The following is a 57,671-nucleotide window of genomic DNA, read 5'->3' on the forward strand; positions in this document are numbered from 1 at the left end:
TTTCTTAGGGGCTTGGCAATGGGCGCAGCCAATCGCCAACCAAAACCCCGATCATATTTTGGCTCCCAGAGCTGGCTTTTGGGTGGGTAAATGGGCCGCCAAACTAGGGCGTCAGCAGGATGCAAAAGCCGCTTACGAACACGTCCTGGCAAAATACCCCCAGTCTTACTATGCATGGCGATCTGCCGTCTTGTTGGGCTGGGACGTTGGAGACTTTACCACCGTCCGTCAATTGTCCCCGCAGGTGGTGCGACCTGACGAGCATCCCATCCTACCTGCCGGGTCTGAAACGTTGAAGGAATTGTACCAGCTCGGTCAAAAATGGGATGCTTGGACGCTCTGGCAGGCAGAATTTCAGAACCGGATGCAGCCAACCGTTGCCGAACAATTTACTAACGGCATCATGCAGGTGGGATTGGGCAACCACCTGAAAGGAATGAACCTGGTCTCGACTCTAGAAGACCGAGAAACACCCGAAGAGCAAGCTGAATACAAAGCAATCCGCAAACAACCAGTTTACTGGCACACCTTGTATCCGTTCCCGTTCTTGGAAATTATCGAAAACTGGTCGCAACAGCGCCAGCTCAATCCCCTGCTTGTCACCGCCCTGATTCGGCAAGAGTCCCGATTTGAGCCAAAAATTCGTTCGGTTGCGGGTGCAGTTGGCTTAATGCAGGTCATGCCCGGAACCGGCAAATGGGTGGCGGATAAAATTGGCGTCAAGCAATTTAACACCGAAAATCCCAACGATAACGTGAAGCTGGGTACCTGGTTTTTAGATTTTACCCACAAGGAATACAACAATAATTCCTTGTTAGCGGTTGCCAGTTACAATGCGGGTCCCGGTAATGTATCGAAATGGCTAAAAGAGAAAGGGTCATCTATCGATCCTGATGAATTTGTCGAAGAAATTCCCTTTGAGGAAACTAAAGGCTACGTCAGACAGGTGTTTGGGAACTACTGGAATTACCTTAGATTGTACAATCCACAGGTTGCCCAGTTGGTCGCCAAATATTCGGATGGTCAGCCAACTGCACTCAAAAATTAATCAAAGACTTCTTGCAAAAATCTTTTAAATGGTGTAAGAGCACAATTTTATTTAGCCTGCTCTCGTCTGGCTTTGTCATTTTTGCAAGAAGTTTCATATATCCTGAAAACTTGAAGAATTTTTAAGCATTTCTGGGCAGCTTCTAGCAGGTAATATCTGCGGCTATCCAGTGATTGCTGAAACATCCGCGTGTCTACTCTCTGTTGGGGGATTTTCTCCCAGATGTGAGGGGATAATATAAATTTTTCATGAATTTGTGTTCATCAATTTTGAACACCGTTGTTCTCATAGAAGCGATCGCTTGCTGCCTAAAATTTCCTCACGCCCACTGACGGGGATCACTAATCTTCGGCTGTTCGCTTAAATCGATTATCCTGGTTTAGATAGAGTTCCATGTCAATGGCTGCTGAGTGAAGCAGTCAGCGCGGGAGCTTGTATCACCCAATAACCAGCGAATTCAAAGAGTTTTGCGCTTGTGCTTCATTCATTAATCGGGCACCAGCAGCGACTGCTTTGTAAGAGCTGTCTAACTTCAACGTTTATTGTTTAGTTCCATAAGCATGATGACCGCGAATCAGGCTACCGGAACCCACGCGCATGATGGCACGGCTACCAACTTTAAAATTAGGCTCTCAAATCAGGGGCTGCAAAATACTCGCGAGCTTCTCATCGCTCAAATTTAGAATGCTGGTCAATTCCATCGCTTCCTTAAATCATCCAAATGTCAGGGGATCTCCCTCAAGTGCAAACGCGGCGTGTCAGTCACGCTTTCCTTCCATTCTTTTTTCTCTAAAGGATTTTTACCTATTAGCGATAAAGAGTCAACGAGCCGCCAGTTATTAGAAGGATGGCTTGTCAATAATACGACCAGTTTGGTCTTCCATCTGGAAAAAGCAAATAACGAAATCGACGTTACTGAAATGCCAGATGGAGGGAGCAATGTCCGCCGCCAGGAGGTTACATGAGGAAGTCACGCTCGATTTTTGCTCGGAGAAAGTCACAGTTTAGTTTTTCTCGCCCCTATCAATCTAGACGGGGAAACAAAGTCGCGATCGCTGCGGGTGTGGGACTAAGCGCAATCCTTTTGGGAGCCACCTTTTTACCAACTAAGTATGGCGTCTGGCTGGAAAAAGTAGTTGGCTGGGTGCCGATGCATGGGTACGGCAGTTTCTTGATGTCGGGAAATCAGATCGACAACTCTGCGATTGTGTCTTTAATCTCGCTACCCCCACAAAAGCGGGCATCACAACTAGAAGCGATCGCCACAGGGCCAAGATCCCTCGACCGCAGCCGCGCCCGTTATCTCCTAGCAAGCGATCTGATTGCCTCCAAACAGGGAGAAAAAGCACTGGAATGGTTAAAAGGATTAGAGTTTGAATATCGCGTCCTAGACGGACACATTGCTCTTCGGAGAGCGCAAGCTTACGAACTCACCGGCAACACCCGAAAAGCCAAGGCAGCTTGGGAAGGTTTGTTAAAACACCATTCTCAAGATCCCGTGTCAGTCGAAGCTTTATATGTGCTGGGGAAGACGGAACCGAAATATTGGGAAGAAGCCGTTGAGAAATTTCCCAGTCATCCCCGCAGCCTGGAAATCGCCCACGCCTTACTCAAAGACAATCCTAACCAAGCAAAATTGATGGTGTCGCTGGCAAAGTATGCCTTTGACACTCCAGGAATTACTTCAGTGCTAGATAAGTTGATAGGTTTGCCAGCAGAGCAACTCAAGCCAGAAGTATGGGAAGCGATCGCTTTAGGCTACTGGGGAAACCGGAAATACGGTCAAGCCAGTACCGCTTATGCCAAAGCCCCCCGCACCCCCCACAACGCCTACCGGGTCGCTAGGGGACTCGATCTCGCCGAAAAGAAAGTTAAAGCCCTCCGCGCTTATAAAGAGGTGGTGCAAGACTTCCCAAATGCTGACGAAAGTGCAACCGCGCTCATCCAGATCGCCAAAATCGGTCCCGCTATCGAGGCGGTTCCTTATCTCGACCAAGTTATCAGTCAATTCCCCGACCGAGCTGGCGAAGCCATCCTATTAGAAGCGAAAATTCTCGATAGTCTTAAAAGTTCCGAATCCGCAGCTGCTGCGCGTCAATCATTACTCACCAAATATGGCAATACCGATGCCGCGGCAGAATATCGGTGGAAATTGGCTCAATCGAAAGCGCGTGGTGGAAATTACCAAGAGGCGCTGCAAATCGCCAAGCCGATCGCCACTCAGAATCCTGATAGCGAATTAGCTCGTCGGGCGGCTTTTTGGGTGGGTAAATGGTCAAACAAGCTGGGACGCAAGCAGGAGGCGAAAGCAGCTTTTGAGAACGTCGTGGCGAAGTATCCCCAGTCTTACTATGCTTGGCGGTCTGCCGTCATGCTGGGCTGGGATGTGGGAGACTTTAACAGCCTGCGTCAGCGAGATCCGAAAGTAGAATGGCCTGCCAAGCGACCGTCATTGCCCGTGGGTTCTGCTGCTTTACAAGAACTTTACCAAATGGGTCAAGGCAAAGATGCCTGGAGGCTCTGGCAAGCGGAGTTTGAAAACCGGGTCAACCCAACGGTGGCAGAACAATTTACCGATGGTTTGCTTCGGCTCAATATGGGAGACCACTTGCAAGGAATTGCTAAAATCTCCAGCTTAGAAGACCGTGAGAACCCGGAGGAGCAAGCACAGTACAAAGCTCTAACACAACAAATTGCTTACTGGCAGGCTTTGTATCCGACGCTTTATGTCGAAGCGATTGAAAACTGGTCTCAACAACGTCAACTCAATCCCTTGCTCGTGATCTCTGTCATCCGACAGGAATCCCGCTTTGAGCCAAAAATCCGTTCCACTGCCGGTGCGGTTGGCTTAATGCAGGTGATGCCGGAAACCAGTAAATGGGTTGCCGAAAACATTGGCCTCAAGAAATATAGCCTGGAAAATCCTAACGACAACGTTAAATTAGGCACCTGGTATCTGGATGAAATTCACGATCGCTACAAAAATAACTCCATGTTAGCGATCGCAAGTTACAATGCCGGTTCTGGTAATCTGTCAAAGTGGCTCCAAGACAAAAAAGTCAGCGATCCAGATGAATTCGTCGAAGCCATTCCCTTTGATGAAACGCAGGGTTATGTCAAAAATGTATTTGGCAACTACTGGAATTACTTACGCCTGTACAATCCGAAAATCTCCCAGCAGGTAGCAAAATACTCCGAAGGTCAGCCAACCGCATTCAAAAATTAAAAATTGGAATTTGCACTTAGGCGCGATTAAAGATCGCTTTTTAGGGAATCGGGAATTGGGAATTGGAAATTGGTAAAAACCCATTTTCGATGACCGATTCCCCATTACCAGCTTTTAAGAGTGGCGTTGATTTCCATTTCTGTGCTTTGTTCAATTTTTAAGGGTCGGTGAGCCATGCGCGATCGCACGGTACGGATGACCCGGATACAATAGTCAAGAAATCTTCAAATCAAACTTGACCGATGACGCTTCCTTCAGAAGTCGATACCGCATCCCAGCTAAATCCAGGCGTGGAGCCGGAATCAGCGAACCGCAATCTAGAAGATGAATACCTTGATGAGCTGCCCGCTGAGATCGAGATGTCTCTATTCGACCATCTGGAGGAGTTGCGGCGGCGGATTTTCTATGCGCTGATTGCAGTTGCCTTAGGTGTTATTGGCTGCTTCCTGTTTGTCAAGCCAATTGTCCAGCTGCTGGAAGTACCGGCGCAGGGCGTCAAGTTCCTCCAGCTGGCACCCGGAGAATACTTCTTTGTCTCCATTAAAGTTGCCGGTTACAGTGGCTTGCTCGTAGCCAGCCCCTTTATCCTGTACCAGCTCATCCTGTTTGTTCTCCCAGGACTCACTCGCCGCGAACGCCGCTTAGTAGGACCCGTTGTTTTAGGGTCGGGTGTCTTGTTTGTGGGGGGACTGGCATTTGCCTATGTAGCATTAATTCCAGCCGCTCTGAATTTCTTCATCAGTTACGGGGCAGATGTCGTCGAGCAGCTGTGGTCAATTGACCGATATTTTGAATTCGTGTTGCTGCTGATGTTTAGCACCGGATTGGCATTTCAAATTCCGATCGTTCAGCTGCTACTCGGCTTTTTGGGAATTGTCTCTTCTGGGCAAATGCTATCTGGCTGGCGGTTTGTGATCCTGGGAGCAGCAATTTTGGGTGCCATCCTGACGCCTTCCACCGACCCCCTCACCCAAAGCCTCCTCGCGGGTGCCGTCTTGGGACTCTACTACAGCGGGATTGGCTTAGTTAAGCTCGTAGGGCGCTGAGATCGGCAAAATACGATGCAACCTGGACGAGTTAATTTTTGAACTGCCTCATCTTCGGCTCTCTGGAGTGCTGCTGTATTGGGAATCGCCCTGAATAGCTGCACTCGACGAACCTCAAGGGTGAAATTGCTGAGCTGAACATTTTCAATCTTGTCTTCAGAAACATTTTCCGACGAAAATACTTTACAAAGCCGAGGGCGAATTGAACCCCTTGGCTTTCCCTTATCTTGGCTGAAGCGAGCTTGCAAGAGGGTTCGTCTTACACCTTGCCCTTGGATAATTGTGGTGCTGCGGTAAATTTCCATTCAGAAATTTACCCATTCTGCAATGAGTTCGTCAACGTTGATTTGAGAAGTAGGAGCTTCCCAACCCAAAAACCCTCATACATCAAAATCTTTTAAAAAATAATTGACAAAGCACTTGACAACAGGTGTCGCTATTGCGAATCAAAAGATAGTTTAGGTATGCAGTGAATGCGACAATAGTGCCAACAGGAAGCTGTCGTTCTATTGAGTGAGAATCGCACGCACGGCTCCTAAAACTGTTCGAGCATCCACTCCGAGGCTCGCTCGCCCAGGTCTAGGGGGATGCTGACTGCTTTACCGAGTCGAGGGCGATCGCGCGTTTGTTCAATATAATGTTGTACTTGGTCAGCTCCACCCCAACCATGAAGATACTCGGCGACAGTCTCCAAGTGCGCTATGTAGTCTGCCTCCGACAGCGGAAAAGACGCCTGTTCTAAGTATTTCCACATTACCTGGAGGAAAATTTTGCCCTGAGTCCGCCTGATCTGGATATCGTATGAGCGTCCCCACTTGTCGATCAGGAGTTGGCGAAGGTCTTGTCCTGTCATAGTTTTATCGCAATTACTTTTCTTTACATTTCGTCATAAATGGAGCGCTTCTTAAATTAATGATACGGTGCAAAAGAATGTAATAATACCCTTAGCAAGGCTGTAAACCTTTCTACAAAAGGGTTTGTGGCGAACAGGCTTGCGACTTGCTTGGTATATATTTATTGGGCAAGTTTTAACAAAATCTGGGACTTAGCCCAGGGTTGTTCACATAGCTATACACTCAGACGTTACTCATGGCTCAACTTTCTAGCTCGTCAGACGTTCCCGATATGGGGCGTCGTCAATTTATGAATTTGCTCACTTTTGGGACCATTACAGGAACAGCTCTGGGGGCACTGTATCCCGTTATTAAGTATTTTGTCCCCCCTTCGAGTGGTGGAACGGGTGGTGGTCTAACTGCCAAAGATGCCATCGGCAACGATGTCATTGTGAGTGATTTTTTAGCTAATCATAATCCAGGCGATCGCACCTTGGTTCAAGGCTTCAGAGGCGACCCCACCTACATTGTCGTGACCGAGGAGAAAACCATTGACAATTACGGCTTAAACGCCGTCTGCACCCACTTGGGTTGCGTTGTTCCTTGGAATTCTGGTGAGAACAAGTTTATGTGTCCCTGCCACGGTTCCCAGTATGACAGCACCGGCAAGGTGGTACGGGGACCAGCACCGCTGTCTCTGGCACTGGTTCACGCTACCGTGGCGGAGGACAAGGTTACATTAACGCCTTGGACGGAAACCGACTTCCGTACCGGCGAAAATCCTTGGTGGACATAAGGTCATTAGTCATCGGTGCTTAGTTATCAGTCATCAGTTAGTCGTCATGGGTCATCGGTTATTTGTAACCGACCAAAAACGAAGGATGAAAAGGACAAAAAACTAAGAACGAAACCTAAGGACAAAGAACTGATAGATATTGTTTGAAATTCGACCCAGAATCCCTTCTTGAGAGATGAGAAAAGTTTCTTTATCGGCGATATCCAAAATAGGCAAACAGGCGATTTGCAAAACCGTCCTGGTTGCGATCGCCACCGTGTCAATATTCCTCGCCAGCGATCTAGCCCTTCCCCAATCAGCCAGTGCCTATCCCTTCTGGGCACAGCAAACCTATCCTGAAACCCCTCGCGAACCAACGGGGCGGATTGTGTGTGCTAACTGTCACCTCGGTGCCAAACCCACACAAATAGAAGTCCCTCAATCGGTTCTGCCAGACACCGTCTTTGAAGCTGTCGTAAAAGTTCCTTACGACACCAACACGCAGCAAGTGCAAGCGGATGGTAGCAAAGGTCCCTTGAACGTGGGTGCTGTGTTAATGTTGCCAGAAGGCTTCAAAATTGCCCCCGAAGATAGAATTCCTGAAGAAATGAAGGAAAAAATTGGGGAACTCTACTACCAACCCTACAGCGAAGACAAAGAAAATATTGTCATTGTTGGTCCCATTCCAGGCGATCAATATCAGGAAATTATCTTCCCCGTTCTGTCTCCCAATCCACAGACCGATAAGAAAGTTTTCTTCGGTAAATACGCGATTCACGTGGGTGGCAACCGGGGTCGCGGTCAGGTTTACCCCACAGGTGAAAAGAGCAACAATTCCGTCTATAGCGCTTCCGTAGCGGGTCGCATCACTTCCATTACCCAAGCTGAAGAAGGTGGCTCTGAAGTCACCATTCAACCAGCAGAAGGCAATGCAGTTGTTGATACAATTCCCGCCGGTCCAGAGCTAGTTGTCTCCGAAGGGCAGGAAGTCAAAGCTGGCGAAGCGCTGACCTCCAATCCGAACGTCGGTGGATTTGGTCAAATGGACGCCGAAATCGTTTTGCAAAGCCCCACCCGGATCAAGTGGTTGATGGCATTTATTGCTGCAATCATGTTGTGTCAAGTCTTGCTAGTCTTGAAGAAGAAGCAAGTTGAAAGAGTGCAAGCTGCTGAGATGAATTTCTAAGTTTGGCGTTGTACTGAATCATTATGAGACAGGCATTTTGCCTGTCTTTTTTTGCGCTCAAAAATAACGTACTTGCAAGCCTCCTCTACCTTTGCAACTTTATGGAGTAGGGAGGTTTCAGTCATCCCAGGCTATAGCATTGCATACCCTGTGCTTGGCTAACGCGATCAACCTAATAAAGTTTTAAGCCCAAAGCAAATTAGGATTATTTAAATACACCTTCTTGTTCATCCTCAAAGATATATTCATAGTCAAAAACTAAAGAGTTGAGATGTCGAATAATTGTAAAACCAAAATGAGTAACTAAATCCGTATTAAAAGTAGCGATAACTAGCTGTATTAACTTCCTCTCCGTAATTACAGGTTTTTGTACAAAATAATTACGTTTGTCAAAAAACCGATTATTAGGACTAGGAACGACGATTGCATTAATTCGATGAGCATGTTGAATTGGTTTTATATAAGTATTTAAAAACTCTTCTTGATTAATTTGTAGCTGGTAGAGTCTTTCATGCTGCAACCAGCTCATTTTAAACATCATTTTAATTAGTTCAAACCCCAAGATGTAGTTAAATACGTTGTTGCGTTCTTCTGAACTTAGAACCAGCCGCAGAGCTGATTCTAAGTACAATTCGGGCTGCCTACTTACATCTTGAGCTGAATGAATATAAAACTGTCTAATATAAATTCTTAAAACTGATTCATTTAAGTCTAACTTAAGGTGAAATTGTGTTAAATAGTCTTGGACTCGTTGCTGAGTATTTTTGTCTTGAAGTCTTTTGGCAACTAAGCCAGTAGCCGTATAATCATCCAGAAATTCGGCTTGCATTTCTGGAGTAGCCGCACACATTAGATGACACAATGACAGCACATAACGGCGCTGGCTCCAAGGCAAGCTTTCCGCCCATTTTTTTGCTTCTGGAGGGAGTTTATCAAGAATACTTTCTGATTCTCCAAGTTCAAACATCGCCGCTATTTGAGAGATTTGTTCAGTCATAACCAAAAAAAATATCAGTAAGTATACAAACCTAATCATCAAGAAATTCAAACAACCGAACACTTCTTAAGTTGAGTTGAGAATTAATTTTTTAAATTTATTTTTACCTGCCTATTTAGTTACTTGGAGTTCCTAAATCTCATCTCTTGTACCAGGAAGCGTTTCCTGCAATGTTTATCCTGCCAGGAAAGAGAAGTAATTCTCTGCTTTGATTACAAGAGAAAGAAGCTGAGGGGTGAGTTTTTCAGATGCAAGAGATGAGGCAATCAAACTTAAACTTATTGATGCTGACGTAGCGCTACAGAATCCAGTCCGAGCAGAGAAGTCGTACCCCTGGTTGCACGCCTTGTTGTTCATCAAAGCTGCAACGCTAGTGCGTGCTTCTTCCCCGGCGCTGGTTTGTTCTCGAAAATTCCACTGTTTCGTCATGGCTAGCAGCGATCGCAGGAGAGAAATTTAGTATCGTCTCCTTCCTAGGATTCCCAGATCAAAAGCCTGACTAACACTCAACAGACAAAAACGCACGAGATTCGTTCCCCAATCTTCGCTTTTTGAAGCAGACTGGGGCGATGAGAGCGATCGCGCACAAGCGTTAGTAGAGTCTGTCAGCCTTGTATCGAACTGGCAATTTTTTTAATTGCTTCTACGTCAACATCAAATTTTTGGGTAATTTTTTCAATGACTTGGGATTCTGCTGGTGTCACTGCGCTATCTAGTTGGGAGATTGTATGGCACTGAGCTAACAGCGGCAACGCATAGTCCCGATTGAGTTGATCTAGAAGCGTATCTAAAGGCTGTTGTTGATTGATGTTATTGGCGATCGCTTCTAGAGAAGCAGGGCTAAGTTTGGCAGCTTGTAACGACGGTAAGATATCTTCCCAAGATTTGCCTGGATGACTCGCCACGATGATATGAACCAGAATCCGATCCATAATCGCTTGTTGCGCGATCGCAGTTTCTAAATACTTCTCGCTTGCTGCCTGAGACTCTACCAGCTTTTCCGTCGATGCCTCAGAATGCAACTGTACCTCATAAAAGCGACAAGCCGCATACCCCAGCGCATAGATCATCGTCGCATTCGCGCTAGCACCGATTGCAGCACCCGCCACTGGCGTCGCTTTTAACAAACCCAAACCCGCCTTAATTGCACGAGAACCGCCCAAAGACAAACCAAAGATTCCCAGCACTTCACCCTTACGCGCGGGATCTTTCAAATCTAATCCATAAGCCGCGGCGATCTGATAAACCATCTCTGACTGCAATAGCGTCGTTGCTGCCAAATCAACCGTCAGCAACGCCAATGCTGCTCCCGGCAACAAGCTAGTCGCCAGTCCCATCCCGCCTCCATAAACCGCTTTCTCCATCATCAGACGATGAGCAATCTGATTCGGTTTTTCGTCGGGATACTTTTGCTGTAGCTTTTGAACATCAGCTTCAGCTTTTACCACATCAACTTGATTGATAATCCCCAGCAACCAATTCGTGGGTAACGCCCTCGTGACGTGCCGCAAAAATGAGTTGTCGCCCACAAAAGTCACTGCACGCCCTGCGCCTTGTGTGGTTTGTTCGATCAATTTTTGCGCTTGTTTCCCCGCCGCTTGAGCTACCCCAGTCGTCGTTGTCGCTACAGCTTTACCTGTCTGGAAGGCAGTGTTACCAACTGCCATGCCGACTCCGGCTACTGTTTTCGCCACTGCTTGCCCAGCAGTCGCAACTGAATCGAAGAACGATGGCTTCTTGACATCCGTGGATTGCGTTAAAGATTCCGCATGGTCTGTTTTTGAGACAGAAGTTGAGGAGTTTGCTTCTGTCTCTTCAGACACGATTCCCGGCTTGTCATCCATCGTTTAATTCCTATTGCCCGGTGGGTTTATCTGCGAGCATATCTCACTCAAATTCGATTCCGCCTGTATCGGGGGAAAGAAAAACCGCGAACTTTCAACCAGATTTAAGTCCCCGAAAGGGATTTAAATCTGGTTGGGCAACGCGATCGCCTTCAATCCCCCTCTATGGCAGAAGAGAGAAAGCTCAGCGCGATCGCCTTCTATCGATCTTTAGCGGGCGCGAGGCAGATTGGCAGCAGGAGACACCTGCAAAATCCGGCTATCTAGCTTGCGAACCACATCTCCTACCTGCACCGCAGGCTTTTTCCCATTGACGTACATCACCGCTGTTAACGCTCCTGTCGAATTTCGGCGAAAAGCAGCGATATCCATCCGCACAGGTTGCTGTTGTATCTTCAGAGCCAGCGTCATCCCACTAGAAGCATTCCCCAAGTTATTCAGTTCCGGCAGGGGTTTGTATTCTACAACTTCTAGTCCCTGGTATGCTTTGAGTCTCTCCCGCAGTAGGCTCAACATCTGTTGTTGCTTCTGAGGGTTCTGCATTTCTTGCAGACCCGCATCAAAATTAGCTTGTTCGGGCTGATTTGGCATATTTCCAGTGAAGCCCAAAACGATTTGGTAGTTCTCCGGATTAACGAAAGCAAAGAAGTTCTCCGGCTTCATGTTCGCTTGCGTTAGTTGTTGTCTGAGAACATCCAATTTGGAGGCAATCTCAACGGCTACATCCGGTGGGAGTTCCTGAAACCCAGCAGGCAAATCTTCTAAAGTCAGCTTTACCTCAGACGACGCTGGTTGAGTGGTCGGTGCTGGGGAGGCTGCCGGGGAGGCTTCTGAAGCTGGTGCGGATGGAGCGACTTTTGGTTCTGGGGCGGGTGTTTGGACAGGTGCTTCTTGGGCAACAATAAGGGGAGTGGCGAACGTAGATTGAAAAGAGCCACCAACGCAAAGAGCGCCGGTTAACAGGCTAAGTGTCAAAGTTACTTTTTTTAGCACAGGTTGAACTTTACGCTGATTTCAAAACAGAGCAGGCAAATCGATCGTCAATTACCAGGATAGGCGAACCACCACCGGAACTTATTGGGGATACCCGCCGAATGCTGACTCGCTTTCGCCGTAAAATCTTAAAATAAATTCAATTTTGCCCAGCCTGCTTCAATTTCATGTCCATCTAAGACCCCAGAATTACTATGCCCATCGGCTATCTTGCTCTTGTTCTCCATGCCCACCTGCCCTTCGTGCGGCATCCTGAAAGTGACTACGTTCTGGAAGAAGAGTGGCTGTTTGAAGCCATCACCGAAACCTACATTCCTCTGCTGCACGTATTTGAAGGCTTAAAGCGGGACGGCATTGACTTCAAGATCACCATGAGCATGACACCGCCTTTGGTGTCGATGCTGCGCGATCCGCTACTGCAAGAGCGCTACGATGACCACTTAGCGAAACTGGAAGAACTCGTTGAACTAGAAGTTGAGCATAATGCGAATAACGGTCATATTCGCTATCTTGCCGAACATTACGTTCATGAATTTAGCGAGATTCGTCAAACCTGGGAACGCTATGACGGCGACTTGGTAACGGCGTTTAAGCAATTTTTAGATAGTAATAACCTGGAGATCATCACCTGCGGCGCAACGCACGGCTACCTGCCGCTGATGAAGATGTATCCTCAGGCAGTCTGGGCACAAATTCAGGTCGCAGTAGAACACTACGAGCAAAACTTTGGGCGTCCTCCTAAAGGGATTTGGTTGCCGGAATGCGCCTATTATGAAGGGTTAGAGCGGATGCTCGCTGATGCGGGATTGCGCTACTTCCTGACGGATGGACATGGTATTCTCTACGCCCGTCCCCGTCCCCGCTTTGGCTCTTATGCGCCTATCTTTACAGAAACCGGAGTTGCTGCCTTTGGTCGAGATCACGAGTCTTCGCAACAGGTGTGGTCTTCGGAAGTAGGCTATCCCGGTGCGGCGGAATATCGGGAATTTTACAAAGATTTGGGCTGGGAAGCGGAATACGAATACATTAAGCCCTACATCATGCCCAACGGTCAGCGGAAGAATACGGGCATCAAATATCACAAGATTACTGGGCGCGGTTTAGGGTTGGGCGATAAGCAACTTTATGACCCTTATTGGGCGCGGGAAAAGGCTGCTGAACACGCTGCTAACTTTACCTATAACCGAGAGCGGCAAGTTGAGCATTTGCACCACATTATGCAGCGTCCGCCAATCATTGTTTCGCCTTACGATGCGGAATTGTTTGGTCACTGGTGGTACGAAGGTCCTTGGTTTATCGATTATCTGTTCCGCAAGTCTTGGTATGACCAAGGCACGTATCGGATGACGCATTTGGCTGATTATTTACAAGAGAATCCTACGCAGCAAGTCTGCCGTCCTTCTCAGTCGAGTTGGGGTTATAAAGGCTTCCACGAGTATTGGCTGAATGAAACGAACGCATGGATTTACCCGCACTTGCATAAGGCAGCAGAGCGGATGATCGAGCTGGCGCGGCGGGAACCAGCGGATGAGCTGGAGTGGAAAGCGCTCAATCAAGCGGCGCGGGAAGTGCTGCTGGCACAATCTTCTGACTGGGCGTTTATTATGCGAACCGGAACGATGGTGCCTTATGCGGTGAGAAGAACGCGATCGCACTTGATGCGCTTCCACAAACTCTACGACGAAATCAAAGATGGCAAAATCGACAGCGGTTGGCTAGAAAAAGTCGAGGAAATTGACAACATCTTCCCCAAAATCAACTATCGCGTCTATCGACCTCTTTAATCCAATTAAAAATTACCAGGGGCTGCCGACTAAGGTAAAGGCAGCCCAATAGTAGGGGTGCGATAGATTCACGTTCTGAATTCCTGCCAGTTCTGGCGGCAGGGATATCTCCCCTCTGGAACTGTGCAACTGACCATCTTGCAAGCGTACCTTCCCTTGCACCATCCCTATCTGAGCTTGCCTGAGCGCCTCTGCTTTAATCGGCGCAGTTTTCAGTTGCCGATAAAACTCTGTCATCAGCGCTAAGGTTCCTTCATCGCTAACAGACCACAAACTGGCGATCGCAGACTTCGCTCCAGAGTTAACGGCTAACCCCGCAAAGCCTAATTCTGCTTGTTTATCGCCGAGAGCAGTTCTACAAGCACTCAGGACTAACAGTTCCACGGGTGGAGAGTTCCACCGTAATTGCCGCATCTTATCCAATGTTAGTTTCGCGTCCCATAACTGAACGTAGGAGTTGCTCGGGTCTCCCGGCTCGAAGAAAGCATGAGTCGCCAAGTGAATAATTTTATAAGGTTCTGAGGCGCGTTGCGATTGCAGATTCGCCAGGGTGAATTGTTGGTTTAAGAAGAATTTACCCTGCCATAGCTTTTGCGCGATCGCAGATAACTCTACTGGCACCGCAGGCAAGGGAGTTTGCTCCTTGAATTTGGACGCACCCATCGCCAGAACTTGCGAATTCTTCAGAGAGACATAGAGGGTATCCGTCAGTTTGAAGGCAGGAATACGCCCAATATTATACTTTTCCACCAGAAACTTTTGCCCATCATGGAAAGCTGCCAGCGGTATAGTCCGCAGACCAGCACCCACACAAAAGATTAGCGTGTCTATCTTATTTGTTTTTAAATCTGCCTCCAGTGGTGCAACGATCCACTGATATAACTGCTGCGCTGCTGGCAGGTAGCGGGTACTATTCCGATGTCTGGGATCTACGATATTTTCTCTAAACTTTGCCGCTTCTTTGAGCAGGACTTCACTCTTCGCTTCCGAGATGCGCTTGTGAATCGGTTGATTCCCCGGAGTAATCAACACCAGTTCTAGTTGTTTTGCTCTAGGCACTACATAAATTAGAGCAGGCTTTTGACCCGTTTGAACCGCGATTTTGCCTAGAGTATCGGCGACATCCTTTGCTGTAATTGACTCGTCGGAGAAATTGAGCCGAAAGTAATCTTCATATTGTTTTTCCCACGTTTGCTCAATTTGGGGCACTATCTCCGTTAAATTTTCTCGGTCGAAAGCATTGTCTAATTTGGTGGGGGTAGCAGCTTGTGCCAGAAGAATCTTCCCTTCCGCACCAGATACGGTGGCAGTAGTATTGGGTGCTGGAATGATTGCTTGTGCCTGTACCCGTTCTGTGCTGATTCCCACCAGGTGTAGTACTGCTAGCAACAAGCTAACACTACTCACGATTGATTTCATAGCGGCCTCGCTAATTTTGAGATGACTGGAAGATTAAGCTTAAGCGATGCACTTCACGAGTAGATATAGATAGTGTTAGCGCATATTTTTTCGAGTAACAGCAAAGACAGCCAAAGTTCTACTATTTGGGAGCATTTCAATTGTAAAAATTTACATAGAAGGGGTTCTATCCTCTCTTTAAGCATCGGAAATAGGATTTCTCCCTTCCCTTCTCTCTCTATTCCCTCGTTTTCCGGAGAGAAGATAAGAAATATAGCAACATCTGAGTTGCGTAGATGCCACTCTCCGGGACACGGCAATACCGTATCCCTAGCTCATTCCAGCCTAAGTTTGAAAAAAACTGGTAAATTCTTAATCTATCGCCGAACAATTTGGTGCAATTGTTCCACTTCATCTAAGATTTTATCCATTCCGGCTTCGGCAATGCATTTGACGTAGTTAATTTTGATTTCTTCTAACATATCTACAAGTAAAGATTCGATTTCCTTAAAGTTGTCTTTTTTCTGTAATTCCACCTCTAAAGCTTTTCCAAAGTTATCAATTAACCGAGTCGTTAATTCTGTCCCGACTGGATCTTCAACTGCTTTCAGGGCGTTGCTGTAAGCAGTTTGAGATAAATTTTTAGCGAGATTTTCACTAATCTGGCTAGGTAAACGGCTCAAACCCGGAATATTTTGGAATTGCTGAAAAACCGGAAATTGATTGAGACTACTTTCTAGACTGTGATGTACTAAAGCTTCTAAATCAGGCTGAATTTTGGGGAGAACATTATGGACACTGAGGTTAATCAGGCGGGTTGCGATCGCTTGCACCTCATTAGTGTTATTGATATTAATATAGGGGCGGCTATTCCCCGGATGAAACAGCCTGCGTGCGAGATCGCCGCGTTGAATCGCTCCTTGCATTTGGTTAATTACCTGTATCCCCATAATTTCAGTCAATTCTTCAGCGAAGTTAGCTACAAAATCATGGTTAATTTGCTGCCGTACAGGCTCAAAATTTAGTAATTCAGATTGATAGAGGCGAACCATTACCGGAATGACTCGCAGCCACCGCCACAAGGGTAGCAGCAAAAACAGGTCATACCATCGCCGCAGCATTCCCTGTAGCCAGCTAAAGTTAGGATATTGGCGTCTGATATAGAAAGTGCGAACCAAAAATTCTAGAGCGAATAAAATTGTAAACGGTAAGTCAAGCAACCAAAATTCATCAAAAAATTTTCCATTGATTCCCAAACTGCGATAGTAGTTAGTCTGAATCAGAGGGCGAGTTTCTGTATTAAAGAAGTTGAGTTCTTGCTGCCAACCGGCTTGGGAAAGATAAGCTTGACTCCAAAATTGATTAAAGGCTTGATGGGCAGATTCTTTCCCCACGCGATCGCGCACTTGATTCTTAATTTTTTCTAAAGCACCGCTTTTCTTCGCCAGCGCAAATGGATTATCTTCAATCATTTCATTACTGCGGCTACGCAAGTCCTGTAGCAAGCTTTCTACCTCTGCTGACTCTAGCCCAGTCTGCATCACTTGCTGTTCCAGTTCGTTCACCCGATTGAGATAAGCTTGTGTTTCTCGATGCGGTTCAATTCCTTTAATTGGATCGTACACCTGAATGAGACTGGAAATTTCCCGAAGGTAGAAATCACGCCAGGGTATATAACTGAGATCAAACAACACAAAAGCAAAGTTGATCGTGGCAATGATTGCCATCAATCTCTCAAACCAGCGGTGGCGGACGGGAGGCTTTCTGATAGCGAGTTTTGATTCCATAAGTCTGTCAGATGAGTCTATTCCTTAAAAAAGTATGGAATTCTCTGGAAAAACTCGCAATCTATACTAAGCAAGTTGACGAATCGGTAATATGGCTGCAACCAGGCAAGACCAATCCGGTTCGCCAGATTTTATTTTACTTAGAATTCCTCATAAATCCATGATGATTAGGGGATTAGGGGAAACGGCAACCATCGTGCTAAAAAAGAAAATTGTGATAATGCAGTGGTAGTGTACGGGAAGGATTGTTCGCAGGAAGGTCTATGCCGAAACGCTCCTGCTTTTGGGAATTCCTGTTTTCGACACAGCCAAATTCAGTGGCTGAGAAGAGGCGGAAGTGACAATCATCACAAACCTGGACAAAAGTTGTCACATTTGGGCAACCCTTTCATCACAAGTCTCCATTAATCAATCGCTAATATTGGAGACATCTGCAATTTTTCAGTCAGATATAAGTGAGGAGAAGGCTATGAAAATTATCTTAACAATTCGGTGGTTAGTTCAAATAATTGTTTTGCAATTTATTACTTTGTGCGTGGCATCCATACTGCTGCTTTGGTTTGCCAGATCCGGCTGGTAATCGGTATCCTGCTATAACTCTGTCAGCGAGTCTAGAATGGGCTTAGTAAGGATTTCCTTTTGCCAAATATGGGCACCACTCTAGGCACACTTTTAGTTTTCTTTTTCGTTCTAGCAGCTTCTGGACTTAAACTAGATCGAGAATACGAACGCGGCGTCATCTTTCGACTGGGTAGAACAAAGGGCGTTATGGGGCCAGGGATGTATTGGATTATTCCCTGGATCGATCAAAAAATGCAGATCGATGTCCGCACAAAAACAGTGAATATCGAACCCCAAGAAACCGTTACAGCGGACAGCGTTACGATTAAAGTGAATGCTGTTCTGTATTACCGAATTCTTGACCCGTCAAAGGCGATCAATCGGGTTGAAGATTACAATATGGCGGTTTACCAAATCGCCTTGACGACTTTACGGAATGTGGTTGGTCAAAATATCCTGGATGATGTTTTACAAAGCCGGGATAAAATTAACACCAAAGTCCAAGAAATAGTCGATGAAATCACAGAACCTTGGGGGATTGTGATTGAACGGGTGGAAATGAAAGACGTGGAAATTCCCCTGGCGATGCAACGGGCAATGGCAAAAGAAGCGGAAGCTATTCGAGAAAAACGAGCCAGGCTCATTAAAGCAGCGGCAGAACAGGAAGCTTCAATTAAGTTAGCCGAAGCTTCTCAAATGATTATGAAAAACCCCGCTGTATTAGAGCTGCGACGCCTACAAATGCTGACAGAAATTGGGGCGGAAAATAATACGACGACGGTGATTATGATGCCGTCCGATATCATTCAAGCGGCAAAGAATTTGACCGCAGGAATCTCGAATGGTAATCAAGCCGAGGTACGTCCGTTTCAACCAGAGGTAATTTTTACCGAGAAGCCAGTTCAGGATGACGCCCTCTAAGCCCTGTCATTAGCTGCAAAGCAAAGGTCTTAACGGGGCGAATTCGCCGCAGCATCCATAAACCCAAGCGGCGAATTGCTACCACTGGCAACCAATTATTAGAAAACATCCGATCTAAGAAATCGGTAAAGCCTAAAATTGTTAGGTTTTCTTGTTTACGCCAGCGTTCGTAGCGTTTAAGTACCTGTAAATCCCCGATATCTTCACCTAAATTATGGGCAGATTTTAAAACTTGGGCGATCGCTGCTGCGTCCCGAATCCCCAAATTCATGCCTTGTCCCGCCACTGGATGGCAACAATGGGCAGCATCACCAATCAAGGCGAGTCGAGGAAGCGTGTAGCGATCGCTTTGCATCAATTGCACCGGGAAAACATAGCGATCGCCTTCTAGTTCTAGACGCCCCAACAGTCCAGCAGTGCGTCGTTCCAGTTCCGCCAAAAACTCTTTTTCGTCAATTTCCTTCAAAGCTTTCGCTTCTGTATGCGGGGCAGTCCAAACAACTTGGCAGCGGTTCCCCGGTAGCGGTAGAACCCCCATCGGGCCACTAGGCCAAAAGCGTTCGTAGGCGATATTCTGGTGGGGTTTTTCTGGTTTAATCGTTGCCACCACACAGGATTGCCAGTAATGCCAGCCTTGGGTGCGGATACCAGCGGCTTCGCGGATGGGCGATCGCGCCCCATCCGCCGCTACCAGCAAGCGCGTTCTGATTTTGGATGTTTGCTTCCCCTGATCGCCCCCGCTGTTTGAGGGGGGATTGGGGGGGATCTCCGAGGCTTGAGAAGATTGAATTTTAGAGTGGGGGATCTCCCCTCTGACAGCAATTTCGATCTCTACCGCGTCAGCTTGATAGTCTGCACTTACCACTTCCGCCGGACACAACCAAGACACATTCGGGCAATCTCTCAAGCTATCCTGCAAAGCCGTCAGCAGCACCCGATGTTCCGCCCCATACCCTAGCCTTTCTGTCCCTAAATCTTGGGGAGAAAATTGCACGATGCCAGGATAATCGGCGTCAGATAAGCGAATTTGTTGAAATGCATTGATTTGAGGCAGTATTTTATCCCAAACCCCCATACCCTCGAAAATGCGCCCCGACATGAGGGAGATGGCATAAGCGCGTCCGATGGCAACAGCAGCAGACTGGGGCGATCGCTCAATTAACGCTACCCGCAGCCCAGAATCTTTTAAGGCACAAGCGAGAGTTGCCCCAATAATTCCACCGCCCACAATTGCTAAGTCGTAGTCAAAGCCTTGTGGAGCTGCCGATGTCTGCGGCGACGAAATTGTTTGAACGGTCTGTTCCAGCGCCATTGTTAACAAAATTAGTCAAAACAATAAGAATATTTACTATTGTGACGCGAACAGATAGAGCAATCAAGTTGAGAAGCGCGATGTCTAGTAAACAACCGAATCCCCAGGCTCTTTCCTTGCCCTTGGTGGCTGGGGATTCGGTTTTTGGACGCCAACAAGTATTGGGTTAGGGAGAGGACAACACACCGATGCTCTGGATGCAGTTTGGTAGAATAAAAAATTACCCCACTAATTGCAAAACAATTAGTGGGGGATGCATAACGAGGAAGCTTGCTAAAGGTTAGGCATCTGAAGAAGCTTCCTCTTTCTTATTAGCGGTCTCTAGAAGAGATGTTTTGAAAATCGGTGCAATGTTTAAGACTGATTTCATACTCTCAAAGGGCACAACTTCAGACTACTTAGCACCCATTTCGATTACAGCACTGCGGGTGAAATTAATCCGCTCTTCAAAGTCCAGTTGCTTGATTTGAGCAACAAAATCGTTGGTTTCTTCGGGCAGTTGATAGTCAGAAGGCACCGTAATGATTTCACCTTTGTCCATGCCTTGTGCTAACCGGAGCCACACATCCAGCTTAGAGCTAGAACTTACAGCTTTATAGGCACGGCTAATATCAGTATCGGCTCGTGAAGCGATGTCGCGTTGCGCCTGTAGCTGTTCTTCCTTGGGCATTGCCAGGATTGCATGGTATAAGGCGGCAGCTTCTTCTTGGGCAGAAGTGGCATTTGCTGGTGTCAGTTGGTCTTTGATGTCGAGGTAGCCGAACCACAGGATGGCAAGCTGAGTATCTACATCAAAGCCCTGAAACTTTTGTAAGGCTTGTTTGCTGGTGTCGTTGGTAGTAAATGTCATTTATGCATCTCCGATTGTTTTGCTTTAATGACAGCTCAGGGAAGTGAGCCGCTGAAACAAGTTCGTTTTGCCTCAATATTAAGATTTAATAAGCTGGCGACCGGAGATTAACCTCGCTTAAGACAGAGATAGCGATCGCGCCTGAAGACGGATGTAGAGACACGCGATCGCTCTTAAGGCAGGGAAAACAGAATTCCCATCAATTAGCCATTCACTAAACTCAGAGACATCAGCTCATCCGCCATCTCGAAGTTAGCGGTAACGTTTTGCACATCATCGAGTCCTTCTAGGGTGTCAATCAATTTGAGGAGCGATCGCGCCTGCTGTGAATCGCCAACTCCCACCGTATTGTTAGGAATCCAGCGCAGTTCCACCTCGGTGACTTTAAAGCCTTTCTCCTTTAAGGTTCGCTCTAGGTTCTCCAAATTTGCCACAGAGGTAAACACGTCGGCTCCCTCCGTATCCTCCTCCTGTGTCAGTTCGTAGGACTCAGCGCCCCCTTCCAGGGACGCCTCCAATAGCTCCTCTTCGTCAACCACGCCTTGCAGGATACAGACACCTTTCTGCTCAAACATCCACGAGACGCAGCCTGTTTCACCGAGATTACCGCCATTTTTGCTAAAAGCTGCTCTCAAATCAGCAGCGGTACGATTGCGATTATCGGTGAGCGCTTCCACCAAAATTGCCACGCCGCCGGAACCATAACCTTCGTAGCGAATTTCTTCTAGCTGAGCGCCATCTGCACCCCAAGTCCCCGCACCTTTTGCGATCGCTCGTTCAATATTCTCATTCGGAATCCCAGCCGCCTTCGCCTTATCAATCGCCGTGCGGAGTTGAAAATTACCTGCTGGGTCTGGTATACCACTGCGAGCTGCCACAATAATCGCGCGAGCTAGCTGGGTGAAGGTTTTGCCCTTCACTGCATCCACTCTCGCCTTCTGACGCTTAATATTTGCCCACTTACTATGTCCAGCCATAGACTGAAATTATTTATACGATCGTCCAAACATAGGATAAACAAAAATCAACCGTACTTCATACCAAGCCTATCCGCTTAGGAGGATGCCTGAAAAGTCATAATCGAGACGCTTAAACGGTAGAGATCCCCCTAAATCTCCCGATAAATTGGGGGTCTTTGAGAAACTTATCCCTTCTTTTTAAGGGGGACTGGGAGGATAAAATCAACTTTTGACACTTCTCAGACATCCTCTTAATCTTGTTTCTATACCCTGCGTAGCCAATAGCTAAAGCTTTACTTTAAATCAATCAAGCAGATGTTTTAGTTTAAGCAAGAAAATTATAAGTGTAAAAAATATTTGCAAAAACCAATTGTTTTTAAGCAAAAAGATGGCTTTTAGTCGCTGATGATGAGTATTTTAAAGCTGTTTCGGTTCAAAATTGGGCATTCAATTATGTCAGTTGGATTTAACGGGTCTAGTAATTTTTTCCAAAAACTGTGGATTTTTTTGAGCCGGGGGTTGCTATTAAGCATTGTTCTGTTAGGATTGGCAGGATGTCAGCTACAGTCGGGGCGTTCGGAAGCCGCGGATGTCATCCGACTGACGTTGTGGCAAGGGGTGAATCCGCCGCCGAATCGGGATGTGTTGCAGTCGCTGGTAGACAAGTTCAACCAGGCGCATCCGAAGATTCAGGTGGAATCCCTTTATGTGGGACAAGCGGATCAGCAGTTACCAAAAATTTTGGCAGCGGTAGTGGGAAATGCGCCGCCGGATTTGTTGTGGTTTAACGCAACGCTGACGGGTCAGTTAGTAGAATTGGATGCGATCGCGCCTATGGAAAATTGGCTGGCGCAATCCCCCGTCCGCGACGAAATTGACCCCGCGTTGTTTGAATCAATGCAGTACGCGGGTCATACTTGGTCGGTGCCGTTTGGGACGAATAATGTCGGAGTTTTTTATCGTCCCAGTTTGTTTAAAGCCGCGGGAATAACCGAGTTGCCCAAAACTTGGGACGAATTGCGGCAAGTTGCTCGTACTTTAACCCGCGATACAAATAGCGACAAGCGCATCGACCAACACGGGATGTTTTTGCCCTTAGGAAAGGGAGAATTTGCAGTATTCCTTTGGTTGCCATTTATGTGGAGTGGCGGCGGTGAGTTGGGAAATGCTCAAGGGCAAGAAGCTTCTGCGATCGCTTTAGCCAACAATCAAGGCGCGATCGCTGCTCTTCAATTTTGGCGCAATTTAATTGAAGATGGCTCAACCATTTTGTCTCTACCAGAAAGAGGCTATGAGACAGATAACTTCCTTGCTGGAAAGGTCGCAATGCAACTAACTGGCCCTTGGACGCTGGGGCAACTGAAAGCCACCGGCGTTGATTTTGGCGTTTTCCCTATCCCAGCGCAAAAAGAACAAGCTACGGCGACGGGGGGCGAGAATCTGTTTATTTTAAAAACAACCCCAGACCGAGAAAAAGCGGCATGGACGTTTGCTGAATATGTTGCGGGAGAGGAATTTCAGACCGAATGGGCACTCGGTACCGGCTACCTACCCGTAAATCTGAAGGCGCGGCAAAGTGCCAAATATCAAGCCTTTGTCGCCGAACAACCGGCGGTGAAAGTGTTTTTAGAGCAGGCAAAGTATGGGCGATCGCGTCCTATCTTCACGGGTTATAATCGGGTTTCCGAAAATGTCGGCAGAGCGCTGGAATCTGTCTTACTCGGCAAAAGTTCGCCCCAGGAAGCACTCAAAAACGCCCAGCAGCGGCTAGATTTGATTTTTAAGTAATTTAAACGCTTTCGGTACAGCAAATTTGTAAAGACGCCAAAGTATCCCCTCTTGGCAATCCGAAAGCGTTTCCCATTATTGACACTGGCTACAATCTAGCAGCACAGACGGCGGCTCCAATCAGTCCCACTCGCGGATTTAGCACAATATGCACCGGCATTCTTTCGAGTAACGGACTCACGCGACCTTTGTTCAGAAAGGCATGGAGGAAACTGCCTTCTTGAATCAACGGCAGAATTTTGGCGGCGATGCCACCAGCAACGTAAAGACCGCCATAAGGTAATAGTTTGATGGCAAGATTCCCGGCTTCGGCACCGTAAGCTTCCACGAAGATTTGCATCGTTTGTTCGCACAAGCGATCGCGCTTTTCCAAAGCAGCTTTACCAATAATCGCAGCGGGATCGATCGTCTTGTCTTTCTGCCCGATCTCTTGTTCCCAGTTTCTAATCATCTGCCCAATTTCTGACGATTCCTCAGCAATTTTCCGATCTCTTAGGAACTGGTAAATTGAGACGATGCCTAGACCGGAAACCACTCGCTCGACTGAAATTCGCTGAATATTGTGCTTATCGAGCAGATATTTCAACAGCTGAAATTCTAACTCCGAGCGAGGTGCAAAGTCAGCGTGTCCGCCTTCCGAGGGGAAAACTTTATGGGCGTTGGATGCTAAGCGGATTAAAAACCCTTGTCCTAAGCCGGTACCCGCACCAATCACGCCAATCGGGGCGTCTTCCTGATGCTTGCCAGCTTGCAAAGTGTACAAGTCTGATCCAGTTAAACCCAAGACACCATAGCCAACTGCGGCGAAATCGTTGATTAAACCAACCGCAGCGATTCCCAGTTGTTGCTCCAGCCGTTTGCTATCAAGCGACCAAGATAGATTTGTCAGGATAGAGGTGTTGTTGACAACAGGACCCGCGATCGCAAAACAAGCTTTTTCCGGTTTCGGTGTCTCGCCGAGTTGTCCAGCCGCCGCCGTCAAAAACTGCCGCACCATTGGCACCAAATCGGGAAAATTGCCACTGGGGAAAATCTCCTCATACAGAGTCTGCAATAATTCCCCAGAATCAGACGCTTCTACCAAGCGCAGAATCGTCTTAGTACCCCCGATATCCCCTGCTAATAACAATCCCATGACCTTAATTAAACCGGATGACTTTTTCAGTTTGACTCAAGTGAGAAACATCTCCATTGAGTTCCATCACCCATTCTTCACCATCGCGCACCAGCTTAACCAAACAACACAGCGCCGCGTTTACTTCAGTTTCGGCTGTACCCCCCCGGATACCGAGAGTTGCACCCAGCACTGATGCACCGTGACCCACCAATAAGATATCTTCGGAAAACTCAGATGCAAGGCGTCTTGCGACTTCCCCAGAGCGTTCCATTACTTCTTCCCCAGTTTCGGGATAATTCGCGATTACGCGAGAAGTGTAACTGAGGTCAATTTGGGGAAATTGCTCGTGTAATGCTTCCATTGACAATCTTTCAGGCATCGCTGGCATCCAGTGAGGATTTAACCATTCGCTTAAGCCAGACTCAAGTTTAATTGGTAAATTCAGCACTTGTGCAACTTGGTGCGCCGTTTGTACCGTTCGCAGGAAGGGCGAGGCAAAAATATGGGCAATCTTTTCTCCCTTCAGGCGCTGCGCGAGTTGTTTGGCTTGTTCCACGCCGTCCTCAGACAGGGGTGGATCGTAGGGACGTTCGGCGGTTAAGAACCAGTCGGGGTTCACGAAGTCGAGGCGGTTGGCGTGTCTTGCAATCCAGACGGTTTGGGTCATGGGTTTAGGGGATAATGAGCAAAGAGCAAGCCGGATACGATTTCACCTAAAGGTCGCCGCCAATCAATTGTTGGAAGTGGCAGCTGGCTCCAGACGCGAACTGACAAGTCAGCGCTTCGCTATCGCTAGCTCGTCTTCTATAATCTAAAATCCAAAATGGTAGAAAGCGATGGCGATCGCAGCCTCTTGAGCAAGCTGCCAATTTAATATACTCTGCAAAATCAATCTCAGTCGTTTCTCCCAAGTTTTCCAAGCGGAATAGACAGACCGGATTCTCCTCAAACTGCGATTACCAGGTTTTCTGGCACTTTGCGCCCAGAAAGTCATCCTTTTGCTTAAGAAAATCCCTATTTTTCGGCTTTTCGCTCTCAGACCTGGTGCAATAATGTAATACCGCGATCGCGTCCCTCACTGATGAGAGCAATTGCTCAATTGGAGTTGCTAACGCTTCGTAATACTTTTTCCTGGAGACCAAGGTGCCGCGAGCATCGTCCTACCCCCACCTATCAATGTCGCTGAGTGTCAGTAAGCATCTGCAAGATTTTTCTCATTTTGTTTCTCAAGATGCAATTATCCGATGGATTCGTGGGTACCCTTTTACTAGCTGATGTTGAAGGAAACGGCACGGGAACCCCCCTCTTGGGATAGACACAGCTCCTTTCAGAAAGGTTACAATAGTTTACAATTGCGATCGCTTTAAATTATCGCTCTGATTCAAGACTCAGCGCTATGAAAACTGCTCAGACCTCTACAGATACCGTCCGTGCTTACTTGCGAGAAATTGGGCGCGTTCCCCTGCTTACTCACGAGCAGGAAATCCTTTATGGAAAACAAGTACAGCGCTTAGCCACCTTGCAGGAAGTAAAAAATTCACTCTTGTTGCAGTTAGGACACGAGCCAACCGACGAGGCGTGGGCTTCTTCAACTGGGTTGTCAGAGAAAGAGTTACAGCAGGCGATCGCAGTGGGTGAAATCGCCAAGCGCAAGATGGTCGAAGCCAACTTGCGGCTCGTCGTCTCGGTTGCCAAAAAGTACATCAAACGTAACGTAGACCTCTTGGACTTGATCCAGGAAGGCACAATGGGAATGCAACGGGGCGTCGAAAAATTTGATCCCACCAAAGGCTACCGATTTTCCACTTATGCTTATTGGTGGATTCGGCAGGCGATTACTCGCGCGATCGCAGAAAAAGGACGCACCATTCGCCTCCCCATTCACATCACCGAAAAACTCAACAAAATTAAGAAAGCTCAGCGCCAACTTGCTCAAAACCTGGGACGAGCTGCTACAGTCGGCGAACTCGCCGCCGAACTAGAATTGACCCCCAAGCAAGTTCGGGAGTACCTAGAGCGGGCGCGTCAGCCCCTTTCTTTGGATCTGCGTGTCGGAGATAATCAGGATACAGAACTGGTAGAACTACTGGAAGACACCGGCCCTTCCCCAGAAGACTTCGCAACTCAATCTTCCCTCCAAGTTGACTTAGAAAAACTAATGTCAGACTTAACGCCTCAACAACGCGAGGTATTAGCGCTGCGGTTTGGTTTAGCCGATGGACAAGCCATGACGTTGGCAAAAATTGGCGAACTTCTCAACATCAGTCGGGAACGAGTACGGCAAATCGAACGGGAAGCCCTCTCCAAGCTTCGCAAGCGCAAAGCCGATATGCGGGAATATATTGCGGCTAGCTAATTGAGGAGTCAGGATTGAGGAGTTAGGACTGAGGACTGAGGGCTGAGGACTGAGGAGTCAGGGATTAGGAGTCAGGGATTAGGAGTCAGGGCTGAGGAGTTAGGGCTGAGGACTGAGGACTGAGTAGCCAGTTTTAAGTTTTGAGTATGAACTTTCTCAGCACTTAATAAAGGTAAAAGAATCCGCCGTTTAAAGTTCGGTTCTGCCCACTGTGACCCCGGAAGGAGCCTGCTAAATTAAGGGTATTAGAAGGATTTACAACTCTCGGAGCTAGTTTCCGAGTCGATCGATAGAACAAGTATTGAGCAGCGATCTACCCTGGTACAAGGATTTGAGAGTAGCTGCCTCTAGAAAGTACGGAGAAACAAAGTGAACAACCCGTCAAATCGAGTCTCAGAGTTCTTTGAAGGTGAGTCGGAAGGCGGCAACTTGCTTTGGCAATACGTCCAATCCATGAGTCCAGAGACGATTACTCAGCTTTCCAAACCCGCGTCTCAGGAAGTATTTCAGGTGATGGAACGCAATATTGTTGGGCTGTTGGGGCACCTACCACCAGAACATTTTGGTGTAACGATCACCACCAATCGTGAAAACTTAGGGCGTATGCTGGCTTCGGCGATGATTAGCGGCTATTTCTTGCGGAACGCCGAACAAAGAATGACCTTTGAAAATGCCTTGACAGGTGCTACTGAAGTCAATGTATCTGATGCTGAATAGGCAAATTGAGCGGCATCAGCGCCAGTTCCGATGATTGTACTGCAATTGCAGCAACAAAGCGGCTCGGCAGACTGGGAAGTCAGTCTGCCGAGTTCTGCTATTTTGGAGTTTAGGCGATCGCTTCTAGCCTGGTACTCCCAAAACGGTCGAGACCTCCCCTGGCGTCACCACGCCGACCCCTACGCCATCTGGGTATCGGAAATCATGCTCCAGCAGACCCAGGTAAAAACAGTTATTCCTTACTACCAGCGGTGGTTAGCCCAATTTCCCACAATTGAAACCCTCGCCGCTGCTGACTTGCAGCAAGTCCTCAAAGCTTGGCAGGGACTCGGTTACTACGCCCGTGCCCGTAATCTGCACAAAGCCTCTCAGGAAATTATCCAGCGTCACAACGGAATTTTTCCCACCCACCTATCAGACGTTTTAGCTTTATCCGGGATTGGACGCACCACCGCCGGAGGCATCCTCAGCGCCGCCTTCAATCAACCCGTGGCGATTCTAGATGGCAACGTCAAGCGGGTTTTAGCGCGGCTGGTAGCATTGCCAATGCCACCAACAAAAGCAACAAAACCGCTCTGGCAGCTCTCAGAGAGCCTCCTCGACCCCGAACAGCCCAGAGATTTTAATCAGGCGCTGATGGATTTGGGAGCCACTATCTGCACTCCCCACAACCCAGCCTGCAACAGATGTCCCTGGATGTCCCACTGTCGTGCATACAATTTGAATATTCAGTCAACTTTACCCATGCGCGAAACCTCCTCCCCCATCCCCCACAAAAACATTGGCGTTGCCGTTATCTGGAACGAGCAGAAAGAAATTCTTATCGATCGTAGACCCCAGAACGGTCTTCTGGGCGGTCTTTGGGAATTCCCTGGCGGCAAATTAGAGCCTGGTGAAACCGTCGAGGAATGCATTAAAAGAGAAATTCAGGAGGAATTGGGCATTGAAATTGAAGTGGGCAAACATCTCATCACCATTGACCACACCTATACCCACTTCCGCGTCACCCTCAACGTCCATCACTGTCGCCACCTCACAGGCATTCCCCAACCGATCGAATCCGATGAAATCCGCTGGGTGACACTGGACGAAATCGATCAGTTTCCCTTTCCCAAAGCGAACATCCAAATTATCGATGCCCTGCGGCAGGCTTAGAATTTTCTAATTCGATTTACGAACCGCAAAGACGCAAAGGACGCAAAGGACGCAAAGAAAAGAGGGAATAGTGCGATCGCACTCAATCTTTTTTATAAAATTTTTAGTATCATTCTGACTTCCAGACGACTTTACGCTGGCGGTAAGATTAAAGCCAAGGCACGATTTAGAATCTCTTTTTTATTAATGAGTTGTTCTAATTCTTCTGGCTCATAACGTCCTTCTTCTACCTCTAGGGAAGCCTCATCAATAGCATTCAAGTAGGCTTCTTCTACAATCGCTAACGATCCTTGGATGTCACCCTTTAGCAGTAATTCTTTCAGGTCTAATAGTTCTTCCATAACAGCTGATTTAATCCTCAGTTGTTTCTATTGAATTTTGAAGCGATCGCTCATCTGCTTGAGCGTGGCAACGTTCCAGCTTTTCACTCACCTTAATAGTTCTTGGATGCTCTGTCCCTAAGCATCCCTCAAAAATCTCTAAGGATTGGTTGTAAAAGGTGTCAGCCTCATCATATCGCTCTTGAAATTCGCAGAGCTAAGCTAGGTGGTTGAGGGTTTTAGCTACATCAGGATGCTTCTCTCCATCCAGGCGTTTCCGCATTTCCAATGCTTGCTTGTATAACGGTTCGGCTTTCTCATCACCTTCAAAGGTAAAGCAACCGAACTAAAGTCAAAGCGATCGCCCTCTTAACCCGCGAAGGCGGGTTTCGTTTGTATAGCCACGATTTCTAATCGCCGGGGCTTCTGAGACCACCCAACCAACTTCGTACAATAAAGAAGCAACTCGCGCTAGCCATTCTTGATTGTGAAGCAAGCCTCAAGCGGTTCCGCCCCTAACTTTCAGCCTTGTCAGATTGTTTGTTTAGACCATGAAAATACTCGCCTGTACGCTGACGTGATACAAGTTGTCGATTCACGGCAGATATGTTGGGTGCGTCCTTTGATGCTTACTATCGTTTCAGACGATAATGCCAACGTGTTACCAACGCTGTACGATTTGCGTCAGGGTGCCGATTTAGTATGGCCTGTAACGTTGTTTCGACCAGCACTGGATACCGAGGTGATTCCCCTGTTAATGCAACTAGACGCCCCAGATGCAACAGCAGACGCCTCTGAGGCCCATCGGCAACTCAGTTGGTTTGTCCGCCAAGTTTGGCAAGCCAATCAGAGTGATTTTCAGGCTTCGTAGCGAATTTCAGCATCTCTGATGCGTTGAATCGCTTCGTGCATCCGTTCATCTGCCACGGTGAGAGCAATCCGAAAAAAGCTTTCCCCAGCAGCACCAGACCCGTTTCCAGGGGGCACGATCGGACCGCATTTCTCCAGTAACAGGGTGACAAATTCCGTTGAAGTATAACCTTTGGGAACGGGTACCCAAATATAGAAGGTTGCTTTGGGAGGCTCAATAGGCCATCCTAAAGATTGCAATCCTTCGACGATGATATTACGACGGTTTGGGTAAACTGACATCACCGCTTGGCGTTCTTCTTGTGAGGTTTCATAGGCAGCGATCGCTGCTCGTTGAATTGCCTTAAAAATGCCAGAATCTACATTGGTTTTAACTTGTCCCAGTCCCTTAATTTCGGTAGGATTCCCCACAACAAAACCAACCCACCCGGCGGTCATCTTGTAAGACTTAGATAAACTTTGAAATTCTATATTTAAGCCAGCGACACCAAAGCGGCGTTCCATCCAATCCGCAGCAGCTTTGCGGTATTCTTTAGTTCTCCAATCGGGGGGATAGTTAAGAGTCGAAGGCTCGTCAATCGCCTCATGCATCGCCTGGACAATATATGCTGGCGTCGGGCGGTCTGGATCGCCAGCTCCACTGTTGATGATGTCCACCCTTTGGCGACCGTTTCATGCTGCTTGCGATTAATCTTGGCAAAAAGGTAGGACGGGGTCTTTTCTAAACGTTTGGCAAACTGCACGACGATTTAACAACTGAAAAAAAGAGCAAGTGCAAACAATTAGACAGTTGACCGCCAGGTGAGTCAAACGGATGAGAGATTGGTTTAGAAAGATTCCAACGGCACAAATATTGTCTCGTGCCATCGACTAAATCTGCCTTAAATTTTTAATGTCTTTTATGCACTTGGTACCAGTTGAATTCGACCGGCATCCATCTCTGACATGAGTAATTCCAGTGCCTCATAATCAACGTCAGAAATGTGACCCATTCTGGTCAATTCATAGTTTATTTCGTTCTCTATATCTGGAGTTAATTTCTTAATATAGAGAGCTTTTTCTACCAGTTGACGAATCGCGTATGTAGTTCTCATAAAAACCGATAGAACTCCGCATTTAAAAATTATCGTTTGAATATATAGATGAACCAGTGATCTAAAGCTAGACTGTAAAGTGATCTAAATCACTGTGAGTTTCACTGCAATTGCCGCTGATTTTTTAAATAATTTCCGACAACTCCATGAAGCTTCGGAGTTGATGCTTTATAGCAATAATATTATCGTTGATGAGTTTTAATCGTGTGAAGAATAGCCGCAGATGTCCGTTTGAAGACCTAAGCCCCTGCCTTGCAGAAATGCGCTTCGCATAGGATTATACAAAGAATACATCTGTCTTTGGTTAGATGCAGCGATTGTAAAAGATGGATAGAAGAATTTTCTTAATATAGAACTTCTAGAAAGTCCGTATTAGAGAACACGTTCTCAGGCAATCTTATTGAAAACTTTATATAAAAGGAGGTAACTAATGAAGATTTAGCAAATTACCTAAAAGGGGGTAGGCAATATCATATTTACCGTTTATTGTCGAAGCTATTACACAAATTTTTGTTTAGAGTTGAAACAGGATATTGTCATGCAAAATACGCTAGTTCGCCCCAACGTTGCAGTTATTCGCCCCCAAGGTCATATCAATGCATCGAATGCGGTTGAGTTCCAAGGTCAACTGACAGCAGCTGTTTCTTCACCCGATCAATCCATTGTGCTAGTTGATATGGCGCAAGTAGAGTTCCTCGATAGTGCTGGCTTGATGGCGTTTGTTTCGGCTCACCGTTTAGCACACAGTCTAGGACGGCGGTTTAGCCTCTCTTCAGTGTCGCCCTCCATTCGGATGATTTTTGAACTGGCTCAACTTGACGGAGTCTTTGAAATTTTAGAAAGTCCTGCCGCCTTGGAAGCAAACATTGGGGTATAGGAACAAGGAAATACTTCTAAAGGAAAAACTGAGAGGTTGAGCGCTGTTGCTGAGTGCTAATCCTGAATTGGTGCTAGGGTTGAATCTGAGGCACTGGAAGCAGGGAGCGTTTTGCAGTGGCGATCGCAGTCGAGAAACTACTTACAGCAGAGATACAGAAACCAGCTCGTTATTTGGGAAACGAGCTAGGAGCCGTCCACAAACCTTGGGAAGCGGCGGCAGTACGGTGGGTTCTGACCTACCCAGAAATCTATGAAGTGGGTGCATCGAATCTTGGGCATATTATTCTCTACAACATATTGAATGCTCAATTGGGGCAGCTGTGCGATCGCGCATATCTACCAGCCCCAGATTTAGCGGCGAAACTCCGAGAAACACAGACGCCCCTATTTGCCGTGGAATCGCGGCGAAGTCTTACAGATTTTGACATTTTGGGCTTTAGTCTCAGCTACGAGCTAGGAGCCACCAATATCCTGGAAATGCTTGATTTGGCCGGGATTCCTCTGACGTGGAGAGAGAGGCTCACCAGCACAGACGCAGGAGAAAGTGAAGAACTTCTCTGGAATTATCCCCTGATTTTTGCTGGGGGACAGACCGCAACCTCGAATCCCGAACCCTACGCAGACTTTTTCGATTTCTTGGCGCTGGGAGATGGCGAGGAAGTGCTGCCAGAAATTGGCTGGGTAGTGGAAAAAGCCAAAAAAGCTCAACTCAGTCGAGAGCAACTATTGCTAAATTTGGCACAAGTACCGGGCGTATATGTGCCTCAGTTCTATGACATGGCAGAAGATGGCTCAGTCCATCCTAATCGCGCGGATGTACCCCAGCGGATTTTACGGCGAGTTGCTGCCCCTCTGCCAGCTTATTCCATCGGGCTAGTTCCTTATGTGGAGACAGTCCACGACCGACTGACGATTGAAGTGCGGCGCGGCTGTACTCGCGGTTGTCGCTTCTGTCAGCCAGGGATGCTGACTCGTCCGGCGCGGGATGTGGAACCGCAGGAAGTCGTAGAGGCAATTGAAAAGGGAATGCGGGCGACGGGATATAACGAGTTTTCCCTACTCTCCTTGAGTTGTTCGGATTATCTATCTCTACCGGCGGTGGGGATGGAAATCAAAAATCGCCTCAAAGATGAAAATATTTCTCTCTCTTTACCCAGTCAACGGGTAGACCGATTTGATGAAGATATCGCGAATATTCTGGGCGGGACGCGACAAAGTGGGCTGACTTTCGCGCCGGAAGCTGGAACCCAGCGGATGCGGGACATTATCAACAAGGGGTTGACGAACGCAGAATTGCTGCGAGGGGTGAAAACCGCCTACGAGCAGGGCTGGGAAAAAATTAAGCTGTATTTTATGATTGGTCTGCCTGGAGAGACGGATGTAGATGTGGTCGGCATTGCCGAAACTATCCGTTGGCTACACCAAGAATGTCGGACTGAAGGCAGAAAGCGTCTGCATTTCAACCTGACGATTTCTAACTTTACGCCGAAGCCTCACACGCCTTTCCAGTGGCACTCTGTCTCTACAACTGAGTTTCAACAGAAGCAGAAACTTCTCCGCGACGAGTTTCGCGGGATGAGGGGGGTGAAGGTAAACTTCACCGATGTGCGACTTTCGGCGATGGAAGATTTTATTGGACGGGGCGATAGGCGTCTGGCATCAGTGCTGCGTCGTGCTTGGGAACTGGGTGCGGGGATGGATGCCTGGTTTGATAGTGTGGAGCGGGCTTTTGCGGCTTGGGGAGACGCGATCGCAGAATCTGGCTTAACCTGGAAATACCGCCTTGTTGAAAATGGCGAATGGAACTGGATGGAGAATCGGAATCAACCGCTACCCATTGACGATTCCCAATCCCCAATTCCCAATCCCCAATTCGATGCGCCGTTGCCTTGGGATCATATCGATACGGGAATTGATAAGAACTGGCTAATCGCTGACCTGAAACGGGCTTTAGAAGCTGCGATAGTGCCGGATTGCTCGTTTGAAGGCTGTTCTCACTGTGGCATTTGCGGGTCTGACTTTGGGCACAATATTGTTATCAAGCCGCTGCCGATACCAGAATTTGCCGGACACTTCACGCCGAATACAGATAGGGTGCAGCGGTTGCGGGTTTGGTTGGGTAAGCTGGGCGATATGGCGCTGGTGAGCCATTTAGATTTGGTTCGCCTGTTTGACCGTGCTGTGCGTCGGGCGGCATTGCCAGTTGCTTTTACGGGCGGGTTTCATCCCAGTCCCCGCATTTCTCCAGCCAGTGCGCTGTCATTGGGATCAACCAGTGAAGGTGAAATTGTGGACTTTGAGCTAACCCAGGCGATGGATGTGGCGACATTCCAGGAGAAGTTAGCTGCCCAGTTGCCGTCTGATATCCCGGTTTATCGGGTGGCAGATGTTGATTTGAAGGCTCCTTCCGCGACTCAGTTGTTGGAAAAAGCCGAGTATTTGATTGCGGTGGCAGCGGTTGAGTCTGCGTCACCAGAGGAGTGGGAAAGCTGGGTAGAGGCGATTAAAGCCACTGAGAGCATTTTAATTGAGCAAACGACGAAGTCTGGGAAGAAGAAACAGATAAATCTGCGCGATCGCTTGTTTGAATTGGAGGTTAATGAGCCTCAAAGAAGCGCCAGCGGAGCGAAGGGTAATATCCCATTAGCTTGCCAAGAAAAAGCGGCAGAAGGCGTTGTTCTGCGCTATTTGGGCAGTTGTCAAAATGATGGAACTGTACTAAGACCAGAGCATATCGTCTTGATGTTGGAGCAAGTGACGGGGCGGGAGTTTCAGCTGTTGCACGCTCACCGACGTCAGCTGCTTCTGAAGGATTGATTGCCAAATTGGGATTCCTGCCATTGGCGACATTCCCCTACCGCTATCGGAACAACCTGAGTTTATGTTGTTCTTGGAACGTCTGGCAAAACGATGGTTGCTGGCGGACACACCAGCCAAAGAAGTAGCGTGCCAGTCAATCTCGGTTACGCCATCTGTCTGTATCGATACCTGAGTTTACGATGAAGGTTGGCTGATTTGCCTGGATGGAACCAGCGGGAAAGTCTGGCAGGCAAATCAAGCCGGTCAGCTTCGGATGGCTGGAATTGTTGAATTTTAGCGATAGTTGCGATCCAGAGTATCCAAATTCTGGTTCTCTGGCTAAGTTTGGGAACGAAGAACAAACCTTCAACTTTTGATTAAGTCCAATGATGATTAAGCCCAGTGAGTGTGCGATCGCTCTTGCACCACTCTTTGATAAACTGCTTCAGTTTGTTTCGCTATCTTCGACCAGCTGAACCGACGCTCTAAATCTTCATAAGCGTTGTCAACTAGCCACTTGGCGTAACCTGGATTTTTTAGCACTTCTAAAATGCCCCAGGCGAGAGAATCCCAGTTGTTCGTCTGGGTAACAACCCCAGTCTTCGTGTGTTGCACGACTTCCGGTAAACCCCCCGTGTCTGATACCACAACGGGCACGCGGGCGGCAAAGCTTTCTAGGGCAACAATGCCAAAAGGTTCGTAGAGGCTGGGAAATACGGCGCAGTCAGCAACGGTTTGGAATTTATCTAGGTCAGCATCTGACATAAAGCCGGTGAAATAGCAGTCGTCCCAAATGCCTAAATTCCAAGCTTGCTGCTTCAATGGGTCAGTATTGCCGCCGCCAATAATCACAAATTTGACATTGCCCCCCATTTCCCAAAGGACTTTCGGGGCAGCATTCAACAACACGGAAACGCCCTTTTCGTGGGACATTCGACCCACATAGTAAACAATTTTCTCCCGATCGTCGGCAAACTGACGACGGAAGTTCAACGCATCAAACTCGTGCCACCGTGGTTTCTTTTCCGGTCGGATGCCGTTGTAAATCACATCCATTTTGTCCCAAGGAGTTTCTAGCGCTCGTTCTCCTTCTTGGCGCATATAGTTGGTACAAACAATAATCCGCCAAGAGTTATAGGCGAGAAGTTTTTCTTTGCCGCTAATGTAGCGGTGGTCGTCGTTGTAGATGCCGTTGTAACGACCAAATTCTGTGGCGTGAATCGTAGTAATCAGCGGCACTTTAAAATTGTGCTTGAGAGCGATCGCAGCATCTCCCACCAGCCAATCGTGGGCATGGATCAAATCAAACGGGCCATCTTCCATCATCAGCTTCCCGCCGTGAATCCCCATGCTCTGGTTCAAATTCACGACCCAGTGAAAGAAGTCATAACCGTAGCCCACTGGCACCCGATGCACGTGGACGCCATCTACCACCTCGTACAGCGGCGCGTGACCAAACTCCACTGTTAGCAAGTGGACTTCATGCCCTAGTTTTATCAGTTCTGGATATAACTCCCCTACATGGCGGGCAATTCCTCCGACAATGCGCGGCGGAAATTCCCAAGTCAGCACTAGAATCTTCATTTCCCCCAATCCCCTCAATTCAGTTACAAATCGCTACAGATCGACATAGTTCTAAAAATTATAGTCTCCTAGTTGGGACAATGAGGATGTGATAGATTTAAATAATCTTTTAACCCTGAGCAAACATAAACACTCAATCTATTTCTATTGTTGCTTTTATTTGAGGGATAAACAGTTAATACAATAAGAAGTAAGAAAAGAATAAATTATGAAATGTGAAGCCTAGAATTTATTCCTTTTCTGGCTCTATACCTCAATCGCTTTCAGCCTAACGCTAGCTCTTGATGTACAGCGAATAGAAATTTCAATAACAAAGTTTGTCCCTAAATAAACTCTAAAAGACACTTCAATTGCCTATCCGGTTTTTCCACAATAATCCTCAGATTAATTAAGCACCCCAGAACGATGCTCTTACCCATTGGTTTAATAGTGAAAAAGAAGGCATTATTTGCCATCTATATTGCCATTTGGGAACATCTCTGACTTCCGTGGGAATGCGGATGTTGCCGGGTTGATATGGAATTGCTCGGTACGTGCGATCGCATAGTCTGCCGCTAGATGGGACAAAAGACGAATTTAAGTTAGAGAAATCTGTTGGCGAAATGCCTGCCAAGCCGCGATCGCTTGCTCGTTCGAGACAACTCCTTTTTGCATTAAGATAACGCCATCTTTGAAGTCAATGATGCCATACTCCCCACTACCAGATAGCCGATCGATCGCGGGAACACTCTGTTGCAATAATCCCCGTTCTTCGTTGAAAGCAGCTTGATACTGCTGTGCTTGCCACAAATCAGCAATAATGTAATCTACATTGACCACTTCACCAGCATCATTGCGGAGTTGCAAAGAAGGAAAGCGGATGATTTCGCGGCGACCCGAAAGATGGGGTACAAGATAGGTGGTAGTCGCTACACTAGCGTCAGGCGGAATCTGAGCCAATAAAGGGCGAACTTGGCTGACGTGTTCCCACTGCCGCGTCACGGGAATATAAACCAAAGGCTGAATCGACTCTGGGATCAGGAAGTAAAAAGTCCGATTAGGGTTTGAAGTGAACGTAAAAAATATTGAAAGGCAGAGACAGACGATCCAAAAACGCCGAAACGACGGCGAAACCGATTTGGGATAATTATCTGCAACCTCAGCCTCATCCCTCTCAGTTTCATCCCTCTCTGATGTCTGAGCTTTTCGCCCCCCTTTAAAATCTCTTATCCAAATTCTAAAGTCGCTTTGCCCTGCCCACCAGAGAATCGCCCCGTAAAATAGCCCCGGCACGATTGTCATCGCATAGCGAATATTAATGGCGAGAACCGACTGTCCCTTCCCTAATAAAAGTTTCAAGAGGGGAAATCCCGCTACCATCCAAGAAGCAGGAGAAATTGCTGGCACAAAAGCCAAGGGCAACCATTGACCTAATAAATACTTAATCGTGCCAAAGAAGGGTGAAAACAGCTCGACGATAAGCCGCCAAGGGTTACTTACCATTCCCCAGATAATTTCCAGGGTAGAAGCTTCTTCGCCATCCGCATATTGCCCAAACCGCTCCATCATAAACCGCTGAGAAATATCCTCGGAGAACAGCGGCATGATCAGATTGGTGAGGACAATCATGTAAGCAAAACTGAGAGTACAGACCGCAAGACCCGCCTTGGGATAGCGTTTGCTCAGGATCATGTAAAACCCGATACTAAACAGACTCACACCCGAATCTTCCCGAACCGCCAGAATCAAAACCGCCAGCACCCAAAATAGCCACCACCAGCGCTTTTCCATTGCCAGGAGCAATCCAAAGGTAAAGAGGGGAATTTGGCAAATATCGTGGAAATTAGCTAAGGTAGGGCCAAGAACGGCGTTAGCGCCGTAAAAGCTGATAGTTATTAGGGCAGAAATCCCCGGTTCCAGATGCTGTCGAGCAAGGACGTATAGAACCAAACCGGCAGCGGTTACGAGCGTAACTTGCAAAACAGTGAGCGTTGCGGGTGACGGAAATAGGGCATACAAGGGTAGCCACAGCAAAAGGGCTGGGGTGAAGTGTTGCCCTAAGCGGTGATAAAAAACTTCTGGGACTTCGCCATTGTGAACGACGTTGGTAGAAAGCTGCGAGGAAAGAGAACTCTGAAAGAAGCGACCGTGAATGCCGTTCCAGAAGACTTGGTTAAAGATGCCTTGATCGTAGGAGGAATAAAAGGTGAAGTGCCGATGCAGGGTGAAAAAGAGAGCAAACAAAAAAAATGCGATCGCTGCACCCATCACCATCCGTAACGCTGGCTGCTTGTGTAATTTCAACAACATCACTCACAATCGTTTATAAATGTTAAATAGATATTAAATTGAAAGCGGATCTTCGCTTCTCGTCCACTCTCAGTCAATACCCCTAAGAATTAAAGTGTCATCGGTTGGTTCCCAGTGCTGAAACCAGATTACATAAAGGCAGCTCTTGAAAAACCTACCCATTCTGAAGCGTCGCTACAGCTACTGCTGTTTGTCGATGAGCGTCCGAGTTCGCGTAAACAGATCCAGCAAATCCAAACGTATCTGGAGAGCTTAAAGACCGAGGTTCCTTTTGAACTTCAGATGGTCGAGGTCGGAGAGCAGCCGTATTTAGCCGAACACTTTAAACTGGTGGCAACCCCAGCTTTGATCAAGATTCATCCGGAACCCCGACAGACGCTAGCTGGGAGTAATTTGATCGCTCAATTGAAGAATTGTTGGCCTCGCTGGCAGCTGTGTGCCGAAGAATATCAGGAGACTTTAGCACAGGACCGGGAGACAGATTCACCGACCACCGCAGAAACCTCAGCGATTCGGTCTGTTGCTCATTCCGCAGAACTGATTCAACTGTCTGACGAAATTTTTCGCCTCAAGAAAGAAAAAGAAGAACTGCTAGAGCAGCTACAGTTCAAAGACCGGGTACTCGCTATGTTAGCTCACGACCTGCGGAGTCCCCTCACAGCCGCCTCTCTAGCAATGGAAACCTTGGAATTAAGCTTAAATTCAAACAATAGCAACAGACACGCCAAGCTAACACCAGCACTGACCGAGCAGTTAAGCAAGCAGGCTCGTACCCAAATCCGCGTGATGGATCGGATGATCGCAGATATTCTGCAAGCCGCCAGGGGTACGAGTGCCCAATTGCATATTCAACCGCATAAGTTGGACTTGGGGGCGCTTTGTCATGAGGTCATTAATTCACTGAAAGCTCGGTGTCAGGGGAAATCTCAATCTTTGGAAACCGATATTCCCCAGGATTTGCCCTATGTCTATGCGGATGAAGAACGGGTGCGCCAAGTGATAGTCAACCTTCTGGATAACGCGATTAAGTACACGCCGGAAGGTGGCAAGATTCAAGTTGCAATGCTGCACCGCACGACTCAGAAAATTCAGGTGAGCGTTGGCGACACGGGTTTTGGTATCCCTGCGGAGAATCAAGAGCGCATCTTTGAAGATCGCTATCGCCTAGAGCGAGACCAAGAAAGAGACGGGTATGGGATTGGTCTTGGCTTATGCCAGCGGATTATTCGGGCGCATTATGGGCAGATTTGGGTAGACTCAAATCTCGATAAGGGCAGTATTTTTCACTTCACGTTACCAGTTTACAGATAATTAAAAATTAACTCTTTAGCTTAATTTGACGTTCAACTGCAAAACTAATCGCAATGAACAAAACGGTTAAACCCTGGATGGCGTAAACGACGGTGACTGGGACGTTGGCGCTGCGTTGCATGACGTTTGCGCCGCTGCGGAGGATACCGAAAAATAGGGAAGTGAGGACGATACCAGCGAGATTACCACGACTGAGGAGAGCGATCGCGATCGCATCAAATCCATACCCCGGTGAAAAACGGTCGAATAGTCGATATTTCAGCCCCATGACTTCACCCGCACCCGCTAATCCTGCGAATCCTCCAGCAAATGCCATTACAGCGATGATAGTGCGTTCTACCGACATCCCGGCGTAACGGGCGGCTGTGGGATTTTGTCCGACAGCTTCGATTTGGTATCCTAAAGGCGATCGCGTCAGTACCACCCACAATATTCCTGTAGCGAGTAATCCGATAAAAATCCCCGCATGAGCTTGAGTTTGCGGCAAAATAATCGGTAATCGGGCGGATTCTGCGATTAAAGGAGAAAAGGCACTCGGCGCACCTGGTGCCTTCAAAGGATTATTCACCAGATATCCGACAAAGTTCAGCGCCACATAATTGAGTAGCAGCGTGGTAATCACCTCATTTACACCGCGCACTGCTTTCAGATAACCGGGAATGAATCCCCAAATTGCCCCCAATAAAAATCCCCCCAGCAGCGCCAGCGATACGTGAATGAGTGCGGGTAATCCTTGCAGAGATAGTCCCACCAAGGCGCTACCGAGTCCTCCCATGTAAATTTGCCCTTCAGCGCCAATATTGAACAAACCCGCCTTCAAAGGCAGCAGCACCCCCAAACTCGCTAATAGCAAGGGTGCGGTTTTGGCGATCGTATTGGCAAAGCCGTAGTAATCTGCGAGGGATTCTTTAAATAGAATGCCGTAGGCGGTAATGGGGTTCGCCTTTGCCAGCAAGATAAGAACAGCACCGACAATGAGGGCGGATGCGATCGCGATAAGCGGCGATAAAATTGGCAGCAGTACAGGTTGAAGTCGATTTGTTGTCATATCTGTGGGACTTAGCCAAGACTCCCACAGACTGAAGTCTGGGGCTATACAAACTAAGCCTACCTACGCAGGCTGAGAATAATTTTTGTATTTTAGATCGTGCAGGCGGTCTTTATTTGTGTAGCTACGATTTCAGCCGTCAGGCAACAGTTGAACTTAGCAGCGATCACTACCAGCGGCGATAAAAGTGGCATCAAAACAGGTTTAATCTGATTATTTTCCGTTGTTCCAAGTTATTATTAATAATTTCAATGTCACTATAGTTATTTTATCTACTATGTAAAATAGAGCAACATAGCATTTCTTTTATTAGAAGCATCTTTGTAATAATGGGTAATTTTAATATAGTAGTCTGTTAACCAATAAAGCATTTCTTTGTCTGTCCAGTCTATATAATGAGCTAGATTAGGCATCCTAGATGCTCTTTTATACCTTTCCCCGAAACCTTTTTTTGTAACTTCCTGTAAAGCCTCTGCCACCTGCTTAACTTCATTAGATGTCAAGTAGCGCACTGCCCCATAACCTGTCTCATATTCCATTTCCGTTCCACCAAAAACAGCATTTACTAGGGGTAGATTATCCCCATCTGTGTTCCTGTTTAGCAGAAATTGTGGCTCAAACTCTTGCGAACCTCCTGTGAGTAAAAAATCTATTACCTCTCCGTATTTGTGAAAATCCAATTCTGGAGCCGCGCCTTCGATGAGAATATCTACTTTTATCTTCTTAAATTCTTCTGGGTTTTGCTGCTCAAATATTTGTAGCTGTTTCACCTCAGTAGGATTAGATTGAATGTATTGCAAGTAATCTAAGCCGGACATCCATTTAGCATTAAGCAATAACCATACAAAAGCTGGATTTTCTTTTAGCGTCTTTAATATAGAGGGAGAAATCTGCTTAAGTCTACCGTATATTCCCATATCAAGCACTTCCTTTAAAATTAAAGCTAATAAAATTGATAAAGCATTGTTCTTTTAAAAGCTACTATAAGGGCAACAGTGGAATTCTAAACTCTTGCCAGAAAGATGAGTCAGGCAGGTATTTTGCATCAAAAAAGAATTGTGCAAAGTCAGGATATTTTTTTAGCTTTTCCAGCAGGTATGGAGATACTTGTTTAAATTCTGCTTCTATTTCCATAGTTGGGTATCCTACTAAAAACGCAGTATATTACAAAAATACTATAAACTGAGAGAATCGCTACCAGCGAGGATAAAATTGGCTTGGCAGCAAAACGGGTTGAATCCTATTAATTTTCGTCATTGCGGGTTATTGCTTAATTTTAAATTACTACCTATTAATAACATTAACCAATAGAGATTAAAATTGCATTCCCTTTTCCATCAGCATTTTTGTAGTAATCTATCAATTCGTTAAACAGCTCAGTATATTCAAGCCAATTCTCATATTCTCTTTCCCCAAAATTAACTCTAGCTTTTTGACATATTTTTCTTAGTCTTTCCCTATCATCCTCTTGTGCAACTCTCGATAATTCTTCGGCTACCTCCTTGACTTCATCAGCAGTAAAGTATCTTATATACCTTTCATATTTTAGGTAATTCTCACTCGTGACAGCATTCACTCGAAGTAAGTCATTTTCATCCTTGCTATAACTATTTGGAAAAATTAAATCTTCTTCTCCACAAGTAGCTGTAAGATAAAATTGGATTGTTTGCCAATTCTCTCCAAGATATAAACGCCTATTTTTACCCTCAGCCAAAAGACGAGGAACATCGGTTTTAAGTTTGTCAAATTCCTGGTGGTAAAAAACCGACTTAAATTCTTGCCAATTATTAGGATCGGATATGGTTATTGCCTCAATAAACACATCATAAGCATAAGGATTTTCTTTTAGCTTCTCTAACACTTTAGAAGATACTTGAGAAAGAACTATCTCTGTTGACATAAATTTCAACTAAGATATTAATGAATTGACATTATTACATCGCTTGATGCCAACACTGGTATCTAAAACGCATCGGAGAGAAGTAGTCATCTGTCGCGGTCTTCTCGATTTAAAGTGGTACTATCGGCTAAGCCAAAGTCAGCAGGATTCACGCGGCGGCGGCGACGACTCTCTGCGAGAATTTCTTTTACAGACTGGTTGGGTGTATTGTTTTGGGATGGCTTTGTCTCGGTTGGCAAGGCGCTTATTAACAGAGTAATAACTTGTGCATCAATTGAGCGATTATGAGATGCAGCGGGTTGTTGCAGCTTTTCATACAAATCATCGGGTACATTTTGCAGGTGCAGAGTTGCCATAAATTAACCTCTAAATAGTTTTTTCTCAATCGTACATAACAGCGATCGCGATCGCTACCCTTCAACACCCACCGAGATACCACCAGTCATTAAATAACCAACTTGTTCCACCGTGGCTGTGGCAGCATCTAAGATATCCACGAATTGTCCTTCATACATGACGGCAATGCGATCGCTCATTGCCATAATCTCTTCTAATTCGGTAGAAATATACAAAATTGCCGCACCTCGTTCTCGTTCAGCTAATAACCGTTGCTGCACGTATTCAGTCGCACCGACATCTAAACCGCGTGTCGGTTGCATTGCCACAATTAAAGCTGGGTTGCCAGAAAGTTCTCGTGCTAACACCACTTTTTGTTGATTGCCGCCGGACAATTGGCTAACTTTAATCGATGGATTTTCAGCGCGAATATCAAAATTTTCCATTGCCTCAGCCGCATGATGATTAATTACCTCATACTGGAGGAACCAACGGCGGCAAAATGGCAGAAAGTTAAAAACTTTGAGAATGAGATTTCTGGCAATACTAAATCCCATTATCAAACCCATTTTCTGCCTATCCTCTGGAATATAAGCTGTAATTCTTTCTTCTCCTCTTTCCCTTGTGTTCTTGGCGTCTAAAGCGCTAACGCGCATGGCTTCCCTAATGCGGTTCATTATTCTACCCGAAGTAATAGCACGCAAACCCGCGATCGCATCTGCTAACTCTCGCTGTCCATTGCCATCAACCCCCGCAACTCCCAGTATTTCGCCTGCGTGGAGTTGAAAGGATATATCTTTCACAACTGGCAAATTCCGCTCATCCTGAACCTGCAACTTTTGTACTTCTAGCAGTACTTCACCAGAAGAATGAGCAGATTTATTTAGATGAAATAAGACTTCTCTCCCTACCATCAATCGTGCTAATTCTTGAGTATTCGTATCTGCGGTTTTAGTTGTCGTCACTACCGCACCCCGCCGCAACACGGTGACAGTATCGCAGAGATTCATCACCTCTTCTAGCTTGTGACTGATAAAAATAATCGTGTGTCCATCTTTAGCAAGTTGACGCAAAATACCAGCTAATATTTTTACTTCTGGCGGTGTCAGCACCGCTGTCGGTTCGTCCAGTATCAGCAACTTGGCGTTGCGGTAAAGTGCCTTGAGAATCTCTACCCGTTGCTGAACTCCTACAGGTAAATCTCCAACTTTTGCGAATGGATTTAATTCTAAACCATAAGACTGAGCAAGTTGCGCGATCGCCTGCGATTTCTCTTTTATATCTAGCCGCAAATCGAAGCTGGTTCCAAGAATAATATTTTCGGTTACTGACAGTTGTGGCACCAACATAAAGTGCTGGTGAATCATACCAATTCCATGCGCGATCGCGTCACTTGCTGAAGCAATTCGCACTGGATTATCTTGCAAGTAGATTTGACCGGAATCTGGCTGATAAAGTCCGCAAAGGATATTCATTAAAGTAGTTTTACCGGCTCCATTTTCGCCTAGCAGAGCATGAATAGAGCCGCAACTAACGCCCAGGTTTATGTTGTTATTAGCGGTAAAGGTGCCAAAGCGTTTGGTAATGCCTTCAAGACGTAAATAGGTCATTTTTAATATTTTTTGGTAATTGGCTTAGCCAATATACCGCCGGGGAATTGATTCCCCGACGGGTGATAAGCGAAGAGATATCAACTGAATTAAGCTTGCTTCACACACCGAGTCTCCTTTCCCCCCTCCTTACACGCCTCAAATGTAACTTTCTTAGCTAATATTGCATCCTTTGTATTAAGTGCTTTTTCCTCTACATTTTTTGGCACCATTGCCCCAAATTTACCAAGATAGAGAATCTCAGGATTTTCCAAACCAATTGTATAAATCTCACCTTTCAGATTGCCTTTCACAGCAAGATCGGCTAAGTATGCGATCGCTAAGTCAATTCGCTTCACCGCACTGGTTAATACCGCCTTTGGTGCAACATCCAGCTGATCTGTGGTATTGCCGAAAGCAAAAACTCCCTTCTCAGCGGCGGTTTGCAGCACCGCAGGAGAAGCATTATCCAGCCACTGATAAATCACATCAACGCCTGAAGAAATCAACGCTTGCGTCGCTTCCTTCGCCTTAGCCGCATCATTCCAATCGCCTGTGTAACTGGCAGCGATTTTAATATCTGGTTTAACAGACTTCGCGCCTAACTCTAATCCCCGCAATTCTTCATCAGTTGCTTGAAAAGATTGAGCCGCTAGATAAGCCATTTTATTTGATTTTGTCATCAAGGCACCTATGATGCCGCACAGATAACTGGTTTGCAAATGATCGATTCGCAAAGACGCCATGTTATCGCCTTTCACCGTACCATTGACACCGACAAAGAACGTCTTCGGAAATTGCGCTGCTACCTGCTCAATTGCTGCATCAAATTGTCCCCCGTGGGCATACACTAAGTTGTAGCCACGACGCGCAAAGTCTGACAAAGCTTCTGCCTGATCCGCTTGTTCCACCTTCTCAACGTGAGCAATTTCAACTCCCAGCTTTTCTTTAGCAGTTGTCACGCCTTCATAGCCAGCCTGGTTCCAAGCTTTATCTGTGATAATCCCTGGCAAAACGATAGCAACTTTGAAATCCTTACCCGTTTTAGCAGAAGTATCCCCACTAGCTGCTGTTTCTGTCGGGGTAGGACTGCTATTGCAAGCCTTCAGTAATAGACTGGTACCCAAGGTAGCTGAACCATACAGGAGAAATTTGCGCCGACTATATTCCATCATGCGATCGCCCTCAGATAGATAGTCTTAATTTTGCGCGATTCCGGGATGCGATCGCTATGCTAACGCCAGTCTATTTTTCCAACTGTTGGCTGAAAACAAAGTAACATCAAACTGAATAAACTGAAGAAGCGACAAAATTTGTCAGCAAATTCTAATCGTTAGTCTGTATAGGGTGAGATGGAATACATCAAAAAGAACAAAGAACTGTTGCGAGTGATTCTGTGTGTGTGTATCATCGGCGTCGGCATAGCGCACTTTGCCATCCCAGCACCATTTGTTAAACTCGTGCCGTCGCAACTTCCTTACCCTCTGGAACTGGTATATATCAGCGGCTTTTTTGAAATCCTGGGTGGGATTGGATTATTAGTCCCTCCCGTAAGTCATGCGGCTGCTTGGGGACTGCTTACTCTTTTTATCTTTGTTTTCCCTGCCAATATCAATATGGCAGTGAATAGTATCGACCTCAATCCTATTCCAAACTCACCTTGGTTCCAAGCAATAAGACTTCCCTTCCAAGCAGTCTTAATTGCTTGGGCTTGGTGGTATACAAGACCAAGTGATGGGGAGAAGCAAGCTTCAATTATTCCATACAAACCCAAAACTGAGTAAGCAAAATACCTGGCAATTGAAATCGCGGCTACACAAACAAAGCTACACAAACAAAGCCTGCCTCCGCAGGCTAAATTAAGTCTGCGTAGGCGGAATTGGTTTGTATAGCCCCAAACTTCCAGTTTGTGGGTAATTTGCTTTCCTAGGTTTTTTCGGATGAAAATGACCATTAAAATGATGAAAATACAAACAAGTTTGATATGAATACATCAAAAACAGTGCAACAATTACACGCCGAATTGATAACACCAGAAAATTTTCGGCGTTATGGTCAAGTAATCTCTGCAAGTGTTGACGGCAAACTTTATGATTCCGAAGAAGCGCAGTTAAACCTGCAAAATGGAATTCCCCGATTTTACATTATGCGGCTGCACCACAAAGGTCGCAAGTTTCACAAAATCACGCGCCATATCCAATGCACTCAATGTCTAGGTTCGCTGGAAGGGAAAGACTGGCTAATTGCGGTTGCGCCTCCAAATCATAATACTGACCAACCGACATTAGAAGATATTAAAGCTTTCCACATTCCAGGCAATTGCTTTATCAAGTTAGAAGTTGGAACTTGGCACGCTGGACCATATTTTGATGAGGAATTTGTAGATTTTTACAATCTTGAACTCAGCGATACAAATTTAGTCGATCATTTCACCCATAACTTTCAGGAAAGTCATCAGCTAGAGTTTGAGATTGTCACTAATTAGGGAATTTGTGCCTTTTATCCTTCATCTAATGAACTAATACAACGCGCTATTTATTCCCCACGTTTCGCAATCCAACCACCGACGAGTAAGGCACTATAAAAGCGTTCCACCATCCCAAAACCAGCCTCTTCAAGCAGCGCAACGATCCGCTCTTCCGGCACTAAGTGGATATTTTTGGGAATATTTTCGAGTCTCTGCTGTACCTGTTCTGGAGGAATACCTTTTTTGAGAACGTAATTCTTCAGGATTTCAAGCTTTCGTTCAACTTGACCCGAATTCGACTCCCCGTAGGAATCGACTAGCAGAAAAGTAGCACCTGGCTTGAGCCGTTGAGCGATACTGCGAAGCATTGCCAGCTTGGTTCCGTCATCGGGAAAAAAATGCATGACTAGAATCAACGTGGCGGCGTCATACAAAATATCTTCAGGTAAGTCAGACACAATGCCTTGATGCAGGCTGACGCGGTCCTGGAGTCCGGCTTTCTGGATGCGATCGCTAGCAATATTCATCATCTCCGGAGACGGATCTACTCCCAGCAGCCGCCATGAAGAATTTGCCTTACCCAGAATCTCAAGTTCTTTACCCGAACCCGAACCAGAAATTAACAGTGAGGACTCTTCCGGGAGGCGCACTTGAAGCACCGCCTGCAACAAATCGTGTATCAGCTCATATCCAGGCACCCAGAAAAGAATTTCTTTATCATAATTTCCGGCGCGTTCTCCCTCGAAAATAAATACATGCTGATTTGTCATGTCTGCAAATTTATAAAAAACTGATAATTGCTAATTTCGGGTCATTGATAGCTGTTACTAGGAAGTAAATGGTAGATGCACTTTTCCTATCCCCAATTTTACTCCCATTCCCTATTATCATTTAGCCCCCAACTTCTCCAATCAATTTTTTTAGATAAGCGGCTGCTTCTTTGGGTGTTAGCATGACTACCTCATTTTTGCGAAGGATTTCGTACTGGTTACTTCGATAGCCGTGACCCAAAATCAGCCCTAAACTAACTGCTCTATTGCCAAGTTCGTTTAACTCGTTGAAGCTCATCGCTTCAACTTCCATATTCAGTTGTTTAATGATTTCCTCATCCATGTCCTTAGGTCTCCGGTTAACATCTTAGATTTTTTACGTACACTCAATTCCAATTCAAGGTGCTGATACTACACATCTGTTCTCCGTTTATTCTCTTGGGTGGTTAGGAGGAGCTTCATGTAGTACATCAAAATGGAAATGGTATAACTAAATCGCCAACACAAGCGATCGCATCTGGGTGAAGCTAGTATTTTGTAGCCTCCTTACTCCCCCACACATCTCAGCTTTCATCCATTCTAGCTTTTGTCTAGTTCTACTTTTTCTTTTTCACATCTTTCTAAAGGAATAGTTTTTACGAGACATTTTAAGCTTCTTTTTAGAAAAATCTAACTTTTTTTAATAAAATCATTATCAATTCTCAGCTAAAAATCATTTGTCAGCCAAATTTGATTGTAAAAATTAGCTTAATCTTTAAGTGTTAGCTTCCATATCTGTGTTAATGAGGTAGGTTATGGAGAATGAACCAATACAAAGCCCCTCCAGTTCAAAGATAAAACGGATTTTTGCTTCTTTTCTAGTTGCTGCTCTTATCGCTGCTCTCATCTTTGCCGCTAGATATTTTAATGTCCAGGAACTGTTGAAGAGCGCTTTGGCGTGGATTGATAGTCTGGGATTTTGGGCACCCGTGACTTTTATTTTAATCTACATCCTAGCCACCGTACTCTTCATCCCTGGCTCCATCCTCACCTTGGGAGCAGGTGTGGTTTTTGGCGTGATTTTAGGGTCAACTTACGTCTTCATCGGAGCTACTTTAGGAGCCGCTGCTGCATTCCTCGTGGGGCGTTATTTGGCTCGTGGGTGGGTTTCCAAGCAAATAGAAAACAATCCCAAATTTGAAGTCATCGACCAAGCTGTTGCCGAGGAAGGATTCAAAATTGTTCTTTTAACTCGGCTTTCACCTATCTTTCCCTTCAACCTTTTAAACTACTCTTTTGGAATCACCCAAGTTTCCCTGAAAGATTATTTTTTAGCCTCTATCGGCATGATTCCAGGAACGATTATGTATGTTTACATCGGTTCTTTAGCGGGTAGTATTGCCACCATTGGAGCAGTACAGCCCAAAAATTCCGAAACTGAAATAGCCCAATGGGTAGTTCGTATAGTTGGATTTATTGCCACTGTTGCTGTGACAATTTATGTTACGCGCATCGCTCGAAAAGCATTAGAAAAAAGCGTTAATCAGGAGGAATTATAATGCCACAGCTAGGAGTTGATCGGGTGACTGTGTCGCCAATGGATGTTTATAACCAAACTTTGGTGGCTCACGTACATCCGCCCAATTGGGTGAATCCCGAACCTGCACCTCGTTACAATTTGGTTGTAATTGGAGCGGGTACTGCGGGACTGGTGACAGCGGCAGGTGCAGCCGGGTTAGGAGCTAAAGTCGCATTAATTGAAAAGCATTTGATGGGTGGAGATTGCCTCAATGTGGGTTGCGTTCCCTCGAAATGCATGATTCGCTCTTCTCGTGTTGTTGCAGATATTCGGGATGCAGAGCGATTTGGTGTTCGCATTCCTGAAGGTACAGAAGTTGATTTTTCTGCCGTAATGGAGCGGCTACGGCGAATTCGTGCCGGGATTAGTCATCACGATTCTGCTGAAAGATTTCAAAAGTTGGGTATCGATGTATTTTTGGGAGATGCTCGGTTTTCTAGTTCTGACACTATCGATGTGGCGGGAAAGAAATTACGTTTTAAAAAAGCAGTTATTGCTACAGGTGCGCGTGCAGCTAATCTCCCGATTGAAGGGTTACAAGAGGCAGGTTATCTCACTTACGAAACCGTATTTTCCCTCACAGAACGACCAAAACGACTAGCAGTAATTGGCGGTGGTCCTATCGGCTGCGAACTGGCTCAGGCGTTCCAGCGGCTTGGTTCAGAAGTGGTGCTGTTACATAAAAATGCCCATATTCTTGACAAAGAGGATACTGATGCAGCCGAAATTGTGCAACAGGCGTTTATTCAGGAGGGGATTAAGTTAATATTGCAGTCCAAAATTAAGCGAGTTGAAACAAGCAGCGCTGGAAAAGTTATTTATTACGAAGCGAATGGAAAAGAAGCTTCAGTAACAGTTGATGAAATCCTAGCCGGAGTTGGGAGAGCGCCTAATGTTGAAGGCTTAAATCTTGAGACGGTAGGCGTACAATATGACACCAAAAAAGGGGTAATTGTCAATGACAAGCTTCAGACAACAAACCCTCGCATTTATGCGGCTGGTGATATCTGTATGGAATGGAGATTCACCCATGCTGCTGATGCCGCTGCCCGGATTGTTATTCAGAATAGTTTATTTTTTGGGCGCAAAAAACTGAGTACGCTGACAATGCCTTGGTGTACCTATACTGCTCCAGAAATTGCCCATGTGGGGATGTACGAGAAAGAGGCGTTGCAAAAAGGAATTGAGGTGGATACTTACTTCATTCCATTGAGTGAAGTGGATCGAGCAGTTGCTGACGGCGAAGAAGAAGGATTTGCCAAAATTCACGTCAAGAAAGGCACCGATAAAATTTTAGGTGCAACGATTGTGGCGAGACACGCAGGTGACATGATTAGCGAAGTCACTTTGGCGATGGTAGGAAATGTTGGCTTGAAAACTCTTGCCACGGTTATTCACCCCTATCCCACGCAAGCCGAAGCGATTCGCAAAGCAGCAGATGCTTATAACCGCACTCGTTTAACGCCGTTTGTGAAGAAGTTATTCTCTAATTGGTTGGCTTGGACGAGATAGCTGTTAATTTCACGTTCAAGTGCAAATTTCCAATATAGGAGTCGATTTAGGTTTCGACGGCAAATGCTTCGGGGTCAACGTCCCAATTTACCCAGCGAATCGCCTCTCTAGCAGAGGTGAGGGTGGGTGGAACGCGCAGAACGTGAAGGTGGTTCGTGCTGGGACAGGTCATTTTCAGCAGATGGATGGGTTCGACATCAACGTATGCATCAATTTTGAGCAAGGTATATTCGCGCCAGGTATCGATTGTTTGGGTTGCCAACTCCTGACAAATGCGATCGCAACCAATCTGCTGAATCAACACTCGCCGGACTTCCGCATTGGGTTCTGTCAGCAGCCATTCGGCTTGCCACTGGTTCAGGTGCGTCCAATAGCGGCGAGGAAGCTCAACACCAAAACAATCAACCCTCAGTTCTGGATTGGGATGGTTGGCTAACAGCGATAAATCTTGAATGGAATCGTCACTCAGATTGAGATATGTCAAGGAATGTAGTTGCCCAATTTCTGCTGGCAGGGATGCGAACTGGTTGGAACTCAGATAGAGTTTTGTCAAAGAATGTAGTTGCCCAATTTCTGCTGGCAGGGATGCCAGTTGGTTGAAGCTCAGATTGAGATATGTCAAGGAATGCAGTTGCCCGATCTCTGGTGGCAGGGATGCGAACTGGTTGTCACCCAAATCTAGCTCTCTCAAGGAATGCAGTTGCCCAATTTTTGCTGGTAGGGATGCAAGCTGGTTGCCTTCCAGATAGAGATATGTCAAGGAATGCAATTGCCCAATTTCTGCTGGCAAGGATGCCAGTTGGTTGTACTTCAAATCGAGATATGTCAAAGAATGCAGTTGCCCAATTTTTGCTGGTAGGGATGCAAGCTGGTTTAAGCTCAGATTGAGATATTTCAAGGAATGCAGTTGCCCAATTTCTGCTGGCAAGGATGCAAGCTGGTTTAAGCTCAGATTGAGTTTTGTCAAAGAATGTAGTTGCCCAATCTCTGCTGGCAAGGATGCAAGCTGGTTTAAGCTCAGATTGAGTTTTGTCAAAGAATGTAGTCGCCCAATCTCTGCTGGCAAGGATGCAAGCTGGTTTAAGCTCAGATTGAGTTTTGTCAAAGAATGCAATTGCCCAATTTCTGCTGGTAGAGATGCGAGCTGTTTGCCTCCCAGAGAGAGTTCTGTTTCATCTAAAGAATTTAGAATTAGCTGTCGAACTTCTTCCATCTGCGACATCATTTCATCCTTTACCTAAGCGGCGTTGGATAGGCTCAATTGGGTCGCCTATAACTGAAGCTGGGCGAATACTTCAGCATTTCGTGTCTCTATACACCTATCCCCGGCTCAATTCCAGCTAAGTCTTTACGGCAAACGCTTCAGAAAAATCTAATTGCTACTTGCTGGCGTCTCACCCGCAATTCGCTTCGCTTCTTCCAAGAGATAATCAAAAAACGTGCGAGCAACAACGGAGAGTTGTTTGCCAGCCGGATAAGCGATATACCAATGACGGCTGATGGGAAAGCCCTCCACATCGAGGATAGTGAGTTCGCTGCTGACACCATCCAGCCCTAGGGTGTGGCGAGATAAGACAGAGATGCCTAAGCCACCTGCGATCGCTTGCTTGATCGCTTCATTACTCCCTAACTCCAACCTGACTTTCACTGCAACCTCATGCCGCTCGAATAAATTTTGCACTGATGAGCGCGTCCCCGATCCCGCCTCGCGCATAATAAACGGCTCACCCGTCAGACTAGAGAGAGGGATATTTTTTTGCTGAGCCAGTGGATGATTGATAGGTGCCAACACCACCAACGGGTTTTCTAGAAACGGGTGGCAGCGGATATCCAGATGATCTGGTATTTGGCTCAGAATATACAAATCGTCTAGATTCTCGCTCATACGGCTCAGAATCCGCTCGTGATTCGTCACCTGGAGGGCGATATCAATTCCCGGATAACGCTGGCAAAATGGCCCTAATAAACGCGGGATAAAATACTTCGTGGTTGTAATCACACTCAGCCGCAAATTTCCCTGTTTCAGCCCTTTCATTTCAGCCAGAGTCATCTCAAATTGAGCTAATCGCTCGAAGACTTCCCGGCACGTTACCATCAGTTCGCGTCCGGCGTCTGTAAGATAAAGGCGCTTGCCCACCTGCTCAAACAGCGGTGTCCCAACAGCCTTGGTGAGTTGCTTCACCTGCATAGAGACAGTAGGCTGGGTGAGAAATAGTTCTTCTGCCGCACGGGTAAAGCTCCCGTGGCGAGCAACCACCTCAAAAACCTTCAACTGGTGTAGCGTTGCCTGCTTCAAACGCCCTTCTCCTGCCAGTTATAGATAAAACTCTATTGTACCTATCGCAAATAATACCTTTTATCCATGAAGATTCAAGGTTATGATTGAATCACTGAACAAAGTAACAGTCTTCCTTCCTAAAGGCGTTGTACATTTACTTGATGCTTGGTTTGGGAAGTTATCATTCATTTTCATCCTGTGTTTTGCAGGCTGATTTCCCCCAAACATCAGAGTCATAAATGTGCAACGCTTTCCCTATGGCTGAAATTTTCAGCCTCTCTACTGAGTGCTACATTCACAATCTAAGATTTAAATTATTCTTGAACCTGAATTGGTAGCTTAGCTAAATCTGGCAATTCCACCAGCTGTTTTTCCTGTTCCTTGATAGCGACTGGCAATTTCAGGGGTTGCGGTTTCTCCTCTATCCAACAAGCCGCCGCCGGCAGGCATTGCTCCAGGTCGTCCAACGGTCGAGGAATCACCATTAAAGAATTAAATTCCCCAATCCTCTCGGCTTCTTGCATCCCCGCTTCGACAGCCACGGCGACATCTGCCACGGAACCCCGAATAATCGCGGTACATAAACCACCGCCAATCGTTTCGTAGGAAGACAGATACACTTCTGCTGCTTTGAGCATGGCGTCACAAGCTCCAACCATCGCCGGAAAGCCCCGCGTTTCTAATAAACCAACTGCTTGATTGCTGAGACGGCTGTAACCGTTGTTATCGGTAAGTTGGGATAAGTGTTTCCCAAGCGGAAAAATGACTTCCAAATTTGGCAGGGGGCGAGGAATCACCGAAGAGGAAATATACTGACCAAACTGTTCGGCAGTCTGGGCACCCGCTTCGACGGCTAAACGGACATCGGCAATGCCACCTCGGACAATCGCAGTACAGTAACCACTACCAATTTTCTCAAACCCGATGAGCGTTACCCCAGCGGACTTCAGCATCATATCGGCACAGCCGATGATCGCAGGGAAACTCTGAGTCGAAACCATGCCCAAAGCAGTGTCTTTAAAGCTTTTGGATTGACTTTGCCGCTCAAATCGAGCCAGTCCTGGCTGTTGTACCTCCACCGATGACCTCCCAGAGAAACTATTCTTGCGCCTAACTTTAGTATGCCCACAGTCACAGATTAGTTGATAATTGCTAGTGCTGATAACTGCCAAAAGTCAAAACTATGAACTTTGAGTGTCTTTGGGGGGGTGGTTGGCGGATTTATAGTGAGGAAACAAAGTCGTCAGCAGCCGATTGAGGTTCGCTTGTCCATAGACTGGAGTCCCAGCGGTTGGAGATGACGGCGTTAGCTCGTTCGGGGTGTCTTCGCTGCTGGATGTGGAGAGAGTAGAAGCGATCGCTTGCCCATTTTGAGTTTCCTCGCCAGTGGATGCTGCGGGGACGTCCTCTTGGTTGACTTGCGGATCTAAAACAGCCTCGCTGGAAGCGGCAGTTGGGGCGTCGGCAGTTAGAGTGTCAGCAGTTGGAGTATCGGCAATTTGACGAGTGTTATCTCCGAACAGAGAACCCGGTGGCACGACTTGCCAAGACTCCACGTTACTGTTAAAAACCGTCGTCGTGGAACCGATGCAGGCATTCGCACCAATCTTGCTTTTGCCGACGACAAGGACGCCAGCTCCCAATACTGCCCCTGTTTCCACTTCTATGGTGCCTTCGTAGGCATGAAGAATAGTTCCCATGCCGATGCAGACACCCGCAGCAATGATAATTTTACTGTCTGGAGCTGCTTGCAGGATCGCTCCCGGAGCGATCGCAGCACCGTCATCAATGCTTACATCCCCTTTCACATAAACTTGAGAGTTGCCAAGTGGCGGCAGTAGCGGCAAGTGCATGGGGCTAGAAAGTAAGGAGTGGCGAAATAACTTTTGGCTGAAGGAACAAGAATTGAATTTTTCTTTTTTACCCTTCATCCCTGCTAAAGGATGAAGAATGAAATTTTTCATTCTTCATCCTTACATTCTTCATCCTTGTTCTAGCGGCTACCGCTCTTCGCTGGCTGTTGAATCAGCAACGGTTTGTTGACGCGACGCTTGGCTTTGGGGTCAATTCCAAAGAAGCGCACGTACTCTCCGGCGTGGCTAGCCATGCAAGCTTCCAAAGCAGCGATCGCTTCTACTTCCCGATTTGTTTCAATCGGAGAGCAAGTGTGCCAAGAACTGGTGCGAAAGCGGCGCTCATCGGCGTGTTCCGTGCCAATCTTGTAGCCTTGAGCCAATATATTTCGCACCTGCTCAATCGCTTCTGAATTTAACAGAGAACTGTTTTCAATCTGCGGAGCGCTGGCTGTTGAACTCTTAGCTGTTGAACTATTGCCTGGGGCAGTGTTGGCACCCTTCGCCGTAGGTGCGCCGTCGGGACGTTGGATAATTTGCTCTAGCACCCGTCGCTTGGCTTTGGAGTCGATGCCAATCAAGCGCACGTATTCCCCTGGGTGTTCGGCTACGATTGCTTCTAAAGCTGCGATCGCTTCCGATGCCGACCGAGCTTCGATTGCTTTCCCACTCGTCCAGGAACTGGTGCGGAAGCGGCGTTCGTTCGCATATTCGGTACTAATCTTGTAGCCTTGATTCAGCAGGCTTTGCACTTGTTGTGCCAAGTCGCCGCCGAGCTGTGCGCTAGCGGTGTTAGCCGGTGATTGAGCGCTACCGTTGTTAGATTTAGTGTTAGCAGTTTTAGTTGCTTTGGCTTGTGTGGGTGCCTGCCCGCCGGGACGTTGGATAATTTGCTCTAGCACCCGTCGCTTGGCTTTGGAGTCGATGCCAATCAAGCGCACGTATTCCCCTGGGTGTTCGGCTACGATCGCTTCTAACGCTGCGATCGCTTCTGACGCTGACCGAGCTTCGATTGCCTTACCACTTGTCCAGGAACTGGTGCGGAAGCGGCGTTCGTTCGCATATTCGGTACTAATCTTGTAGCCTTGATTCAGCAGGCTTTGCACTTGTTGTGCCAAGTCCCCACCCTGGAAGCTAGCGGTGTTAGCGGGTGATTGGGTGCTACCGTTATTAGATTTAGTGTTAGCAGTTTTAGTTGCTTTGGCTTGTGTGGGTGCCTGCCCGTCGGGACGTTGGATAATTTGCTCTAGCACCCGTCGCTTGGCTTTGGAGTCAATGCCAATTAAGCGCACGTATTCCCCTGGGTGTTCGGCTACGATTGCTTCTAAAGCTGCGATCGCTTCCGAGGCTGACCGAGCTTCGATTGCTTTCCCACTCGTCCAGGAACTGGTGCGGAAGCGGCGTTCGTTCGCATATTCGGTACTAATCTTGTAGCCTTGATTCAGCAGGCTTTGCACTTGTTGTGCCAAGTCACCGCTAAAAGAGGCACTCGTCGAAGCTGGTGTAGCTGCACGGCGATCGCGCCCACCTTGGTTGGGTTGACTCATCTCATCCCGAATAGGTGTAATACACGCAGTATCTCCAGCACACAGATAGCCAGCTCTTAGTGCCTCATTAATCCCAACGACATGACGGCTAAAGTCGGTATCTTGTGCTTGCACATCCGATAGGCGGTCAGCTTGCTGCTGATTGGTAATCACCGCTCCCGAAGGGACATACTTTCCTGGAGGAATCTCTACATCCTGAATCAAGGCGTGCATCATCACAATGCAGCCTTTGCCCACCCTAGCGTTAAATACCGTAGAGCGGAAGCCAATAAAGCAATTATCCCCGACATAAGCGGGGCCGTGAATCAAAGACATATGGGTTAAGGAAGCATTCTTCCCGACCCACACCGAGTATTCCTGATTGTCATCCCCAACGACTCGACCTTGTTCCAAACCGTGAACCACGACACCATCTTGGATATTCGTGCCTTCGCCGATGTAGAATGGCGCTCCTTCATCGGCTCGGATCGAAGTTCCCGGTGCAATTAACACCTGAGGGCCAATCCGCACATCTCCAATAATGTTGGAAAAAGAATGCACGTAAGCGCTTGCGTCAATCTTCGGTTCCGCCAAACTTTTTGACCAAGGGGTCGGGGGAGCCGCAAAGCTGCGGGCTGCCATATCTCTAAACCTCACTAACTGAACAAAGTAACTAACGATATTGTTCTTTCTTGCTGTACAGGAGGCGATTGTCTACACTGACCGTGTCAATAATCGCCACCACCATCGCATCGAGAGGACGCTTTTCGCTGCCATCTACAATCCGGGCAGCACTCCCACGGCTGACCAGAACCCACTCATCTATACCAGCGCCTACCTGATCGCCAGCTACCTCGTATTGGGGTAGGATCTGCCCCTCTTCATCAATGAATTGCAACAGCAATAGCTTGACGCCTCGAAGGCCAGGCTCTTTATGGGTGCTAACAACCGTGCCACGAACTTTGGCAATTTGCATGATCGGTAATTGGGGAAAAAAGGAAACAAGGTAATTGGTAATTGGGAAAAAGGTCTTTT

The 57,671-nt window shown here is 46.9% G+C and carries 53 protein-coding genes and 2 pseudogenes (1 of these 55 only partly in view); 22 read left to right on the top strand and 33 right to left on the bottom strand.

Annotation, left to right across the window (positions count from 1 at the left end; genetic code table 11):
• The 4 genes from H6F52_RS19405 to tatC all read left to right on the top strand — a co-directional run.
• Window positions 1-1,048, top strand: the final stretch of a protein-coding gene (locus H6F52_RS19405) for a transglycosylase SLT domain-containing protein (RefSeq protein ID WP_190536461.1). The gene continues 1,184 nt to the left of window position 1, outside the view; 1,048 of the gene's 2,232 nt are visible here — the last part of the coding sequence; the start codon falls outside the window, past its left edge; it ends in the stop codon at window positions 1,046-1,048.
• Window positions 1,049-1,803: 755 nt separating this feature from the next.
• The gene (locus H6F52_RS19410) at window positions 1,804-2,013 is read left to right on the top strand and encodes a hypothetical protein (RefSeq protein WP_190412187.1); all 210 of its coding nucleotides are present in this window, start codon (window positions 1,804-1,806) and stop codon (window positions 2,011-2,013) included.
• Entirely contained in the window at window positions 2,010-4,274 is a 2,265-nt protein-coding gene (locus H6F52_RS19415) for a transglycosylase SLT domain-containing protein (protein ID WP_190536462.1), read from the top strand. The genes H6F52_RS19410 and H6F52_RS19415 overlap by 4 nt, the downstream gene beginning before the upstream one ends.
• Before the next feature lie 242 nt (window positions 4,275-4,516).
• Window positions 4,517-5,320, top strand: a complete 804-nt coding sequence (gene tatC, locus H6F52_RS19420) for a twin-arginine translocase subunit TatC (RefSeq protein ID WP_190536463.1) — start codon at window positions 4,517-4,519, stop codon at window positions 5,318-5,320.
• Here the strand turns inward: tatC and H6F52_RS19425 are convergent.
• Window positions 5,281-5,625 (bottom strand): hypothetical protein, encoded by a 345-nt coding sequence (locus tag H6F52_RS19425; protein WP_190536464.1) that lies wholly within the window; start codon window positions 5,623-5,625, stop codon window positions 5,281-5,283. The genes tatC and H6F52_RS19425 overlap by 40 nt on opposite strands.
• Window positions 5,626-5,855: 230 nt before the next feature.
• A complete protein-coding gene (locus tag H6F52_RS19430; protein ID WP_190536465.1) occupies window positions 5,856-6,173 on the bottom strand; it encodes a DUF3067 family protein in 318 nt (105 codons plus the stop codon).
• 236 nt (window positions 6,174-6,409) lie between these two features.
• On the opposite strand from H6F52_RS19430, the gene petC reads away from it, so the two are divergent.
• Complete coding sequence (petC, locus tag H6F52_RS19435) at window positions 6,410-6,949, top strand: cytochrome b6-f complex iron-sulfur subunit (protein ID WP_190412182.1); 540 nt, start codon at window positions 6,410-6,412, stop codon at window positions 6,947-6,949.
• 175 nt (window positions 6,950-7,124) lie between these two features.
• Window positions 7,125-8,114, top strand: a complete 990-nt coding sequence (gene petA / locus H6F52_RS19440) for a cytochrome f (RefSeq protein ID WP_190536466.1) — start codon at window positions 7,125-7,127, stop codon at window positions 8,112-8,114.
• A 205-nt stretch (window positions 8,115-8,319) separates the two neighbouring features.
• Here the strand turns inward: petA and H6F52_RS19445 are convergent, their stop codons facing one another.
• A complete protein-coding gene (locus tag H6F52_RS19445; protein WP_190412180.1) occupies window positions 8,320-9,111 on the bottom strand; it encodes a cobyrinic acid a,c-diamide synthase in 792 nt (263 codons plus the stop codon).
• 235 nt (window positions 9,112-9,346) lie between these two features.
• Between H6F52_RS19445 and H6F52_RS19450 the strand changes: the two genes are divergently transcribed.
• Window positions 9,347-9,571, top strand: a complete 225-nt coding sequence (locus H6F52_RS19450; RefSeq protein ID WP_190412179.1) for a hypothetical protein — start codon at window positions 9,347-9,349, stop codon at window positions 9,569-9,571.
• A 145-nt stretch (window positions 9,572-9,716) separates the two neighbouring features.
• On the opposite strand, the gene H6F52_RS19455 is transcribed toward H6F52_RS19450, so the two are convergent.
• Window positions 9,717-10,955: an EcsC family protein gene (locus tag H6F52_RS19455; protein WP_199300645.1), complete on the bottom strand. Its 1,239-nt coding sequence runs from the start codon at window positions 10,953-10,955 to the stop codon at window positions 9,717-9,719.
• A 210-nt stretch (window positions 10,956-11,165) separates the two neighbouring features.
• A complete protein-coding gene (locus H6F52_RS19460) occupies window positions 11,166-11,930 on the bottom strand; it encodes a hypothetical protein (RefSeq protein WP_190412178.1) in 765 nt (254 codons plus the stop codon).
• Window positions 11,931-12,142: 212 nt separating this feature from the next.
• Here H6F52_RS19460 and H6F52_RS19465 point away from each other — a divergent pair, with 212 nt between their 5' ends.
• On the top strand, window positions 12,143-13,732 hold the full coding sequence (locus H6F52_RS19465) for a glycoside hydrolase family 57 protein (RefSeq protein ID WP_190536467.1): 1,590 nt from the start codon (window positions 12,143-12,145) through the stop codon (window positions 13,730-13,732).
• 12 nt (window positions 13,733-13,744) lie between these two features.
• On the opposite strand, the gene H6F52_RS19470 is transcribed toward H6F52_RS19465, so the two are convergent.
• Both H6F52_RS19470 and H6F52_RS19475 read right to left on the bottom strand, forming a co-directional pair.
• A complete protein-coding gene (locus tag H6F52_RS19470) occupies window positions 13,745-15,151 on the bottom strand; it encodes a CHAT domain-containing protein (protein ID WP_190536468.1) in 1,407 nt (468 codons plus the stop codon).
• A gap of 356 nt (window positions 15,152-15,507) precedes the next feature.
• A complete protein-coding gene (locus H6F52_RS19475; protein WP_190536469.1) occupies window positions 15,508-16,917 on the bottom strand; it encodes a hypothetical protein in 1,410 nt (469 codons plus the stop codon).
• Window positions 16,918-17,565: 648 nt separating this feature from the next.
• Here H6F52_RS19475 and H6F52_RS19480 point away from each other — a divergent pair.
• Window positions 17,566-18,399: a slipin family protein gene (locus H6F52_RS19480; protein WP_190536470.1), complete on the top strand. Its 834-nt coding sequence runs from the start codon at window positions 17,566-17,568 to the stop codon at window positions 18,397-18,399.
• Here the strand turns inward: H6F52_RS19480 and H6F52_RS19485 are convergent.
• The 3 genes from H6F52_RS19485 to H6F52_RS19495 form a co-directional block, all read right to left on the bottom strand.
• Entirely contained in the window at window positions 18,365-19,711 is a 1,347-nt protein-coding gene (locus H6F52_RS19485) for an FAD-dependent hydroxylase (RefSeq protein ID WP_190536471.1), read from the bottom strand. The two genes, H6F52_RS19480 and H6F52_RS19485, sit on opposite strands and share 35 nt — an antisense overlap.
• Before the next feature lie 394 nt (window positions 19,712-20,105).
• A complete protein-coding gene (locus tag H6F52_RS19490) occupies window positions 20,106-20,561 on the bottom strand; it encodes an orange carotenoid protein N-terminal domain-containing protein (protein WP_190412172.1) in 456 nt (151 codons plus the stop codon).
• A 203-nt stretch (window positions 20,562-20,764) separates the two neighbouring features.
• Entirely contained in the window at window positions 20,765-21,538 is a 774-nt protein-coding gene (locus tag H6F52_RS19495) for a YebC/PmpR family DNA-binding transcriptional regulator (RefSeq protein ID WP_190536472.1), read from the bottom strand.
• A 435-nt stretch (window positions 21,539-21,973) separates the two neighbouring features.
• Here H6F52_RS19495 and H6F52_RS19500 point away from each other — a divergent pair, with 435 nt between their 5' ends.
• On the top strand, window positions 21,974-23,308 hold the full coding sequence (locus H6F52_RS19500; RefSeq protein WP_190536473.1) for an ABC transporter substrate-binding protein: 1,335 nt from the start codon (window positions 21,974-21,976) through the stop codon (window positions 23,306-23,308).
• An 88-nt stretch (window positions 23,309-23,396) separates the two neighbouring features.
• Here the strand turns inward: H6F52_RS19500 and H6F52_RS19505 are convergent, their stop codons facing one another.
• Window positions 23,397-24,443, bottom strand: a complete 1,047-nt coding sequence (locus H6F52_RS19505; RefSeq protein ID WP_190536474.1) for a glucokinase — start codon at window positions 24,441-24,443, stop codon at window positions 23,397-23,399.
• Between the two features lie 4 nt (window positions 24,444-24,447).
• Window positions 24,448-25,092 (bottom strand): histidine phosphatase family protein, encoded by a 645-nt coding sequence (locus H6F52_RS19510; protein ID WP_190412168.1) that lies wholly within the window; start codon window positions 25,090-25,092, stop codon window positions 24,448-24,450.
• Window positions 25,093-25,821: 729 nt separating this feature from the next.
• Between H6F52_RS19510 and H6F52_RS19515 the strand changes: the two genes are divergently transcribed.
• The 3 genes from H6F52_RS19515 to mutY all read left to right on the top strand — a co-directional run bounded on the left by H6F52_RS19515 (window position 25,822) and on the right by mutY (window position 28,653).
• On the top strand, window positions 25,822-26,781 hold the full coding sequence (locus H6F52_RS19515; RefSeq protein ID WP_190412167.1) for an RNA polymerase sigma factor, RpoD/SigA family: 960 nt from the start codon (window positions 25,822-25,824) through the stop codon (window positions 26,779-26,781).
• 369 nt (window positions 26,782-27,150) lie between these two features.
• Window positions 27,151-27,498 carry a DUF760 domain-containing protein gene (locus H6F52_RS19520; protein WP_190412166.1) on the top strand — a complete coding sequence of 116 codons (348 nt, stop codon included), beginning with the start codon at window positions 27,151-27,153 and terminating at the stop codon, window positions 27,496-27,498.
• Between the two features lie 30 nt (window positions 27,499-27,528).
• Window positions 27,529-28,653: an A/G-specific adenine glycosylase gene (gene mutY, locus H6F52_RS19525; protein ID WP_190536475.1), complete on the top strand. Its 1,125-nt coding sequence runs from the start codon at window positions 27,529-27,531 to the stop codon at window positions 28,651-28,653.
• 131 nt (window positions 28,654-28,784) lie between these two features.
• Here the strand turns inward: mutY and H6F52_RS19530 are convergent, their stop codons facing one another.
• Together H6F52_RS19530 and H6F52_RS26515 are read right to left on the bottom strand one after the other, a co-directional pair.
• Entirely contained in the window at window positions 28,785-28,994 is a 210-nt protein-coding gene (locus tag H6F52_RS19530; protein ID WP_190412164.1) for a hypothetical protein, read from the bottom strand.
• Window positions 28,995-29,004: 10 nt separating this feature from the next.
• Window positions 29,005-29,172 (bottom strand): annotated as a pseudogene (locus H6F52_RS26515) (tetratricopeptide repeat protein); the annotation flags it as partial.
• Between the two features lie 288 nt (window positions 29,173-29,460).
• Between H6F52_RS26515 and H6F52_RS19540 the strand changes: the two are divergent.
• Complete coding sequence (locus H6F52_RS19540; protein WP_190412162.1) at window positions 29,461-29,844, top strand: hypothetical protein; 384 nt, start codon at window positions 29,461-29,463, stop codon at window positions 29,842-29,844.
• Here H6F52_RS19540 and H6F52_RS19545 read toward each other — a convergent pair.
• Both H6F52_RS19545 and H6F52_RS19550 read right to left on the bottom strand, forming a co-directional pair.
• Window positions 29,832-30,586, bottom strand: a pseudogene (locus H6F52_RS19545) (aminotransferase class I/II-fold pyridoxal phosphate-dependent enzyme). The gene H6F52_RS19540 and the pseudogene H6F52_RS19545 overlap by 13 nt on opposite strands.
• Before the next feature lie 156 nt (window positions 30,587-30,742).
• Window positions 30,743-30,937, bottom strand: coding sequence for a hypothetical protein (locus H6F52_RS19550; RefSeq protein WP_190412161.1), 195 nt, complete (start codon window positions 30,935-30,937; stop codon window positions 30,743-30,745).
• 538 nt (window positions 30,938-31,475) lie between these two features.
• On the opposite strand from H6F52_RS19550, the gene H6F52_RS19555 reads away from it, so the two are divergent.
• The 3 genes from H6F52_RS19555 (at window position 31,476) to H6F52_RS19565 (ending at window position 34,992) form a co-directional block, all read left to right on the top strand.
• Window positions 31,476-31,814 carry an STAS domain-containing protein gene (locus H6F52_RS19555; protein WP_190429570.1) on the top strand — a complete coding sequence of 113 codons (339 nt, stop codon included), beginning with the start codon at window positions 31,476-31,478 and terminating at the stop codon, window positions 31,812-31,814.
• A 116-nt stretch (window positions 31,815-31,930) separates the two neighbouring features.
• On the top strand, window positions 31,931-34,633 hold the full coding sequence (locus tag H6F52_RS19560) for a TIGR03960 family B12-binding radical SAM protein (RefSeq protein ID WP_190536476.1): 2,703 nt from the start codon (window positions 31,931-31,933) through the stop codon (window positions 34,631-34,633).
• 206 nt (window positions 34,634-34,839) lie between these two features.
• Entirely contained in the window at window positions 34,840-34,992 is a 153-nt protein-coding gene (locus H6F52_RS19565; protein ID WP_190436125.1) for a hypothetical protein, read from the top strand.
• A gap of 16 nt (window positions 34,993-35,008) precedes the next feature.
• Here the strand turns inward: H6F52_RS19565 and H6F52_RS19570 are convergent, their stop codons facing one another.
• Both H6F52_RS19570 and H6F52_RS19575 read right to left on the bottom strand, forming a co-directional pair.
• On the bottom strand, window positions 35,009-36,199 hold the full coding sequence (locus tag H6F52_RS19570) for a glycosyltransferase family 4 protein (RefSeq protein ID WP_190536477.1): 1,191 nt from the start codon (window positions 36,197-36,199) through the stop codon (window positions 35,009-35,011).
• Between the two features lie 576 nt (window positions 36,200-36,775).
• Window positions 36,776-38,488, bottom strand: a complete 1,713-nt coding sequence (locus tag H6F52_RS19575; RefSeq protein WP_190536478.1) for a DUF2079 domain-containing protein — start codon at window positions 38,486-38,488, stop codon at window positions 36,776-36,778.
• 114 nt (window positions 38,489-38,602) lie between these two features.
• Between H6F52_RS19575 and H6F52_RS19580 the strand changes: the two genes are divergently transcribed.
• Window positions 38,603-39,799, top strand: coding sequence for a histidine kinase (locus H6F52_RS19580; RefSeq protein WP_190412155.1), 1,197 nt, complete (start codon window positions 38,603-38,605; stop codon window positions 39,797-39,799).
• 7 nt (window positions 39,800-39,806) lie between these two features.
• On the opposite strand, the gene H6F52_RS19585 is transcribed toward H6F52_RS19580, so the two are convergent.
• From H6F52_RS19585 to H6F52_RS19615, 7 genes are all read right to left on the bottom strand, one after another.
• A complete protein-coding gene (locus H6F52_RS19585; protein WP_190536479.1) occupies window positions 39,807-40,847 on the bottom strand; it encodes an ABC transporter permease in 1,041 nt (346 codons plus the stop codon).
• Between the two features lie 275 nt (window positions 40,848-41,122).
• The gene (locus tag H6F52_RS19590) at window positions 41,123-41,764 is read right to left on the bottom strand and encodes a DUF1877 family protein (protein ID WP_190536480.1); all 642 of its coding nucleotides are present in this window, start codon (window positions 41,762-41,764) and stop codon (window positions 41,123-41,125) included.
• A gap of 64 nt (window positions 41,765-41,828) precedes the next feature.
• A complete protein-coding gene (locus H6F52_RS19595; protein ID WP_190536481.1) occupies window positions 41,829-41,981 on the bottom strand; it encodes a hypothetical protein in 153 nt (50 codons plus the stop codon).
• Between the two features lie 166 nt (window positions 41,982-42,147).
• Window positions 42,148-42,747, bottom strand: coding sequence for a DUF1877 family protein (locus tag H6F52_RS19600; RefSeq protein ID WP_190536482.1), 600 nt, complete (start codon window positions 42,745-42,747; stop codon window positions 42,148-42,150).
• A gap of 86 nt (window positions 42,748-42,833) precedes the next feature.
• On the bottom strand, window positions 42,834-43,103 hold the full coding sequence (locus H6F52_RS19605) for a hypothetical protein (protein WP_190536483.1): 270 nt from the start codon (window positions 43,101-43,103) through the stop codon (window positions 42,834-42,836).
• Window positions 43,104-43,157: 54 nt separating this feature from the next.
• On the bottom strand, window positions 43,158-44,693 hold the full coding sequence (locus H6F52_RS19610) for an ABC transporter ATP-binding protein (protein WP_190536484.1): 1,536 nt from the start codon (window positions 44,691-44,693) through the stop codon (window positions 43,158-43,160).
• 89 nt (window positions 44,694-44,782) lie between these two features.
• Window positions 44,783-45,847: a BMP family protein gene (locus tag H6F52_RS19615; RefSeq protein ID WP_190536485.1), complete on the bottom strand. Its 1,065-nt coding sequence runs from the start codon at window positions 45,845-45,847 to the stop codon at window positions 44,783-44,785.
• A 186-nt stretch (window positions 45,848-46,033) separates the two neighbouring features.
• On the opposite strand from H6F52_RS19615, the gene H6F52_RS19620 reads away from it, so the two are divergent.
• Window positions 46,034-46,456 carry a DoxX family protein gene (locus H6F52_RS19620; protein WP_190412286.1) on the top strand — a complete coding sequence of 141 codons (423 nt, stop codon included), beginning with the start codon at window positions 46,034-46,036 and terminating at the stop codon, window positions 46,454-46,456.
• A 200-nt stretch (window positions 46,457-46,656) separates the two neighbouring features.
• Window positions 46,657-47,157, top strand: a complete 501-nt coding sequence (locus H6F52_RS19625) for an ureidoglycolate lyase (RefSeq protein WP_190536486.1) — start codon at window positions 46,657-46,659, stop codon at window positions 47,155-47,157.
• A 50-nt stretch (window positions 47,158-47,207) separates the two neighbouring features.
• Here H6F52_RS19625 and H6F52_RS19630 read toward each other — a convergent pair whose 3' ends face one another.
• Window positions 47,208-47,909, bottom strand: a complete 702-nt coding sequence (locus H6F52_RS19630; protein ID WP_190536487.1) for a class I SAM-dependent methyltransferase — start codon at window positions 47,907-47,909, stop codon at window positions 47,208-47,210.
• Between the two features lie 121 nt (window positions 47,910-48,030).
• Entirely contained in the window at window positions 48,031-48,252 is a 222-nt protein-coding gene (locus H6F52_RS19635; RefSeq protein WP_190430834.1) for a hypothetical protein, read from the bottom strand.
• Window positions 48,253-48,703: 451 nt separating this feature from the next.
• Between H6F52_RS19635 and H6F52_RS19640 the strand changes: the two genes are divergently transcribed.
• Entirely contained in the window at window positions 48,704-49,447 is a 744-nt protein-coding gene (locus H6F52_RS19640; protein WP_190536488.1) for a TVP38/TMEM64 family protein, read from the top strand.
• Window positions 49,447-50,979: a mercuric reductase gene (locus H6F52_RS19645; RefSeq protein WP_190412147.1), complete on the top strand. Its 1,533-nt coding sequence runs from the start codon at window positions 49,447-49,449 to the stop codon at window positions 50,977-50,979. Before H6F52_RS19640 ends, H6F52_RS19645 begins: the two co-directional genes overlap by 1 nt.
• Before the next feature lie 46 nt (window positions 50,980-51,025).
• Here H6F52_RS19645 and H6F52_RS19650 read toward each other — a convergent pair whose 3' ends face one another.
• The 6 genes from H6F52_RS19650 to H6F52_RS19675 all read right to left on the bottom strand — a co-directional run bounded on the left by H6F52_RS19650 (window position 51,026) and on the right by H6F52_RS19675 (window position 57,612).
• Complete coding sequence (locus H6F52_RS19650; RefSeq protein WP_190536489.1) at window positions 51,026-52,204, bottom strand: leucine-rich repeat domain-containing protein; 1,179 nt, start codon at window positions 52,202-52,204, stop codon at window positions 51,026-51,028.
• Window positions 52,205-52,351: 147 nt separating this feature from the next.
• Window positions 52,352-53,275: a LysR family transcriptional regulator gene (locus H6F52_RS19655; protein WP_190412145.1), complete on the bottom strand. Its 924-nt coding sequence runs from the start codon at window positions 53,273-53,275 to the stop codon at window positions 52,352-52,354.
• Window positions 53,276-53,571: 296 nt separating this feature from the next.
• Window positions 53,572-54,336 carry a BMC domain-containing protein gene (locus tag H6F52_RS19660; protein WP_347275941.1) on the bottom strand — a complete coding sequence of 255 codons (765 nt, stop codon included), beginning with the start codon at window positions 54,334-54,336 and terminating at the stop codon, window positions 53,572-53,574.
• 102 nt (window positions 54,337-54,438) lie between these two features.
• Complete coding sequence (locus H6F52_RS19665; protein WP_242028873.1) at window positions 54,439-55,221, bottom strand: carbon dioxide concentrating mechanism protein; 783 nt, start codon at window positions 55,219-55,221, stop codon at window positions 54,439-54,441.
• A 29-nt stretch (window positions 55,222-55,250) separates the two neighbouring features.
• The gene (locus H6F52_RS19670) at window positions 55,251-57,278 is read right to left on the bottom strand and encodes a ribulose bisphosphate carboxylase small subunit (RefSeq protein ID WP_190412144.1); all 2,028 of its coding nucleotides are present in this window, start codon (window positions 57,276-57,278) and stop codon (window positions 55,251-55,253) included.
• Window positions 57,279-57,309: 31 nt separating this feature from the next.
• Window positions 57,310-57,612, bottom strand: a complete 303-nt coding sequence (locus H6F52_RS19675; RefSeq protein WP_190412143.1) for a EutN/CcmL family microcompartment protein — start codon at window positions 57,610-57,612, stop codon at window positions 57,310-57,312.
• Window positions 57,613-57,671 lie beyond the last annotated feature (59 nt).

It is taken from the genome of Coleofasciculus sp. FACHB-542 (genome assembly GCF_014695825.1).
GTDB lineage: Bacteria > Cyanobacteriota > Cyanobacteriia > Cyanobacteriales > FACHB-T130 > FACHB-T130.

Coding starts and splice junctions, on each gene's coding strand:
- H6F52_RS19415 (WP_190536462.1), top strand. CDS start 2,010: ATGAGGAAGTCACGCTCGATTTTTGCTCGGAGAAAGTCACAGTTTAGT.
- tatC (WP_190536463.1), top strand. CDS start 4,517: ATGACGCTTCCTTCAGAAGTCGATACCGCATCCCAGCTAAATCCAGGC.
- H6F52_RS19425 (WP_190536464.1), bottom strand. CDS start 5,625: ATGGAAATTTACCGCAGCACCACAATTATCCAAGGGCAAGGTGTAAGA.
- H6F52_RS19430 (WP_190536465.1), bottom strand. CDS start 6,173: ATGACAGGACAAGACCTTCGCCAACTCCTGATCGACAAGTGGGGACGC.
- petC (WP_190412182.1), top strand. CDS start 6,410: ATGGCTCAACTTTCTAGCTCGTCAGACGTTCCCGATATGGGGCGTCGT.
- petA (WP_190536466.1), top strand. CDS start 7,125: ATGAGAAAAGTTTCTTTATCGGCGATATCCAAAATAGGCAAACAGGCG.
- H6F52_RS19445 (WP_190412180.1), bottom strand. CDS start 9,111: ATGACTGAACAAATCTCTCAAATAGCGGCGATGTTTGAACTTGGAGAA.
- H6F52_RS19455 (WP_199300645.1), bottom strand. CDS start 10,955: ATGGATGACAAGCCGGGAATCGTGTCTGAAGAGACAGAAGCAAACTCC.
- H6F52_RS19465 (WP_190536467.1), top strand. CDS start 12,143: ATGCCCATCGGCTATCTTGCTCTTGTTCTCCATGCCCACCTGCCCTTC.
- H6F52_RS19470 (WP_190536468.1), bottom strand. CDS start 15,151: ATGAAATCAATCGTGAGTAGTGTTAGCTTGTTGCTAGCAGTACTACAC.
- H6F52_RS19475 (WP_190536469.1), bottom strand. CDS start 16,917: ATGGAATCAAAACTCGCTATCAGAAAGCCTCCCGTCCGCCACCGCTGG.
- H6F52_RS19480 (WP_190536470.1), top strand. CDS start 17,566: ATGGGCACCACTCTAGGCACACTTTTAGTTTTCTTTTTCGTTCTAGCA.
- H6F52_RS19485 (WP_190536471.1), bottom strand. CDS start 19,711: ATGGCGCTGGAACAGACCGTTCAAACAATTTCGTCGCCGCAGACATCG.
- H6F52_RS19490 (WP_190412172.1), bottom strand. CDS start 20,561: ATGACATTTACTACCAACGACACCAGCAAACAAGCCTTACAAAAGTTT.
- H6F52_RS19495 (WP_190536472.1), bottom strand. CDS start 21,538: ATGGCTGGACATAGTAAGTGGGCAAATATTAAGCGTCAGAAGGCGAGA.
- H6F52_RS19500 (WP_190536473.1), top strand. CDS start 21,974: ATGTCAGTTGGATTTAACGGGTCTAGTAATTTTTTCCAAAAACTGTGG.
- H6F52_RS19505 (WP_190536474.1), bottom strand. CDS start 24,443: ATGGGATTGTTATTAGCAGGGGATATCGGGGGTACTAAGACGATTCTG.
- H6F52_RS19510 (WP_190412168.1), bottom strand. CDS start 25,092: ATGACCCAAACCGTCTGGATTGCAAGACACGCCAACCGCCTCGACTTC.
- H6F52_RS19515 (WP_190412167.1), top strand. CDS start 25,822: ATGAAAACTGCTCAGACCTCTACAGATACCGTCCGTGCTTACTTGCGA.
- mutY (WP_190536475.1), top strand. CDS start 27,529: ATGATTGTACTGCAATTGCAGCAACAAAGCGGCTCGGCAGACTGGGAA.
- H6F52_RS19530 (WP_190412164.1), bottom strand. CDS start 28,994: ATGGAAGAACTATTAGACCTGAAAGAATTACTGCTAAAGGGTGACATC.
- H6F52_RS19550 (WP_190412161.1), bottom strand. CDS start 30,937: ATGAGAACTACATACGCGATTCGTCAACTGGTAGAAAAAGCTCTCTAT.
- H6F52_RS19555 (WP_190429570.1), top strand. CDS start 31,476: ATGCAAAATACGCTAGTTCGCCCCAACGTTGCAGTTATTCGCCCCCAA.
- H6F52_RS19565 (WP_190436125.1), top strand. CDS start 34,840: ATGGAACCAGCGGGAAAGTCTGGCAGGCAAATCAAGCCGGTCAGCTTC.
- H6F52_RS19570 (WP_190536477.1), bottom strand. CDS start 36,199: ATGAAGATTCTAGTGCTGACTTGGGAATTTCCGCCGCGCATTGTCGGA.
- H6F52_RS19575 (WP_190536478.1), bottom strand. CDS start 38,488: ATGTTGTTGAAATTACACAAGCAGCCAGCGTTACGGATGGTGATGGGT.
- H6F52_RS19585 (WP_190536479.1), bottom strand. CDS start 40,847: ATGACAACAAATCGACTTCAACCTGTACTGCTGCCAATTTTATCGCCG.
- H6F52_RS19590 (WP_190536480.1), bottom strand. CDS start 41,764: ATGGGAATATACGGTAGACTTAAGCAGATTTCTCCCTCTATATTAAAG.
- H6F52_RS19595 (WP_190536481.1), bottom strand. CDS start 41,981: ATGGAAATAGAAGCAGAATTTAAACAAGTATCTCCATACCTGCTGGAA.
- H6F52_RS19600 (WP_190536482.1), bottom strand. CDS start 42,747: ATGTCAACAGAGATAGTTCTTTCTCAAGTATCTTCTAAAGTGTTAGAG.
- H6F52_RS19605 (WP_190536483.1), bottom strand. CDS start 43,103: ATGGCAACTCTGCACCTGCAAAATGTACCCGATGATTTGTATGAAAAG.
- H6F52_RS19610 (WP_190536484.1), bottom strand. CDS start 44,693: ATGACCTATTTACGTCTTGAAGGCATTACCAAACGCTTTGGCACCTTT.
- H6F52_RS19615 (WP_190536485.1), bottom strand. CDS start 45,847: ATGATGGAATATAGTCGGCGCAAATTTCTCCTGTATGGTTCAGCTACC.
- H6F52_RS19625 (WP_190536486.1), top strand. CDS start 46,657: ATGAATACATCAAAAACAGTGCAACAATTACACGCCGAATTGATAACA.
- H6F52_RS19630 (WP_190536487.1), bottom strand. CDS start 47,909: ATGACAAATCAGCATGTATTTATTTTCGAGGGAGAACGCGCCGGAAAT.
- H6F52_RS19635 (WP_190430834.1), bottom strand. CDS start 48,252: ATGGATGAGGAAATCATTAAACAACTGAATATGGAAGTTGAAGCGATG.
- H6F52_RS19640 (WP_190536488.1), top strand. CDS start 48,704: ATGGAGAATGAACCAATACAAAGCCCCTCCAGTTCAAAGATAAAACGG.
- H6F52_RS19645 (WP_190412147.1), top strand. CDS start 49,447: ATGCCACAGCTAGGAGTTGATCGGGTGACTGTGTCGCCAATGGATGTT.
- H6F52_RS19650 (WP_190536489.1), bottom strand. CDS start 52,204: ATGATGTCGCAGATGGAAGAAGTTCGACAGCTAATTCTAAATTCTTTA.
- H6F52_RS19665 (WP_242028873.1), bottom strand. CDS start 55,221: ATGAAAAATTTCATTCTTCATCCTTTAGCAGGGATGAAGGGTAAAAAA.
- H6F52_RS19670 (WP_190412144.1), bottom strand. CDS start 57,278: ATGGCAGCCCGCAGCTTTGCGGCTCCCCCGACCCCTTGGTCAAAAAGT.
- H6F52_RS19675 (WP_190412143.1), bottom strand. CDS start 57,612: ATGCAAATTGCCAAAGTTCGTGGCACGGTTGTTAGCACCCATAAAGAG.